This window comes from Streptomyces sp. NPDC045431 (assembly GCF_040646655.1).
In the GTDB taxonomy this organism is placed as follows: Bacteria; Actinomycetota; Actinomycetes; order Streptomycetales; family Streptomycetaceae; genus Streptomyces.
This window is the reverse complement of sequence record NZ_JBEZAQ010000001.1, coordinates 57,672-115,342: the sequence shown is the minus strand read 5'-3', so window position 1 is coordinate 115,342 and position 57,671 is coordinate 57,672. Positions and strand designations below refer to the sequence as shown.

General features: G+C 70.8%; 45 protein-coding genes, 2 tRNA genes and 1 pseudogene (2 of these 48 cut by a window edge). 11 read left to right on the top strand and 37 right to left on the bottom strand.

Annotated elements, in window-relative coordinates; all coding sequences use genetic code 11:
- The 8 genes and pseudogenes from AB0A69_RS00435 to AB0A69_RS00400 form a co-directional block, all read right to left on the bottom strand.
- On the bottom strand, positions 1-584 hold the start of the coding sequence (locus AB0A69_RS00435) for a bifunctional cytidylyltransferase/SDR family oxidoreductase (protein ID WP_361413556.1). Its footprint begins 916 nt before the window's first position; the window shows 584 of its 1,500 coding nt (coding positions 1-584); its start codon is at positions 582-584; its stop codon lies beyond the left edge, outside the window.
- A gap of 209 nt (positions 585-793) precedes the next feature.
- Positions 794-2,815 carry a glycosyltransferase family 4 protein gene (locus AB0A69_RS00430; RefSeq protein WP_361413553.1) on the bottom strand — a complete coding sequence of 674 codons (2,022 nt, stop codon included), beginning with the start codon at positions 2,813-2,815 and terminating at the stop codon, positions 794-796.
- A 380-nt stretch (positions 2,816-3,195) separates the two neighbouring features.
- Positions 3,196-4,632 carry a GTPase ObgE gene (gene obgE / locus AB0A69_RS00425; RefSeq protein ID WP_361413550.1) on the bottom strand — a complete coding sequence of 479 codons (1,437 nt, stop codon included), beginning with the start codon at positions 4,630-4,632 and terminating at the stop codon, positions 3,196-3,198.
- A 101-nt stretch (positions 4,633-4,733) separates the two neighbouring features.
- Positions 4,734-4,988: a 50S ribosomal protein L27 gene (rpmA, locus tag AB0A69_RS00420; RefSeq protein WP_093613107.1), complete on the bottom strand. Its 255-nt coding sequence runs from the start codon at positions 4,986-4,988 to the stop codon at positions 4,734-4,736.
- A gap of 14 nt (positions 4,989-5,002) precedes the next feature.
- Positions 5,003-5,323, bottom strand: coding sequence for a 50S ribosomal protein L21 (gene rplU, locus AB0A69_RS00415; RefSeq protein WP_361413548.1), 321 nt, complete (start codon positions 5,321-5,323; stop codon positions 5,003-5,005).
- A 797-nt stretch (positions 5,324-6,120) separates the two neighbouring features.
- Positions 6,121-6,885 carry a polymorphic toxin-type HINT domain-containing protein gene (locus AB0A69_RS00410; RefSeq protein WP_361415116.1) on the bottom strand — a complete coding sequence of 255 codons (765 nt, stop codon included), beginning with the start codon at positions 6,883-6,885 and terminating at the stop codon, positions 6,121-6,123.
- An 86-nt stretch (positions 6,886-6,971) separates the two neighbouring features.
- Positions 6,972-7,901, bottom strand: coding sequence for an RHS repeat-associated core domain-containing protein (locus AB0A69_RS00405; RefSeq protein WP_361413545.1), 930 nt, complete (start codon positions 7,899-7,901; stop codon positions 6,972-6,974).
- Between the two features lie 60 nt (positions 7,902-7,961).
- Positions 7,962-8,057, bottom strand: a pseudogene (locus AB0A69_RS00400) (hypothetical protein); the annotation flags it as partial.
- A 146-nt stretch (positions 8,058-8,203) separates the two neighbouring features.
- On the opposite strand from AB0A69_RS00400, the gene AB0A69_RS00395 reads away from it, so the two are divergent.
- From AB0A69_RS00395 to AB0A69_RS00380, 4 genes are all read left to right on the top strand, one after another.
- Positions 8,204-9,286, top strand: a complete 1,083-nt coding sequence (locus AB0A69_RS00395; RefSeq protein ID WP_361413542.1) for a glycosyltransferase family 39 protein — start codon at positions 8,204-8,206, stop codon at positions 9,284-9,286.
- A 49-nt stretch (positions 9,287-9,335) separates the two neighbouring features.
- Positions 9,336-9,947 (top strand): acyltransferase, encoded by a 612-nt coding sequence (locus AB0A69_RS00390; protein WP_361415114.1) that lies wholly within the window; start codon positions 9,336-9,338, stop codon positions 9,945-9,947.
- A 136-nt stretch (positions 9,948-10,083) separates the two neighbouring features.
- Entirely contained in the window at positions 10,084-11,418 is a 1,335-nt protein-coding gene (locus tag AB0A69_RS00385) for a glycosyltransferase (RefSeq protein WP_361413540.1), read from the top strand.
- A complete protein-coding gene (locus AB0A69_RS00380; RefSeq protein WP_361413537.1) occupies positions 11,415-13,673 on the top strand; it encodes a glycosyltransferase in 2,259 nt (752 codons plus the stop codon). Before AB0A69_RS00385 ends, AB0A69_RS00380 begins: the two co-directional genes overlap by 4 nt.
- 148 nt (positions 13,674-13,821) lie before the next feature.
- On the opposite strand, the gene AB0A69_RS00375 is transcribed toward AB0A69_RS00380, so the two are convergent.
- The 18 genes from AB0A69_RS00375 to AB0A69_RS00290 all read right to left on the bottom strand — a co-directional run bounded on the left by AB0A69_RS00375 (position 13,822) and on the right by AB0A69_RS00290 (position 40,695).
- Positions 13,822-15,105, bottom strand: coding sequence for a nucleotide sugar dehydrogenase (locus tag AB0A69_RS00375; RefSeq protein WP_361413535.1), 1,284 nt, complete (start codon positions 15,103-15,105; stop codon positions 13,822-13,824).
- Positions 15,102-16,733, bottom strand: coding sequence for a glycosyltransferase family 2 protein (locus AB0A69_RS00370; protein ID WP_361413533.1), 1,632 nt, complete (start codon positions 16,731-16,733; stop codon positions 15,102-15,104). Before AB0A69_RS00370 ends, AB0A69_RS00375 begins: the two co-directional genes overlap by 4 nt.
- Positions 16,730-17,743, bottom strand: a complete 1,014-nt coding sequence (locus AB0A69_RS00365; RefSeq protein ID WP_361413530.1) for a Gfo/Idh/MocA family oxidoreductase — start codon at positions 17,741-17,743, stop codon at positions 16,730-16,732. Before AB0A69_RS00365 ends, AB0A69_RS00370 begins: the two co-directional genes overlap by 4 nt.
- Positions 17,740-18,867, bottom strand: coding sequence for a DegT/DnrJ/EryC1/StrS family aminotransferase (locus tag AB0A69_RS00360; protein WP_361413527.1), 1,128 nt, complete (start codon positions 18,865-18,867; stop codon positions 17,740-17,742). The genes AB0A69_RS00365 and AB0A69_RS00360 overlap by 4 nt, the downstream gene beginning before the upstream one ends.
- Before the next feature lie 399 nt (positions 18,868-19,266).
- A complete protein-coding gene (locus AB0A69_RS00355) occupies positions 19,267-23,328 on the bottom strand; it encodes an Rne/Rng family ribonuclease (RefSeq protein ID WP_361413524.1) in 4,062 nt (1,353 codons plus the stop codon).
- A 187-nt stretch (positions 23,329-23,515) separates the two neighbouring features.
- Entirely contained in the window at positions 23,516-24,301 is a 786-nt protein-coding gene (locus AB0A69_RS00350) for a TIGR03936 family radical SAM-associated protein (protein WP_361413521.1), read from the bottom strand.
- A 124-nt stretch (positions 24,302-24,425) separates the two neighbouring features.
- Positions 24,426-25,481, bottom strand: coding sequence for a hypothetical protein (locus AB0A69_RS00345; protein ID WP_361413518.1), 1,056 nt, complete (start codon positions 25,479-25,481; stop codon positions 24,426-24,428).
- Positions 25,482-25,564: 83 nt separating this feature from the next.
- Positions 25,565-27,490, bottom strand: coding sequence for a TIGR03960 family B12-binding radical SAM protein (locus AB0A69_RS00340; RefSeq protein WP_361413516.1), 1,926 nt, complete (start codon positions 27,488-27,490; stop codon positions 25,565-25,567).
- A gap of 59 nt (positions 27,491-27,549) precedes the next feature.
- Positions 27,550-29,058, bottom strand: coding sequence for a CYTH and CHAD domain-containing protein (locus AB0A69_RS00335; protein ID WP_361413514.1), 1,509 nt, complete (start codon positions 29,056-29,058; stop codon positions 27,550-27,552).
- Positions 29,059-29,087: 29 nt separating this feature from the next.
- On the bottom strand, positions 29,088-30,290 hold the full coding sequence (gene rodA, locus AB0A69_RS00330; protein WP_361413512.1) for a rod shape-determining protein RodA: 1,203 nt from the start codon (positions 30,288-30,290) through the stop codon (positions 29,088-29,090).
- 10 nt (positions 30,291-30,300) lie between these two features.
- The gene (gene mrdA, locus AB0A69_RS00325; protein WP_361413509.1) at positions 30,301-32,493 is read right to left on the bottom strand and encodes a penicillin-binding protein 2; all 2,193 of its coding nucleotides are present in this window, start codon (positions 32,491-32,493) and stop codon (positions 30,301-30,303) included.
- 18 nt (positions 32,494-32,511) lie between these two features.
- Complete coding sequence (mreD, locus tag AB0A69_RS00320; RefSeq protein ID WP_361413506.1) at positions 32,512-33,177, bottom strand: rod shape-determining protein MreD; 666 nt, start codon at positions 33,175-33,177, stop codon at positions 32,512-32,514.
- 4 nt (positions 33,178-33,181) lie between these two features.
- Positions 33,182-34,162, bottom strand: coding sequence for a rod shape-determining protein MreC (gene mreC / locus AB0A69_RS00315; protein WP_361413503.1), 981 nt, complete (start codon positions 34,160-34,162; stop codon positions 33,182-33,184).
- Between the two features lie 154 nt (positions 34,163-34,316).
- Positions 34,317-35,336, bottom strand: a complete 1,020-nt coding sequence (locus AB0A69_RS00310; RefSeq protein ID WP_355360994.1) for a rod shape-determining protein — start codon at positions 35,334-35,336, stop codon at positions 34,317-34,319.
- A gap of 262 nt (positions 35,337-35,598) precedes the next feature.
- Entirely contained in the window at positions 35,599-36,012 is a 414-nt protein-coding gene (gene ndk, locus AB0A69_RS00305) for a nucleoside-diphosphate kinase (protein WP_361413500.1), read from the bottom strand.
- A gap of 96 nt (positions 36,013-36,108) precedes the next feature.
- Positions 36,109-36,477, bottom strand: a complete 369-nt coding sequence (locus tag AB0A69_RS00300) for a DUF4233 domain-containing protein (RefSeq protein ID WP_361413497.1) — start codon at positions 36,475-36,477, stop codon at positions 36,109-36,111.
- A 7-nt stretch (positions 36,478-36,484) separates the two neighbouring features.
- On the bottom strand, positions 36,485-38,002 hold the full coding sequence (locus tag AB0A69_RS00295) for a folylpolyglutamate synthase/dihydrofolate synthase family protein (RefSeq protein WP_361413495.1): 1,518 nt from the start codon (positions 38,000-38,002) through the stop codon (positions 36,485-36,487).
- 71 nt (positions 38,003-38,073) lie between these two features.
- Positions 38,074-40,695, bottom strand: coding sequence for a valine--tRNA ligase (locus tag AB0A69_RS00290; protein ID WP_361413492.1), 2,622 nt, complete (start codon positions 40,693-40,695; stop codon positions 38,074-38,076).
- 138 nt (positions 40,696-40,833) lie between these two features.
- Between AB0A69_RS00290 and AB0A69_RS00285 the strand changes: the two genes are divergently transcribed.
- Positions 40,834-41,784, top strand: a complete 951-nt coding sequence (locus AB0A69_RS00285; protein ID WP_361413489.1) for a hypothetical protein — start codon at positions 40,834-40,836, stop codon at positions 41,782-41,784.
- A 77-nt stretch (positions 41,785-41,861) separates the two neighbouring features.
- Here AB0A69_RS00285 and clpX read toward each other — a convergent pair whose 3' ends face one another.
- The 5 genes from clpX to AB0A69_RS00260 form a co-directional block, all read right to left on the bottom strand.
- Complete coding sequence (gene clpX, locus AB0A69_RS00280) at positions 41,862-43,145, bottom strand: ATP-dependent Clp protease ATP-binding subunit ClpX (protein ID WP_355360976.1); 1,284 nt, start codon at positions 43,143-43,145, stop codon at positions 41,862-41,864.
- Between the two features lie 136 nt (positions 43,146-43,281).
- Positions 43,282-43,956 carry an ATP-dependent Clp protease proteolytic subunit gene (locus AB0A69_RS00275; protein ID WP_361413486.1) on the bottom strand — a complete coding sequence of 225 codons (675 nt, stop codon included), beginning with the start codon at positions 43,954-43,956 and terminating at the stop codon, positions 43,282-43,284.
- A gap of 67 nt (positions 43,957-44,023) precedes the next feature.
- Positions 44,024-44,641, bottom strand: a complete 618-nt coding sequence (locus AB0A69_RS00270; protein WP_361413483.1) for an ATP-dependent Clp protease proteolytic subunit — start codon at positions 44,639-44,641, stop codon at positions 44,024-44,026.
- A gap of 289 nt (positions 44,642-44,930) precedes the next feature.
- Complete coding sequence (gene tig, locus AB0A69_RS00265) at positions 44,931-46,319, bottom strand: trigger factor (protein ID WP_361413480.1); 1,389 nt, start codon at positions 46,317-46,319, stop codon at positions 44,931-44,933.
- 185 nt (positions 46,320-46,504) lie between these two features.
- Positions 46,505-46,581, bottom strand: a tRNA-Pro gene (locus tag AB0A69_RS00260).
- A 128-nt stretch (positions 46,582-46,709) separates the two neighbouring features.
- Here AB0A69_RS00260 and AB0A69_RS00255 point away from each other — a divergent pair.
- Positions 46,710-46,780, top strand: a tRNA-Gly gene (locus AB0A69_RS00255).
- Positions 46,781-46,892: 112 nt separating this feature from the next.
- On the opposite strand, the gene AB0A69_RS00250 is transcribed toward AB0A69_RS00255, so the two are convergent.
- Positions 46,893-47,087, bottom strand: a complete 195-nt coding sequence (locus tag AB0A69_RS00250) for a hypothetical protein (RefSeq protein WP_361413477.1) — start codon at positions 47,085-47,087, stop codon at positions 46,893-46,895.
- A gap of 388 nt (positions 47,088-47,475) precedes the next feature.
- Between AB0A69_RS00250 and AB0A69_RS00245 the strand changes: the two genes are divergently transcribed.
- The gene (locus AB0A69_RS00245; RefSeq protein ID WP_361413474.1) at positions 47,476-48,645 is read left to right on the top strand and encodes an acyltransferase family protein; all 1,170 of its coding nucleotides are present in this window, start codon (positions 47,476-47,478) and stop codon (positions 48,643-48,645) included.
- Here AB0A69_RS00245 and AB0A69_RS00240 read toward each other — a convergent pair.
- Both AB0A69_RS00240 and AB0A69_RS00235 read right to left on the bottom strand, forming a co-directional pair.
- Positions 48,632-49,081, bottom strand: a complete 450-nt coding sequence (locus tag AB0A69_RS00240; protein ID WP_361413471.1) for an HD domain-containing protein — start codon at positions 49,079-49,081, stop codon at positions 48,632-48,634. The two genes, AB0A69_RS00245 and AB0A69_RS00240, sit on opposite strands and share 14 nt — an antisense overlap.
- Positions 49,082-49,087: 6 nt before the next feature.
- Entirely contained in the window at positions 49,088-50,233 is a 1,146-nt protein-coding gene (locus tag AB0A69_RS00235; protein ID WP_361413469.1) for a PP2C family protein-serine/threonine phosphatase, read from the bottom strand.
- A gap of 106 nt (positions 50,234-50,339) precedes the next feature.
- Here AB0A69_RS00235 and AB0A69_RS00230 point away from each other — a divergent pair, with 106 nt between their 5' ends.
- Positions 50,340-51,569 carry a GNAT family N-acetyltransferase gene (locus AB0A69_RS00230; RefSeq protein ID WP_361413467.1) on the top strand — a complete coding sequence of 410 codons (1,230 nt, stop codon included), beginning with the start codon at positions 50,340-50,342 and terminating at the stop codon, positions 51,567-51,569.
- On the opposite strand, the gene AB0A69_RS00225 is transcribed toward AB0A69_RS00230, so the two are convergent.
- Together AB0A69_RS00225 and AB0A69_RS00220 are read right to left on the bottom strand one after the other, a co-directional pair.
- A complete protein-coding gene (locus AB0A69_RS00225) occupies positions 51,557-52,372 on the bottom strand; it encodes a DNA-formamidopyrimidine glycosylase family protein (RefSeq protein ID WP_361413464.1) in 816 nt (271 codons plus the stop codon). The genes AB0A69_RS00230 and AB0A69_RS00225 overlap by 13 nt on opposite strands.
- A gap of 237 nt (positions 52,373-52,609) precedes the next feature.
- Positions 52,610-53,098: a ribose-5-phosphate isomerase gene (locus tag AB0A69_RS00220; protein ID WP_361413461.1), complete on the bottom strand. Its 489-nt coding sequence runs from the start codon at positions 53,096-53,098 to the stop codon at positions 52,610-52,612.
- 161 nt (positions 53,099-53,259) lie between these two features.
- Here AB0A69_RS00220 and AB0A69_RS00215 point away from each other — a divergent pair, with 161 nt between their 5' ends.
- Positions 53,260-54,693 carry an amino acid permease gene (locus tag AB0A69_RS00215; protein WP_361413459.1) on the top strand — a complete coding sequence of 478 codons (1,434 nt, stop codon included), beginning with the start codon at positions 53,260-53,262 and terminating at the stop codon, positions 54,691-54,693.
- Positions 54,694-54,792: 99 nt separating this feature from the next.
- Here the strand turns inward: AB0A69_RS00215 and AB0A69_RS00210 are convergent, their stop codons facing one another.
- Positions 54,793-55,380 (bottom strand): biotin transporter BioY, encoded by a 588-nt coding sequence (locus AB0A69_RS00210; protein ID WP_361413457.1) that lies wholly within the window; start codon positions 55,378-55,380, stop codon positions 54,793-54,795.
- Between the two features lie 259 nt (positions 55,381-55,639).
- On the opposite strand from AB0A69_RS00210, the gene AB0A69_RS00205 reads away from it, so the two are divergent.
- Both AB0A69_RS00205 and AB0A69_RS00200 read left to right on the top strand, forming a co-directional pair.
- Positions 55,640-57,040: an amino acid permease gene (locus tag AB0A69_RS00205; RefSeq protein WP_361413454.1), complete on the top strand. Its 1,401-nt coding sequence runs from the start codon at positions 55,640-55,642 to the stop codon at positions 57,038-57,040.
- A 259-nt stretch (positions 57,041-57,299) separates the two neighbouring features.
- A protein-coding gene (locus AB0A69_RS00200; protein WP_361415112.1) for an amino acid permease crosses the window boundary here: on the top strand, positions 57,300-57,671 show its beginning. Its footprint extends 969 nt past the window's final position; 372 of the gene's 1,341 nt are visible here — the first part of the coding sequence; its start codon is at positions 57,300-57,302; its stop codon lies off the right edge, out of view.

Genomic DNA, 57,671 nt, shown 5'->3' with positions numbered 1-57,671 from the left:
GCGACCTCGTACGCCCTGCGGATCGTGGAGAGCTTGAACGCCTGCGGGGTCTGGCCGCGGCGGAGCCGGGAGCGGTCCGGGACGTCGGTGATGAACTCGCCGTCCTCGCCGTGGGTGCGGGTCACGATGATCGTGTCCGCGGACGGGATGGCGACGTCGACGGCCTGGTAGCGGTCGAGGGCCTCGACGCAGTCCTTGATCACACGCTGTGACAGAAGCGGACGGACAGCGTCATGGAAGAGGACGTTGCGGTCCTCGCCCTCCGCGAGCCCCTCACCGAGGGCGCGGATGGCGCGCTCGGTCGTCTCGTTGCGGGTGGCGCCGCCCTCCAGGACGCGGGTGACCTTGGTCAGTCCGGCCTTGGCGATGATCTTCTCGACGTCGGGCACGAAACCGGGCGCCATCAGCACGATCACGTCGTCGACGGACTCGGCCTGCTCGAAGATCGTCAGCGTGTGCTCGATGACCGCCTTGCCCGCGATCTTCAGCAGCTGCTTGGGAATCGCGAGGCCCACCCGCTGGCCGGTACCACCGGCCAGGACGACTGCTGTGGTGCGGGTCTTGGCTTCATGCGGCGCTGACACAGAACGACCTACCTTGCGACGACGGGGGGACGGGCTGATGGTCGCACTCTCCGTGACCGTCCCGCAAGGCGGACAGCAGGCCCCCGGCACCGGGTGGACACCCCCTGTTCACCGCGTGGCCTGGGGAGTTGTTCCGGTATCCGGAAGGGCGTTCGGTGACCGACGCCACACGGGGGACGGCGGAGTGTGATGGCGGTGTGCGGAGCCGGTTACTTGACCGGCACATCGGCGACATTGACCAGCAGGTCGTTGGTGTCGGCGTACGCCGGGCGGACCCGCACGTACTGCTGCGGGAGGCCCCGCAGCCTGCGGGCCGCGATGCGCAGCAGGGCGTAGGGGCGCTTCTTGCGCAGCCGCGTGCCGGGGTAGCCGAAGACGGGGCCCTTGTCGACGATGTCGTCGAGGACGCGGGCGAGGCGGACGGGCTCGGCACCGGGCGCGTACCGCACGAGCAGGTCCCACCACTGGTTGGCCGCGGTCTGGTGGGCGGCGGGGCCGGCGGCCGGGAAGGTGAAGCGGAACCGTCCGTCGCCCTGCCAGGTGCCGGGGTACGTGAGGTCGACGGAGCCGCGGCCGCGGCGGCGCACGATCAGGGTGGGGGCGTCCGGTGCCGGCGCGGCGCCGATCAGTTCACCGGAAACGGTGATTTCCCCCCGCGAGACCTGGACATCGGCGGCCTCGGCGTGGACGGGGCGCACCCAGGAGCGGAGCAGGAGCTGCTTCTTGGGCTTGCTGGGGTACGGGACCAGGGTGCGTACGCCGTCGGTGACGCGGTCCCGGGCGCGCATCGCGCCGCGCTGGTCTATGGAGCGGGTGGTGATGCGGACGCGGCGCCCGGAGCCGGGCAGTTCCACCGACCCCTCCCAGATGCCCTCGTGGAACACGGCGTCCGCCGGGATGGTGGCGCGGCCCTCGGAGTCGAAGGGGAAGCGGTGGTCGTCGGTGCGGTCGTCGGTGCGTACGCAGGCGAGGTGGAGTCCGTCGCGGTGCGGGCCGGCGAGCGTGACGGTCACGGCGCCGTCGGGCTCGACCACGCAGTCGGCGACGGGGGCGTAGCCGCCGGCCTCGGCGCGCTGGGCGGCGGCGGTGCGCAGCTCGCCGAAGAGCTCCTCGTACTGCTCGGCGACCTGGGCGGGGTGGAAGCGGCGGGCGTTGCGCAGGGCGGCGGCGCCCATCTTCCGGCGCAGTTCCTCGTCGTCGATGAGGCTCAGCAGCGCGGTGGCGACCGCGTCGGCGTCGCCCACGGGTACGAGGATGCCGTCCTCGCCGTCCTTGAGGATCTCGCGCGGGCCGTAGTCGCAGTCGGTGGAGACTACCGGCAGGCCGCAGCGCATCGCCTCGACGAGCGTCATGCCGAACGACTCGTGGCGCGAGGTCGACGCGGCGATGGCGCCCTTCGCCCACTCCGGCTCGATGGGCGAGTGCGGGCCCATGAGGCGGACGCTGTTGTAGAGGCCGAGCTCCTCGATGCGGGCGAGGAGCTTGTCCCGCTCGGTGCCCCAGCCGTAGATGCGCAGGTCCCAGTCGGGACGGGCCTTGACGACCTTGGCGAAGGCGTCGATCAGGACGTGGTACTGCTTCTCCGGGGAGAGCCGCCCGGCGGCGACCACCGTCTTCCCTGAGACGTCCGACGGCGCGACGGGCGGCTCCGGCACGCTGTTGGGGATGGCCAGCACACGCGTGGCGGGCAGCGGCATCCGCTCGCGCCACACCCGGGCGTCGCCCTCGGAGACGGTGACGTACGCGTCGAGCGCGTCGAGGTGCGCGTACATCTCCTTGCGCAGGGCCGTCTTGTGGTGATGGTGCGTCATGTGCTCCTGGCCGATGAGCACGGCGCCGGAGGGCGCGAACTGCGCGACGTACGCGGAGAGTCCGGGGCGGGTGCCGATGACGACGTCCGCGTCGGAGCCCGCGGTGGCGTAGTGCGCCCGGACGCGCTCGTCGGTGAGCTTGCCGTACTCCTTGTAGCGCGCTTCGTTCCGGGGGAAGAACTCGGCGGGCTGGAGCAGGAGCGGGTGCTCCTTCTCGTTGGTGGGCGAGGAGGGGCGGGTGTCGACGAGCGGGACGACGGTGATGCGGGGGTCGATGTCGAAGAGCGGGATGTCGCGGTGCCGGAAGACCGACACGATCTCCACCTCGTGGCGGTCGGCGAGCTCTTCCGCGAGGTTGAGCGTGGTGCGGATGGTGCCGCCGATGCCGTAGATGGTGTGGATGAGGAAGGAGATCTTCATCAACGCTCCGTTCGATGTGCCGGGGGCGGTTCTGCTCGGCCCCTCGTAGCTAGACGGCTGTTCGACGGCTGAGGTTGTGCGCGAGCGGAGGCAATCCGTCCGAGCCGGCTGGTGGGGGGTGCCGGGCGCCGCGAGACGCGGTGCGCGAGGCGCCGGGCGCCGGAGGCCGCTGTGGCGCCGGGCACCGGTCCGGCCGCCGGCCCGGGCCGAGGACCGGGCCGAGGACCGGAGGCCGGTGTGGCGCTTGAGCCCCGGCCCGCGGGGTGCCGGCTCGCGGGGTGCCGGCTCGCGGGGTGCCGGGCACCGCGAAGCCCCGGCCCCCGGAGGCCGGTGCGGCGGGTTCCGGGGGCCGGGGCGCGGGTGGTTCCGATCTGGAAGGGCTAGAAGGGCTCGAAGCCCTCGAACTCGCGCTGTGCCTCGTCGCGCTCGGCGTCGCGGTCCTTGCGGCGCTGGGCCGCGGGGCGCGGGGCCTCGAAGCGGTGGTCCTCGCCGCGGCGACCGAGCATCTCGGCGCCCGCCATCATCGTGGGCTCCCAGTCGAAGACGACCGCGTCGTCCTCGGGGCCGATCGCCACGCCGTCGCCGGAGCGGGCGCCGGCCTTCATCAGCTCCTCCTCGACACCGAGGCGGTTGAGGCGGTCGGCCAGGTAGCCGACGGCCTCGTCGTTGTTGAAGTCGGTCTGGCGCACCCAGCGCTCCGGCTTCTCACCGCGGACGCGGAAGAGGCCGTCCTCCTCGCGCGTGACGGAGAAGCCCGCGTCGTCGACCGCCTTCGGGCGGATGACGATCCGGGTCGCCTCCTCCTTGGGCTTGGCCGCGCGCGCCTTCGAGACGATCTCGGCGAGCGCGAAGGAGAGCTCCTTCAGGCCCGTGCGGGCCACGGCGGAGACCTCGAAGACGCGGTAGCCGCGCTCTTCCAGCTCCGGGCGGATCATGTCGGCGAGGTCCTGGCCGTCCGGGATGTCGATCTTGTTGAGGACGACGATGCGCGGGCGGTCGTCGAGGCCGCCGTACTGCTTGAGCTCCTCCTCGATGACGTCGAGGTCGGAGACCGGGTCGCGGTCGGACTCCAGGGTCGCCGTGTCCAGGACGTGGACGAGGACGGAGCAGCGCTCGACGTGGCGCAGGAACTCGAGGCCGAGGCCCCGGCCCTGGCTGGCGCCCGGGATGAGGCCCGGCACGTCGGCGATCGTGTAGACGGTGGAGCCGGCGGTGACCACACCCAGGTTCGGGACGAGGGTGGTGAACGGGTAGTCCGCGATCTTGGGCTTCGCGGCGGAGAGCACCGAGATCAGCGAGGACTTGCCGGCGCTGGGGTAGCCCACCAGGGCCACGTCCGCGACGGTCTTGAGCTCCAGGACGATGTCGCCGGACCGGCCGGGCTCGCCGAGCAGCGCGAAGCCGGGCGCCTTGCGGCGCGCGGAGGCCAGCGCGGCGTTGCCGAGGCCGCCGCGGCCGCCCTCGGCGGCGACGTACGAGGTGCCGTGGCCGACGAGGTCGGCGAGGACCTCGCCGTTCTTGTCCAGCACGACGGTGCCGTCCGGCACGGGCAGGATCAGGTCCTGGCCGTCCTTGCCGGAGCGGTTGCCGCCCTCGCCGGGCTTGCCGTTGGTGGCCTTGCGGTGCGGGGAGTGGTGGTAGTCCAGCAGGGTGGTGATCGACTGGTCGACGACCAGGATCACATCGCCGCCACGGCCGCCGTTGCCCCCGTCGGGGCCGCCGAGCGGCTTGAACTTCTCCCGGTGAACGGAGGCACAGCCGTGGCCTCCGTTACCCGCGGCGACATGCAGCTCGACGCGGTCCACGAAGGTGGTCATGTCCTATGCCTCCAGTTACGTAGGAATTGTCTTCGGTGCAACAAGCGAAAGGCGGACCCGCTTCCCGATACGGGAAGTGAGGTCCGCCTCTCGTAAGTGGCTTAGGCAGCCGGAACGATGTTCACGACCTTGCGGCCGCGGTGCGTACCGAACTGAACCGCACCGGCCTGCAGCGCGAACAGCGTGTCGTCGCCACCACGGCCGACACCCGTGCCCGGGTGGAAGTGGGTGCCACGCTGGCGGACCAGGATCTCACCGGCGTTGACGACCTGACCGCCGAAGCGCTTCACGCCGAGCCGCTGAGCGTTGGAGTCGCGACCGTTCCGGGTGGACGATGCGCCCTTCTTGTGTGCCATGTCTCCTCAGTCCCTTACTTCGCGGCCGACGGGATCGTCGTGACCTTGATCGCCGTGTACTGCTGGCGGTGGCCCTGACGACGGCGGTAGCCGGTCTTGTTCTTGTAGCGCAGGATGTCGATCTTGGCGCCCTTGTGGTGGTCCACGACCTCGGCCTGGACCTTGATGCCGGCCAGCACCCACGGGTCGCTGGTCACGGAGTCGCCGTCGACAACGAGCAGGGTCGAGAGCTCGACCGTGTCGCCAACCTTGGCAGTGGAAATCTTGTCAACCTCAACGATGTCGCCGACAGCAACCTTGTGCTGGCGACCACCGCTGCGCACGATGGCGTACACGGTTCTCTCCTTGCTCGTGAACGGGAACTCCTGATGCCAGCCGCTCGCACGGACCGGCGAGGTCCGTGACTGTTCCGGGTGGATGAGCGGCCTCTCCGACCCGAGCCCGGGGGCCCGGCGGAGGAAGGTGCTCAGGAGCTGGCGCGCATGGAAACACGCCGACGGTCAAGGTTACGGGGCCCGGCTTGAGGGGTCAAACCGGGCTCCCTCGTCGACCGCATGAACCGCAGTCCGGCTGCACCTCGGTCTTCATCGCCGGAAGCAAGAGGCATAGCACTGCTCCGACACAGATGCCGACAGCACCCGCCCTGTCCGACAAAGCTTCCAGAGCATTTGCACCTGAAGCGAAGGGCACACACCAGGGCGGCGGACTCTAGTGAGGCTCAACGATCCCAGTGTAGCGAAGGACCATCGATCAGACGGGCGGGATTCCTACACGCCCTCGCGAGAAATCTGACGAGCGGCGTCATCAGTGACGTCGGCCCGGATCTCCAAGTTTCTCTCTTCGGCCGCCGCCATAAGAGCCGCCCGAACCTCAGCCACTGAGCACCCCATATGCGTCAGCCTGACACTCTCAAGCACCTGCTCATACATTTCTAGGTACTGCTGAATATACGACCTGGCCAACTCATACTCGCTACCCACTTCAGACTCCCCTTCTTCACTCCCCATAACAGCACCTCCTAACGCGGAACGGGGGTCCGTCCAGCCCACTTATCCGATTTGGCGCGGGCGGGTGGCCCTGGTAGCTCCACCAGGACCACCCCTGCCCACAGTCTAGTTACAACCGAGGCAGATCACAGATCCATGCGATGGATGAGGTTGAGATGCGGCATTGCGCCAGGCCCGAATATGTGCTCAACCCGGCCGGTAACATCATCCGTGACACGAGTCGTGATATGCCCTTCAGCTTTCAGTCGATTGTACGTGCACTTACACATCTGGAAGATCAGAACCGATGGCCTTGCACCAGGCGGACGCGGCCTATTTGCACCGAACGTAGCGGCGTCCGACAAGGTGTCCTTATCGGTGGGCGTCACTTGATACGTGAAGAGATTTCCTCGCTTGCCCACGCTGCCACCATGATAGGCGGCACTTGCACCTTCCTCGCTTAAACCGTTGGTAGCGATATTATCGGCATGCCCTGAATGAGTTCCATGCACGAAGTCCATTTTCTCGTCGCAGTTATGGACAAGAAGCGGATCCGTACCCGCCAGCACGTAGTATGAGTGAATTCCCGTGACCGTCAGGTCATGCGTCCGCTGGCGCTTCTCGAAGTAGCGGACGTCCGCCACCTCGACCGTTTCCCCGGCAGGGGTGCGCAGCGTCATGCCCGGATGCAGGTCACCCGCGTCGACCCACTCGCCCTCGGACTCCACCCAGAAGGGGTGGGTCGTCGTGGCGATCAGGGCCTCCGGCTTGCCGGATGTGCCTTCGATCGTGAGGTCGACGAAGCGCTTGTCGTCCTCGGTGACGATCGTGCCGGCCACCTCGCGGACCGTCGTCTCGCCCGTGTCCGGGTCCGTGACGGTGACCTTGTCGCCGAGCTCGACGTCCTCGATCGCCTTGGTGGTGCCGTTGGCGAGCAGAACCTTCGTGCCGGGCAGGAAGCTGTGGCACTGCTCTGGCTCTGGCTGCTTGCGCTTCTTCAGAGCAGCTGCCGCCTGCTTTCTAGCCTCCCCAAGTGCGTCCTTCGCCCGTGCGAGACCATCTCTGGCCTGATCGCCTTGTTCGCGTCGTCCCAGAGGTCCTTGATGCCCCCGACGAGGTCACCCAGCAGGCCGGTGACACGCTTGGCCAGCCTGTAGCCGTCGTCCCATTTCCAAGGCAGGCCGTACTTGGCGAGGAGCTTGCCGACGAGGCCGCCCGCGAAGCTGCCTGCGATGTTCAGCAGGGTTTCGCCGCATGAGCCCAGGTCTCCGGTCGAGACGCAGTCGAATGCAGCGTCCACACCGAGCTCGTCGCGGATGATCTTGACGAGCTTCTCGCCAGCCGATCTGATCTTCTTGTTGGCGGCGGAACGCTGGCCCTCCGCCTGCCCCAGGTTCCTCGAAGCCTGGTCCACCTTGGACTGCGCGTTACTGACCGGGTCGGACTTGCCGACAGGCACCCCGCCGTGGCACTTGAGTCCGTCCTCGTAGCACCCAGGGACGATCAAGCCGCTCGGATCAGCGTGGGTCACCGGGCTGTTGTTCGCGTAGGCGTAGCCGTTGATCTGCTGCGGCTGCAGGTAGTCGATCAGCGGGTCGACCGAGATGAACTTGCCGATGGTCGGGTCGTACTCGCGTGCGCCCAGGTGAGTGAGGCCCGTCGAGGCGTCGATCGTGCCGCCGACGTAGCCCTTCTCGCCGGGCCACGTACCGGTGGCCTTGCCCCGTTCGACGCCGTACGGGTCGAAGCGGCGCTGCGAGACCGCGCCGGTGGTGGCGTCGATGGCGAGTTCGCCGGTGCCGTGGTGGTCCGAGGCGACGAATGAGACCTTGCCGTCATCACTACGTACGGCGACCGTCTGGCCGGCGTGCGAGTAATACCGGGTGGCTTCCTTCTTCGTGCCGTCGACCGAGAGCTTCAGCTCCATGCCGGGCAGGTAGACGGTCGTACCGGTCGTGTCCTTGCGCTGGACGCGGTTGCCTCCCGCGTCGTAGAGGTACGTCGTCGCCGTGCCGTTGGCCTCCGTGGCCTTGGCGAGCTTGCCGGTGTCGGTCCACTCGAGCGTCTGGGCGTTGCCGCCGATGGTGCGCTTGGTGGTGTTTCAGCATTCCGGGATCGGCGATACGCCACCGACGACGCCCGAACGACAACCTCCTCGCCCGCCTGGGCCGCGCCGCGTCCCACGCATGGCCGGCGCTGGCGGCGTACGCCCTGGTCCGCATCCTCGGCGTGGCCGCCCTCGCCCTGCGGGCGGGCGACGACGGCCCCAGCCTCGGCACGCTCCTGGCGTCGCGGTTCGACACCGTCTACTACGTGCACATAGCCCAGTACGGTTACGCGGCTCCCCTGGCCGAGGGCTGCGTCGTCCAGGGCCCGATGTGCAAGTACGCGTTCTTCCCTCTGTACCCGGGCGTCGTGCGCGCCGTCTCCGAGGTGCTGCCACTCCCCGTCGCCACCGTCGCGTGGGGTGTCTCCCTCCTCGGCGCGCTGCTCGCCGCGTGGGGGATCTACGCGGTGGTCGAGCGCGTGGCCGGCCGTCGTGTCGCGATCGTGGCCGTCGTGCTCTGGGGTATCGCCCCGCACGCCGTGGTCGAGTCCATGGCGTACACCGAGCCGGTCTTCACCGCCCTGTGCGCCTGGGCGCTGTACGCGGCCGTCGGCCGCCGATGGGTGTACGCAGGAGTGCTCGCCTCCCTCGCCGGGCTGACGCGGCCCTCCGGGGCCGCCGTCGTGGCAGCGGTGGTGCTGACCGCCCTGTGGACGCTGATCGCCTCCCGCCGTGGCCGCGAGGACGGCGCCGAGCGGCCGGAACGCACCGGGTCCCTGCTCGCGGCCATCCTGATCGCGCCCCTCGGATGGTTCGCCTGGTTCGCCTGGGTCGGCTACCGGGCGGGCGACTGGCGTGGTTACTTCCAGGTGCAGGACAAGTGGGGCAGCACCTTCGACGGCGGCGTCTTCACCCTCCACCGGATCGCGGACGTCTTCCTGAAGGCGCCGCTCAGTCTGAACACCGTCGTGGGAGCGGCGACCGTCATCACGGCCGTGGTCCTGTTCATGATCTGCGTGCAGCAGCGGCTGCACCCCGCCCTGCTCGTCTACGCCGCTGTGCTCCTCCTCATAGCGGTGGGCGGCGCGGGCTACTTCCACTCGAAGGCGCGCTTCCTGCTGCCCGCGTTCCCGCTGCTCATCCCGGCGGCGCGAGCCCTCGCCGCCGCCCGACCTGCTGTCATGTACACCATTGTCGTGACGGGCACACTGGTCTCGAGCGCCTACGGCACGTACCTGATGATGGTGTGGCGGCGCTCTCCCTGACCCGGCACGTATGCTCACCTGGCGAAGAGCACCTGGGAAAGGCATGACAGTGAACTACAGGGTCCAGCCCACCGCGCAGGTCGACGAGACCGCTGAGATCGGGGCCGGCAGCAGCGTCTGGGAGCTCGCCCAGATCCGGGAGAACGCGCGGCTCGGCGAGGCCTGCGTGGTCGGGCGCGGCGCGTACATCGGCACCGGCGTCCGCATCGGCGACAACGTCAAGATCCAGAACTACGCCCTGGTGTACGAGCCCGCCGAGCTCGCCGACGGCGTCTTCGTCGGGCCGGCGGTCGTGCTCACCAACGACCACAACCCCCGGTCGGTGGACCCCGAGGGCCGGCAGAAGCGGGGCAGCGACTGGGAGGCCGTCGGTGTGAAGGTCGCCGAGGGCGCCTCGCTCGGCGCGCGGTCGGTGTGCGTCGCCCCGGTCCGCATCGGACGCTGGGCCATGGTCGCGGCAGGCGCCGTGGTCACCAAGGACGTGCCCGACTTCGCCCTGGTCGTCGGTGTCCCGGCCCGTCGGATCGGCTGGGTCGGCCGGGAGGGCGTCCGGCTGGTCGAGCGGGACGGGGAGCCCGGGGTCTGGGCCTGCCCGAAGACCGGCGCGCTGTACGAGGAGAAGGACGGGGTCCTGGCCGAGCGCGGGGACCTCTCCGCCTGAGGCTGAGCCGAGGGCCGGCCGCCCGGAGTGACCAGCCACACAGGCGACCGCAGCTCCGCCGCAGAACCGGACACGCACATCAAGCGTCCGATAGCATGGACGCATTTTGCCTTGAGGGAAGGGTTCCACCACTGTCATGCCGCTCGGATCAAGCGGACGCCGGCCACGCGTTCTGTATCTCGCGTATTTCTTTCCGCCCAGCCGTGCAAGTGGTGTCTTCAGAGGCCGCGCCACTGCGAACCACTTCGCCGAAGCCGGCTGGGACGTAACCGTCTGCACGGCCCCGCGCGAGTTCTTCGAGACGTACCTGCAGAACGCCTGCGACCCCTCCCTCGAGGACACCGTCGACCCGCGCGTCCGGGTGGTCCGGCCCCCCATGGCGTACTACGCGTGGGAGAAGGACGTCCGGCAGTTCGGCCGCCTGCGCCGCAACTTCCCGACCCTCGCCGCGAGCTTCTACAAGCTCTTCCAGACCAAGGTCCTTCCCGAGCACTACCTCTCCTGGATCCCGGGCGTCCTCACCCACGCCGTGAAGGCGCACTTCAAGGAGAAGTTCGACCTCATCATCGCCACCGGGAACCCCTTCGCCTCCTTCATCGCGGCGCACATGCTCAGCAAGCTGCTGAAGATCCCGTACGCGGTGGACTACCGCGACGCGTGGACCTTCAACCAGTTCACCGAGCAGCTGAAGTTCAAGGAGGACAGCAAGGCCTTCGAGTGGGAGGCGAAGGTCCTCCGGGACGCCTCCGAGGCCGTCTTCGTCAACGACGGCATGCGGCAGTGGCACATCGAGCGCTACCCGTACGCCGCCGAGCGCATGACCGTGGTGCCCAACGGCTGGGAGCCGGAGCTGCTCGGCGACTCCGAGTTCGTCCCGCCCGCCCCGGACCGCCCGCTGCGCTTCGGCTACCTGGGCACCGTCACCTCGTACCTTCCCCTCGACGAGCTCTTCGACGGCTGGCGCATCGCTCGCAGCCACCCGCTGCTCCGGGACGCCGAGCTGAACATCCACGGCCACCTGGGCTTCTTCCCCGCCGACGTGGCGACGCTGACGAAACGGCTGCCGCTGGAGGAGAACATCGGGGTGCGCTACCACGGCGCCTTCGGCAAGACCGAGGCCAAGGCCGTGTACGCGCAGACCGACGCGCTGGTCTTCTGCGTGCCGGGCGCGCGGTACGTCACCTCCGGCAAGGTCTTCGAGTACATGGCCTCCGGCAAGCCGATCGTCTCGGTGCACAAGCCCGACATCGCCGCCACCGAGGTCCTCGACGGCTACCCGCTCTGGTTCGCCGGCGGTGAGCTCACCGCGGAGCAGGTCGCGAAGTCGTTCATCGCCGCCGCCGAGGCCGCCCGCGCAGTCGACCGCACGCAGCACGAGCTCGCCGTCGAGCACGCCCACAAGTACACCCGTGCGGCGACGCTCGGCCCCTGGGAACAGCGGATGCGCAAGCTGGTGGAGGAGCACCGATGAGCACCCACGTCCTCTATCTCGCGCTCGGGGAGTCCCGGGTCCGCGGCACCCGCGTCCACGTCGAGAACCTGGCCGCCGCCGGACGCGAGGTCGTCCTGGTGGTCTCCGCTCACGCGGCGTGGGACGACCTGCCGGAGATCCCCGGCGTACGGGTCCTTCGGGCCGGGCTCAACAAGAAGGGCTCCGCCTGGCGGTCCGCCCGCAAGCTGGTCCTCGCCAAGGACGGGCCGCTGAAGGGCGCCGACCTCCTCGTCGCGGGCGACGCGCAGGCGCTCCCGGTCGCCTGGACGGCCCTGCGCCGCCGCCCGGACCTGGAGTTCCGGCTGGAGCCGTACGAGAGCACGGAGCGGGTCACCGAGCCGGCCGACCTCGCGGTGGTCACGCCCTGGTACCCCTCCCCCAACAACCCGTTCGCCGGGTCGTTCGTGCAGGCCGCCAACGAGGCCGTCGCGCACCACTACGACCGGATCTCGATCCTGCACACGGAGGACTGGCCCGGCAGCGCCGACCCGCTCCTCCAGGACGCGATCAAGGCCACCGCCGAGCGGTTCCTGGAGCGGCGCCGGCTCTCCCCGGTGCTGGACACCCCGGAGGGCGTCCTCACCCGCGTGCCGGTGCCGATCGGCGCCCGCCGCCGGTACGCCGACTGGGTCGCCTCCCAGGAGGAGGCGCTGCGCAAGGCCCTGCCCACCGGCCGGATCGAGGCGCCCGTGATCCACGCGCACACCGGCATCTACGGCGGTGTCCTGGCCATGCACCTGGCCCGGCCCGACGCGCGCATCGTGGTCACCGAGCACTCCTCCTTCCTGGAGAAGATCTTCCGGCAGCCGGCCGGGCGCAAGCTGTACGACGAGGTGCTGCACCGCGCCGACGAGTTCCTCTGCGTGAGCAAGCACCTGCGCGACCAGATCGTGAGCGAGTTCCCGCACCACGACGGCAAGATCCGCATCGTGCCGAACGTGATCGACTTCGAGCGGTTCACCGCGGAGGCCAAGCCCTCCGAGAAGCTGCTCAAGTGGCTCTACGTCGGCCGGCTGCTCCCCGCGAAGGGCGTCGTCCCGCTGCTGGAGGCCTTCGCGCTCGTCGCCGAGAAGGAGCCCGAAGCCACGCTGACCATGGTCGGCGCGGGCTCCCTGCGCGAGCAGCTGCTGGAGCGGGCGGAGGAGCTCGGCTTGGGCGACCGCTTCACGATCCTGCCGCCCGTGCAGCCCGAGGAGGTCAACGGCCTCATGCACCAGTACGACCTCCTGGTGCACGCCAGCCGCGCCGAGACCTTCGGCATGACCGTCGTCGAGGCCAACGCCGCGGGCCTGCCCGTGCTCGTCACCCGCAGCCGCGGCCCCGAGGAGACCCTCGCCGGCATAGAGGAACTGGCCGGCGGGCTCATGGACGTCAGCGACGACCCCCAGGTCATCGTCGACGCCTACTGGGAGCTGCGCGAACGCTTCGACCAGCTGGACCTGGACAAGGCCCGCGAGGTGCTGGTCTCCCGGTACAGCCGCGCGGTCGTCGGCCGCCGGCTCATCGAGGTGTACGAGGACCGGGCCCCGGCCATCGAGCCGGACCCGGAGCCCGAGGACGCGGTCGACGCCGAGGTCGCCGCGGCCGTAGCGGCGGTCGAGGCTCGGGCCGCGCAGGCGGAGGACGGCGCGGCCGGCCCCGCGGCGGCTCCCGGCCGGGCCCTCCTCCTCGCCTACACCCCCGCCCGGCCCCGCCGCGTCGCCGACTACGCGAACTACCTGGCCGCCCGGGGCGTCGAGGTGCACCTGGTCACGGCCAGGGAGGGCGCCTGGACGCGTACGCGGCTCGACGAGCGCGTGCAGGTCCACAACATCGAGAAGGCCGAGCAGCGGCTGCTCATCCCGCGCGGTGAGCGTTTCGTCGTCTACCGCGCCCCGCGCGCGGTGCTGCGGCGCGTGGACCGGCTGGCCGGCCGGCAGCGCGACAAGGTGGCGCCCGAGCTCGCCGTGAAGGCGACCTGGCGCGCCCACAGCAAGCTGGCGAGCAGCTTCCACAAGAAGGTGTTCCACCGCGGCTACCGGGTGGTGCGCCCGCGCATCTACGCGAAGATCGCCGAGCGGGAGATCCTGCCCCAGCTGCGGCTGGACCCGACGGACTTCGTGGTCGCCTGCGACACCAACGCGGCCCCGACGGCGTGGCGGATCGCGCAGGCCTATCCGGAGCTGCGCGTCACCAACGAGATGGACCGTGCCAGGTTCGAGCACCTGCCGGTGGTGGACACCACCGCGTCCTGATCCGCACCGCGTCACACGACGGCCGGTTCCCCCTGTGGGGAACCGGCCGTCATGCGTTCGCGCGCCTTCGGCGGTGGGCGCCGGAGACGCGGCGAGGCCCCGCCGCGGTACGCGACAGGGCCTCGCCGGTGGAGTACGTCGGAGAGCGTCAGCCGCCGATGACGACGCGGCGCACGCCCTTCCAGGCGGCCGGGTCGGTGGTGCGGCGGCCGTCGACCAGCACGGTGACGTCCGGCAGGTCCGCCGGGGTCAGGGTGCGGTACTCGGCGTGGTCCGCCTGGAGGATCGCGGCGGTGACCTTCTCGCCCCGGTGGGCGGTCAGGCCGTGCGCCTCGAGCTCCTCGGCGGTGTACATCGGGTCGGAGACGAACGGCACCGCGCCGCGCGCCTTGAGGGCCTCGACGGTCGGGAAGACGCCGGAGAAGGCGGTCTCCTTCACGCCACCGCGGTACGCGGCACCCAACACGAGCACGTTGACGCCGGTCAGGTCGCCGTACGCGGCGGCCAGCAGGTCGACGGCGTACTCGGGCATCGCGGCGTTGGCCTCGCGGGCCGAGCGCACGACGGTCGCCTCCGGGTCGTTCCACAGGTACATCCGCGGGTAGATCGGGATGCAGTGGCCGCCGACGGCGATGCCCGGCTGGTGGATGTGGCTGTACGGCTGCGAGTTGCAGGCCTCGATGACCTTCTTGACGTCGATGCCGTTCTGGTCGGCGAAGCGGGCGAACTGGTTCGCCAGGCCGATGTTGACGTCGCGGTACGTCGTCTCCGCCAGCTTGGCGAGCTCGGACGCCTCGGCGGTGCCCAGGTCCCACACGCCGTTGGCCTGCGGCAGGTCCGTGCGCTCGTCGAAGTCGAGGACCTGCTCGTAGAACTCCACGCCGCGCTTGGTGGAGGCCTCGTCGATGCCGCCGACGAGCTTGGGGTAGCGGCGCAGGTCGGCGAAGACGCGGCCGGTGAGGACGCGCTCCGGGGAGAAGACCAGGTGGAAGTCCTCGCCGGCCTTCAGGCCGGAGCCCTCCTCCAGCATCGGCGCCCAGCGGGTGCGGGTGGTGCCGACCGGCAGGGTGGTCTCGTACGAGACGAGGGTGCCGGGCTTGAGGCCCTTGGCGATCGCCTTCGTCGCGGAGTCCATCCAGCCGAAGTCCGGGGTGCCCTCGGCGTCCACGAACAGCGGGACGACGACCACGACGGCGTCGGACTGGGCGACGGCGGCGGTGGTGTCGGTGGTCGCGGACAGCAGCCCGGCGCCGACGGTCTCCTTGAGGAGGCGGTCCAGGTCGTGCTCGCCGGGGAAGGGCTCGGTGCCGGCGTTGACCAGCTCGACGACCTTCTCGTTGACGTCCGCGCCGATGACCTTGTGGCCCTTGGCGGCGAACTGCACGGCGAGCGGCAGGCCGATCTTGCCGAGCGCGACTACACAGATATTCATCGGGTCAGTTTCCTCTTCACACGGGACATCGTTTGGCGCAGTCGCTTGCCCACGCCGGGCGAGGGCTCCCAGAGCGGAGCCGTGGTGATCACCAGCCGCCCCTTGGGGTTGGCGTTGGCGGAGACACGGTACGGGACCCGCTCGCGCCAGCGCCGGGCCAGCGGCAGCGGCAGGCCGCGGACCGGTACCGGGATCTCGTACACGGAGCCCGCCACGTCCACGTAGACGCGGATGCCGAGCTTGGCCCGGTGGGCTTCCAGGGGGAGCCGGACGCGCAGCACCGTGCCGGTGCCGTCGGCCGTCTCCTCGCGGGTCTGCTCGCCGGGCGGGGCGGGCGGCAGGTCGGTGCCGGCGGGCAGCCGGCGGCCGCCGGGCTTGTCGGCGCTCTTGGGCATGGCCTTGGCGGCCGCCCGTACGGTGGCCGAGCCGGTCTCGCCGGTGACGGGGATCCGCACCGCGAGCCGGACGGCCATCTGCTCGGCGTCCTGCTCCCAGTCGGCGGCCAGCAGCGCCGTACCCTCCGCCAGCTGCCGGGGTACGGCTTCGGCGATGACCTCGAAGAGCCGGTCGGGCAGCCCGAGGCGGGCGTCCCGGAAGCCGGGGTAGCGGGCGAAGGCGCGCCCGTTCTCCAGTAGGAAGGGCGGGGCGCCGTGCTCGGTCTCGTCCGCGATGGCGCGCACCAGCTCGTCGACGGCGCCGCGCTGGGCGAGCCCGATGCGTACGCGCCGCTTCACGTCGAGCTTGTCGCGGATGGCGTCGGTGAAGTAGAGGTCCGCGAGCCGGGCGATGCCCGCGCACACCTGGGCTTGCGTCTCCCGGTCCAGGGTGGGGAAGTCCTCCTGGATGAGCTTGGCGAGCTCCCAGGTGAAGTGGCGCTGGAAGACGGCGTCCCGCTTCGGACCGGCCTCGATCAGCTCCGCCGCGCGCCGCATGATCTCGCTGACGCAGTGGAGCCGCGCGAGGTGGTTGGCGCGGTAGGTGATGTTGGAGGCGTCGCCGCGCTTGACCGCGTAGTAGCACGTGTAGTCGGCGACGACGGAGATCTTGGCGGCCCGGACGCACGCCTCGATGGTGAACGGCTGGTCGGAGCCGACCGGCATGTCCTCGGGGAAGCGCAGCTTGTACTTCTCCACCAGTTCGCGCCGGAACAGCTTGGTGTTGGCCAGCGTGAACGGCAGCGCCGAGTCGTACAGGCTCACGTCCGGGTCGCTCTGCTTGTAGAGCGCCTGGTGGACGTAGCGGCCGTTGGTGCCGACCATCTTGCCGACCACGATGTCCGAGCCGTGCTTGTCGGCGCAGGCGACCATCCGCTCCAGCGCTTCCTCGCCGAGGTAGTCGTCGGAGCCGATGAAGTACACGAACCGGCCGGTGGCCACCTCCAGCGCCCGGTTGCTGGGCGCGGCGGGGCCGCCGGAGTTCTCCTGATGGATCACCTTGACAGTGCCCGGGTACTTTTCCGCGAAGCGGTCCAGTTCCCGGCCGCTGTCGTCGGTCGAGCCGTCGTCGACGGCCACGACCTCGAGCCGGTCCAGGCCGATGCTCTGCCCGACGAGCGAGTTCAGACACTCGGTCAGGTACGGCATCGTGTTGTAGACGGCTACCACGACGGTGACATCGGGCGTGGTCAACTCGCTGAGTCCTCCGGGGAGAGCCGCACGGTGGCACCGCTGTTGGCGGACTCGAGGACCGCGGCGGCCACCTCCACCGTACGGAGTCCCTGGCGCAGCGTGCAGATGTCCTCCGACTCGCCGAGCACGGCGTCGCGGAAGAGCTCGTGCTCGACCAGGAGCGGCTCGCGCTTCGGGATGGCGTAGCGGATCATGTCGCCCTCGGCGACACCGCGGAACGCGCGCAGCGCCTCCCACTCGGTCGCCACGGCGGCGTTCGAGTAGAAGGTGAGGTCGGCGGTGAGGGTGTCGGCGATGAAGCAGCCGCGCTCACCGGTGACGGAGGTGAACCGCTCCTTGAGCGGGCTCAGCCAGTTCACCAGGTGGTTGACCATCGTGCCGTCGGACAGCTGGCCGACGGCGGAGACCATGTCCTCGTGCGGGCGGCCGGACTTGGACACCGTGTGGGCGGCGATGGAGGTGTACTCCTGGCCCGTCACCCAGCCGGTCAGGTCGATGTCGTGCGTCGCGAGGTCCTTGACCACGCCGACGTCCGCGATGCGGTGCGGGAAGGGGCCCTGGCGGCGGGTGACGACCTGGTAGACGTCGCCCAGCTCCCCGGCCTCCAGGCGGGTGCGCAGGGAGCGCAGCGCGGGGTTGCAGCGCTCGATGTGGCCGACGCCGGCCACCAGGCCGCGCGACTCGAACGCCTCGACGAGGCGGCGGGCGCCCTCGACGGTGTCCGCGACGGGCTTCTCGACCAGGGCGTGCACGCCGGCCTCGGCGAGCTTCAGGCCGACTTCCTCGTGCAGCGCGGTCGGGCAGGCGACGACGGCGTAGTCGATGCCCAGCGAGATCAGTTCCTCGACGGTGGACAGGACGGGCGCGCCCTGGGCCCAGCCGTTCTTGTCGCCCATCGGGTCGACGACTCCGACGAGAGTCACGCCGTCGAGCCCGGCCAGTACGCGGGCGTGGTGGCGTCCCATCGAGCCGAGGCCGATCAGGCCGGCCCGCAGTCCAGCAGCAGTCACAGGTTCTCTCCCAGCGCGTTCACGGCGGTGACGATGCGCTCCAGGTCGTTCTGGGTCAGCGAGGGGTGCACGGGCAGCGAGACGACCTCGGCCGCGGCCTTCTCCGTCTCGGGCAGGTCCCAGGTGCGGCCCGCCTTCTGGTCCGGCTCCCAGTACGGCTTCAGCCGGTGGATCGGGGTGGGGTAGTACACGGCGTTGCCGACGCCGGCCTCGGTGAGCTTCGCCATCGCGGCGTCGCGGGCGCCCTCACCGCCGGTCACGCGGATCGTGTACTGGTGGTAGATGTGGCGCGCGCCCTCGGCGACGACCGGCGTGACCACGTTCGCGGCGGTGATGTGCCCCGAGAGGTACGCGGCGTTGGCGATGCGCTGCTCGGTCCAGCCGTTGAGCTTGCCGAGCTGCACGCGGCCGATGGCGGCGTTCACGTCGGTCATGCGCATGTTGGCGCCGACGATCTCGTTCGCGTACCGCTGCTCCATGCCCTGGTTGCGCAGCAGGCGCAGGGTGCGGGCGATCTCGGCGTCCGCGGTGGAGACCATGCCGCCCTCGAGGGAGTGCATGTTCTTCGTCGGGTAGAAGCTGAAGGTGCCGCCGGTGCCGAAGGCGCCGACCGGGGTGCCGTTCAGGGCCGCGGCGTGCGCCTGGCAGGCGTCCTCGACGACCGCGAGCTTGTGCTTGTCGGCGATGGCCATGATCTTGTCCATGGCGGCCGGGTTGCCGTAGATGTGCACCGGCATGATCGCGGCGGTACGCGGGGTGATGGCGGCCTCGACGGCGGCGGGGTCCAGGTTGAAGCTGTCCCGCTCGATGTCCGCGAAGACGACGTCGGCGCCGACCAGGCGGACCGCGTTCGCCGAGGCGGCGAAGGAGAAGGACGGGACGATCACCTCGTCGCCCGGGCCGATGTTCATGGCCATCAGCAGAAGGTGCAGCGCCGAGGTGCCGGAGTTGACGGCGACGCAGTGCCGGCCCTCGACCAGCTCCGAGAACTCCTCCTCGAAGGCCGCGACCTCGGGGCCCTGCACGACGCGGCCGGTGCGCAGTACGCGTACGGCGGCTTCGATCTCTTCTTCACCGATGACCGGGCGGGCAGCGGGGATGGGCTGCTCGTTGATGCTCGGCATGGACGTCCTCCTATGAACACCGCAAGAGCTCTTTTGGCAGAGGTCTGGGGGTGAGCGGACGTCTCGCGAGGCCGCGCGTACCCCTCCGGCGCGATGCCGACGCCCTACCGAGGATTGCTGGGACCGGTCTGTCCCGGAACCGGGTCGGTCACCGCCGTAGTCTCCGGGCGGGGCCCGCCCACGGCAGCGACCGGCGTCACATTATCAGGAATTTCCTCGTCAATTTCGGGCCTGTTAACGCCTGAAGGCATCGATTGCGAAACGAAATCCGGGTCCCGCCCCGGGGAATCCGGGGCGGGACGCGGAACGTTCCGCTGGGCCTTGCGAAGTGTTCAACCGTCAGCCGGGGAGCGTTCCCCCGGCCGGCGGCCGAACAGCGGCCGGCCCGTCGGTCTGCCGTCAGTCCTCCGTGACAGCCGTCACGGAGGGGGCGGCGGCCTGCTCGGCGGCGGCCGTCTTCTTGGCCGTCGCCTTCTTGGCCGTGGTGCCCTTCGTGGCGGCCTTCTTGGCGGTCGTCTTCTTCGCCGCGGTCTTCTTGGCGGCCGCCGTCTTCTTGGTGGCCGCCTTCTTGGCCGTGGCCTTCTTGGCGGTCTTGCGCGCGGTCGCCTTCTCGGCCGGGGCCTCGGGCTCGGCCGCGGCTTCGGCTTCCGCCGTGTCCGGTGCCTGGGCCTCCGGCTCGGCCGGGGCGCTCTTCACCACGACGATCGCGGCCTCCGCCGCTCCCCCCGGGGAACCGGCGGGAGCGGTGACCTTGCGGACCACGCGGCGCCGGGCACGCGGCGCGGCAGGGGGCGCGGCGTCAGCCGCTCCAGTGGAGCCGGTGCTTGCACCGGGAGGGGCCTCCTCGGCGACCGGCTCCGGTGCGACCGGCTCAGCGACGGGCTCCGCCTGCTTCGGCAGCTCCGGCTCCGGCTCGGGCTCGGGCTGCCGCGGGGCCTCGGACTCGGCCGGGGCCGGGGCCTGGGCCTCGGCGGGCGCCGGCGCCGTCGCCTTACGCGTGGCACGGCGGCGCGTACGGCCCTTGGGCGCCGCTTCCGCCGCCTCCTGCACGGGAGCCTCCACCGGGGCGGCCGCGGCGGCGACGGCCGGAACCGCCTCCACCTCCACGGTCTCCGGAGCCACCTCGGCGAGCGCCGGCTGCGGCGCGGGCTCCTGGGCGGCGCGCGGGGCACCGGCCGGGGCCGTGGCCTTGCGCGTCACCCGGCGACGGCCACGCCCGCGGCCCGCGGCGGCCTCGGCCTCCGCGACGCTGGAGTACAGCTCCTCGTCGGGGCGGAAGGGCTCCTCGACGGCCACCGGGGCGGCGACCTCCGCGGCGAGCTCGGCCTCGGTCTCGAACTCCGGCTCGGCCTCGGCCGCCGGGGTCTCGACGGCCTCGGCGGTCTCGAGAGCTTCCGCCGCCTCGGCGGCCTCGGCCGCGCGGGCGCGCTTCTTGGCCCGCTTGCCGCCGTTGCCGCCGCCACCCACGGTGGTCGGCTGCTCCATGTGGACGATGACGCCACGGCCGTTGCAGTGGACGCAGGTCTCGGAGAAGGACTCCAGCAGGCCCTGGCCCACCCGCTTGCGGGTCATCTGGACCAGGCCCAGCGAGGTGACCTCGGCGACCTGGTGCTTCGTACGGTCCCGGCCCAGGCACTCCAGCAGGCGCCGCAGCACGAGGTCCCGGTTGGACTCCAGCACCATGTCGATGAAGTCGATGACGACGATGCCGCCCAGGTCGCGCAGGCGCAGCTGGCGCACGATCTCCTCGGCCGCCTCCAGGTTGTTCCTGGTGACGGTCTCCTCGAGGTTGCCGCCCTGACCGGTGAACTTGCCGGTGTTGACGTCGATCACGATCATGGCTTCGGTCTTGTCGATCACCAGCGAGCCGCCGGACGGCAGCCAGACCTTGCGGTCGAGCGCCTTCATCAGCTGCTCGTCGATCCGGTACGTCGCGAAGACGTCGACCTCCGACGTCCAGCGCTGCAGCCGGTCGGCGAGGTCGGGCGCCACGTGGGACACGTAGCCGTGGATGGTCTCCCAGGCCTCGTCACCGCTGATGATGACCTTGGAGAAGTCCTCGTTGAAGATGTCGCGGACGACCCGGACGGTCATGTCCGGCTCACCGTAGAGAAGGGTCGGGGCGTTGCCGCTCTTCGCCTTCTTCTGGATGTCCTCCCACTGCGCCTGGAGCCGCTCGACGTCACGGCGCAGCTCGTCCTCGCTCGCGCCCTCGGCGGCGGTGCGCACGATGACGCCCGCGTCCTCGGGGACGATCTTCTTGAGGATGGTCTTCAGCCGGGCGCGCTCGGTGTCGGGCAGCTTGCGGCTGATGCCGGTCATCGAGCCCTCGGGCACGTACACCAGGTAGCGGCCGGGCAGCGAGACCTGGCTGGTGAGGCGGGCGCCCTTGTGGCCGATCGGGTCCTTCGTCACCTGGACGAGGACGGACTGGCCGGACTTGAGCGCGGTCTCGATGCGGCGCGGCCCGTTGGCCATGCCGAGCGCCTCGAAGTTCACCTCACCGGCGTACAGGACGGCGTTGCGGCCCTTGCCGATGTCGACGAAGGCGGCCTCCATGGACGGCAGGACGTTCTGGACCTTGCCCAGGTAGACGTTGCCGACGTAGCTGGTGGCCTGCTCCTTGTTGACGTAGTGCTCGACGAGCACGTTGTCCTCGAGGACACCGATCTGGGTGCGCTCGCCGCTCTGGCGGACGACCATCACGCGCTCGACGGCCTCGCGGCGGGCGAGGAACTCGGCCTCGGTGATGATCGGCACGCGGCGGCGGCCCTGCTCGCGGCCCTCGCGGCGGCGCTGCTTCTTCGCCTCCAGGCGGGTCGAGCCCTTGATGGACTGCACCTCGTCGGACGGCTCGGCCTTCTCGCGGGCCGGGCGCGGCTCGCGGACCTTGACGACCGTACGGACGCCGTCCTCCTCGGCCACCTCGGCCTCGGCGGGCGCCTCACCGGTGCGGCGACGACGGCGACGGCGACGGCGGGAGCTGCTGGTCCCGGCGGCGGAGGGGGTGCCGCCCTCGTGCTCGTCACCCTCCTCGGCCTCGTGGTCCTCGTCCTCCGCCTCGCGCTCGGCGGCCTCGGCCTCGGTCTCCTCGCCGTCTTCGGCCTCTTCGGCCTCCTCGCGGGCCTCGTCCGCGTCGGCCATCTCGCCACGGCGGCGACGACGGCCACCACGGCGGCGGCGACGGGAGGGCCGGTCCTCGTACTCCTCGCCCTCCTCGGCGGCCGCGGCCTCCGTCTCGGGCTCCTCGGCCTCTTCGGCCTCCTCCGGCTCCGGGGCCTCGGCGACGGGCGCGACGGGCTCCGCGGGCTCACCCCGGCGGCGACGGCGACGGCGCCCACCGGTCTCCGCCGGCTCGGCGGCCTCGGCGACGGGGGCGGCCTGCGCGACCCGCGCGGCCTGCGTGGTCTCGGGGGTCTCGTCCTCGTCCTGCTCAGCGGCACGGGCGGCAGCGGCGGCGGCCGCGGTCTCCGGCGTCTGGAACATCGGCTCGGTGAAGACCGGGGCCTGGAAGACGGGCACGGCGGGCCGCGTGGCACGGCGGCGCTCCGTCTTGTGCGCCGGGTCGGTGGTGAACTGCGGCGCGGCGGCGCGGCGGCGGGTACGGCCACGGGAGGCGGCGCGCTCGGCGGCGGCGACCTCGTCCTCGTCGGCCGCGATCTGCGCGACGGTGCCGGCGGGCAGGGTCTCGCCCTCCTCGGCGGCGGCCTCCTCGGCCTCCGGCTTCGGCGGGCCGGCGGGCGCGGTGGCCTTACGGGTGGCACGACGGCGCGTACGAGCGGGCGCGGGCGCCTCAGCGGCAGCCGGGGCCTCGGCCTCGGCAGGCGTCTCGGCGACGGCCTCGACGGCCGGCTCCCCGGCGGCCTGCTCCACCTCGGCGGCCTTCGGCGGGCCGGCGGGCGCGGTGGCCTTGCGGGTGGCACGACGGCGCGTACGAGCGGGCGCGGGCGCCTCCTCGACGGCGGCCGGGGCCTCGACCTCGGGCGCACCAGCGGGCGCCGTGGCCTTACGGGTGGCACGACGGCGCGTGGGAGCGGGGGCCTCCTCAGCGGCGGCCGGGGCCTCGACCTCGGGCGCACCAGCGGGCGCCGTGGCCTTACGCGTGGCGCGACGACGGGTCGGAGCGGGGGCCTCCTCGGCGGCGGCCGGGGCTTCGACCGCAGGCGCACCGGCGGGCGCGGTCGCCTTGCGCGTGGCGCGACGACGCGCCGGAGCGGGCGCCTCGGCGGCGGCCGGGGTCTCGGCGGGCTCCTGGGGCTGCGGCGCGGCGGCGGGCGCGGCCGGCGTGTCCTGCACCACGACCTCGGCGGCCTCCGGCGCGCCGGTGGCGGCGCTCGGCGGGCCCGCCGGGCGCGACGCGGCGCGGCGCCGACGGCGCGGGGGCAGCGTGTCGCTCGGAGAGTTGTTCTCTTCGCTGTTGTGGTTACCGGCGGTCACGCCGGTGTCGTTCGGCTCGAGCATGCGGGCGGTTCTCCCGTCACGCTCCCGGGCGCCGCGTCAGGCGCGGGCGCCGCACGGGAGCTGTTATGTCTGGCTCGCCGGTTCCCTACGCGGTTTGCGCACGGCCTGGCGAAAAGTCTGTTGTGTGTCCACGCGGCCCGACCCAGGTGGCTCCCGAGTTACCAGGGCCGCGCTGCGACGACCGCTCCTACGCGGAACCTGGACCTTCGGGCGCCGCCGTCGCGGAAGCGAGTCCGGCGGCCTTGGGTGGGGCGGCCGTGACTGCCTCGCGGTCGGGCGCGAGCGGGTCGGTCACCGTGCCGGACTCCTCGTCGAAGAGCCCCTGCGCCAGCCTGGTCACCGCTGCGGGGACCGGCGGCGCCAGGTCGGCCACAGCTCGGAGACCGGACAGGACGTCGTCGGGTCGTACGGCAGGTGTCACGTGCCGAACAACCAGCCGCAGTATCGCACAGGGCCCCTCTCCGGGCCTATCGCCCGGCGCGGGAGCGGCCTGGAGGTCCGCCACGGCGCCCCGGGCGTCGAAGTCGCGCATGCCGTTCTTCGTCTTGCGCCGCACCTCGACGGTGTCGGCGGCGAGGAAGGCGGCGACGGCGCGCTCGGCGTCCTCGACCTCCACCCCGTCGAGCCGGAGCTCCCATACGGAGGCGGTCAGCCGGTCGGCGAGTCCGGACGTACGGGCCTCGACGGCGTCGATGATGTCGAGCCCGTCCGGCAGCGACTCGTCGAGCAGCTCCCGCAGCGTGTCCGGGTCGCGCGGCTCGGTGAGCGCGATCTCCAGGTACTCGGCCTCGGAGCCCGTACCCGTGGGGGCGGCGTTGGCGTACGACACCTTCGGGTGCGGGGTGAAGCCCGCCGAGTACGCCATGGGCACCTCGGCGCGGCGCAGCGCACGCTCGAACGCGCGCTGGAAGTCGCGGTGGCTGGTGAACCGGAGGCGGCCGCGCTTGGTGTAGCGCAGGCGAATGCGCTGCACTGCCGGTGCGGGCGGCGGGCCTTCGGGCTGTCGCTTGCCCAGTGGTTCTTCTCCTCGGTGCGGGGCGGGCGCGGGTGGCGCGCCGCCCACGAAATTCGGGCGGCTCCCGGGGGTCCCGCCCGGCTCACCCCCGCTTTCGCAGGGAGATCTCGGGTGCGGGCGCCGCGCCAGGAGCGGTCGTTGTACTACCCAGAGTACGCGCCGGGACGGGAGAAGGTTCCAGGGGCTGCCGCGCGGAAGCCCCGCCGACGAGCGCGCGCCACGCGTCACGACGGGCCCTGCGTACCACCTCACCTGCGGAGACGAGCGCGGCCTTCACGGCGCGCCCCGCCTCGGCGGCCGCCTTGCGGGCCGGACGCCAGACGTGGTCGCGGACCGCGTGCCCGACGGGCACGCACACGCCGCGGTAGAACCAGGCGGCCGGACGCCCCAGCAGGTTCCAGGCCAGCCACTTCAGCACGCGCCCGACCGCCCGCGACACGTACCCGGCGACGCGCCACGCGACCTCGGCCGCCGCGACGATCTCGCGGCCGACGGCGACGAGACCGCGCCCGACCGGGCGGAGCACCCAGCGGTACAGGAAGACGGCGGGCACCACGACCAGCGCCCTGACCACCGCCTTGGCGAGCCACAGCGCGCCGTGGCCCAGCGGCGTGAGGACATGGACGTACAGCGGCGTCAGCACCCACCGGTACAGCGCGGTCCACGGCCAGACGAACACGGCCCACAGGACCAGGCCCGCACCGCGCCCGAGCGGTCGCAGCACCGTGCGGAAGAGCCAGGCCAGCGGGGTGACGATCAAGGTGGTGACCGCCCACACCACCGCCCCGGCGAGGCCGCTGCCGAGCCACGCGACGCCCCGCGCCACCGGCGCGAGCACCCACCGGTACACGAAGACGGCGGGCACGACGAGGCCGTAGTGGACGAGCCCCCGCACGAGGCGGGCGACGGCCCGGCCGACGGGCGCGAGCAGGGTGTCCCACACCCAGCCCAGCGCCCTGTCGAGCGGGCGGAGCAGGACGCGTTCGAGGAGGCGGCCGCAGACGGCCAGGACGTCCCAGACCATCCGTACGGGTACGACGACGAGCAGCACCACGATCCGCACCGGGATCCTGATGACCGTCGTCAGGCAGCCCTCGCCGCCCTCGTACGCCTCGGGGCCGCGCTTCTCCATGTCCATGCCTGGGATGACGCAACGGCCCGGCCAGGGGTTTCCTCCCCCGGCCGGGCCGTTGCGCGGACGTTACGCGAGCGGTCCCGCGGCTACTTCACCACGGTGAGCGGCAGCAGCTTCTTGCCCGTCGGGCCGATCTGGATGTGGGTGTCCATCTGCGGGCAGACACCGCAGTCGAAGCACGGCGTCCAGCGGCAGTCCTCGACCTCGGTCTCGTCGAGCGAGTCCTGCCAGTCCTCCCAGAGCCAGTCCTTGTCGAGACCGGAGTCCAGGTGGTCCCAGGGCAGGACTTCCTCGTACGTGCGCTCGCGGGTGGTGTACCAGTCGACGTCGACGCCGTACTGCGGCAGCGTCTTCTCGGCGCACGCCATCCAGCGGTCGTAGCTGAAGTGCTCGCGCCAGCCGTCGAAGCGGCCGCCGTCCTCGTACACGGCGCGGATCACGGCGCCGACGCGGCGGTCGCCGCGCGAGAGCAGGCCCTCGACGATGCCCGGCTTGCCGTCGTGGTAGCGGAAGCCGATGGAGCGGCCGTACTTCTTGTCGCCGCGGATCTTGTCGCGGAGCTTCTCCAGGCGGGCGTCGGTCTCCTCGGCGCTCAGCTGCGGGGCCCACTGGAACGGCGTGTGCGGCTTGGGCACGAAGCCGCCGATGGAGACGGTGCAGCGGATGTCGTTCTGGCCGGACACCTTGCGGCCCTCGGCGATGACGTTGGCCGCCATGTCGGCGATCTGGAGCACGTCGTCGTCGGTCTCGGTGGGCAGGCCGCACATGAAGTACAGCTTCACCTGACGCCAGCCGTTGCCGTACGCGGTGGAGACCGTACGGATCAGGTCCTCCTCCGAGACCATCTTGTTGATGACCTTGCGCATGCGCTCGGAGCCGCCCTCGGGGGCGAAGGTGAGACCGGACCGACGGCCGTTCCTGGTCAGCTCGTTGGCGAGGTCGACGTTGAAGGCGTCCACGCGGGTCGAGGGCAGGGACAGGCCGATCTTGTCCTCTTCGTACCGGTCGGCGAGGCCCTTGGCGATGTCACCGATCTCGGAGTGGTCGGCGGAGGAGAGCGACAGCAGGCCGACCTCCTCGAAGCCCGTCGCCTTGAGACCCTTCTCGACCATCTCGCCGATGCCGGTGATGCTTCGCTCCCGCACGGGGCGCGTGATCATGCCGGCCTGGCAGAAGCGGCAGCCGCGGGTGCAGCCGCGGAAGATCTCGACGGACATGCGCTCGTGGACCGTCTCGGCGAGCGGAACGAGCGGCTGCTTCGGATACGGCCACTCGTCGAGGTCCATGACGGTGTGCTTGGACACGCGCCACGGCACGCCGGACTTGTTCGGTACGACGCGGCCGATGCGGCCGTCGGGGAGGTACTCGACGTCGTAGAACGCGGGGATGTAGACCGAGCCGGTCTTCGCGAGGCGGAAGAGGACCTCCTCGCGGCCGCCGGGGCGACCCTCCGCCTTCCAGGCGCGGATGATCTCGGTCATGTCGAGCACGGCCTGCTCGCCGTCACCGATGATCGCCGCGTCGATGAAGTCCGCGATCGGCTCGGGGTTGAAGGCGGCGTGGCCGCCGGCGAGCACGATCGGGTCGTCGATCGTCCGGTCCTTCGACTCCAGCGGGATGCCCGCGAGGTCGAGCGCCGTGAGCATGTTGGTGTAGCCGAGCTCGGTGGAGAAGCTGAGGCCGAAGACGTCGAACGCCTTGACCGGCCGGTGGCTGTCGACCGTGAACTGCGGCACGTTGTGCTCGCGCATCAGCGCCTCGAGGTCCGGCCACACGCTGTACGTGCGCTCGGCGAGGACGCCCTCGCGCTCGTTGAGTACCTCGTACAGGATCATGACGCCTTGGTTGGGCAGCCCGACCTCGTACGCGTCGGGGTACATGAGCGCCCAGCGGACGTCGCAGGAGTCCCATTCCTTGACGGTGGAGTTCAGCTCACCGCCGACGTACTGGATCGGCTTCTGCACATGCGGAAGCAGAGCTTCGAGCTGAGGGAAGACGGACTCGGCAGGCATCTCGCGAACCTTCGTGAGCTGGCAGGGCGACTCTCTAGCGTACCCCGGTGCCCAGACGGTCAGAGCCGCCGCAGTTTGCCCGCCGACGCCGCGGCCCACACCTCCCCCAGCTCCCGCTCCCGCTCGGCCGCGCTCGCCTGCTCCTGGCCGTACAGCAAGCCCCAGGTGAAGGCGGTCTCCCCCGCCGCGTACGCCTTGATCGCCAGGTCCCGCAGGGTGGCGCGGGCGACGACGCTGTCCTGGTGGTCGCCGAGGACCTTCTGAACGGACTTCACGCGCCGGGCGAGGCGTTTCGCCGGTTTGCCGAGGGCGGGGGCGGCGGCCTCGGCGGCGTACCGCGTGCGCTTGGCGGCCTTGCGGGCGGCGTGCAGGGCGAGGTCGCGTTCCTCGCCGGGCGGCAGCGCGAGCGCGCGGTCGACGCGGGCGGCGAGGCGCTCGTACTCCTTGAGGACCGCCCGGGGCAGCACCTTCGCCGCGGGCTTTCCGGCTGCCGGGCGCAGCGGTGGGTCGGTGAGGAGCGCGTCGAGGGCGTCGAGCAGGGCGAGGTAGCGGTCGGTGTCGAGGACGGCGAGGGTGCGGCCCCGCGCGCCGGCGCGGCCGGCGGTGGCCCAGACGCGGAGCCGGCCGCGTACCGGCCCGAGGACCAGCGTGCCGGGGAGGGCGTCGATGCGGGCGGTGAGCCGTTCGGTGAGCACCTCCTGGTCGCGGTCGACGCCGAGCTCGCCGCCGAGCCACTTGAGCTCCTCGGCGACCGGATCGGTGGCCGCCCGGTCGAGGACCTTGCGGTACGAGCGCAGCGCGCTGCGCAGGCGGCGGGTGGCGACGCGCATCTTGTGGACGGAGTCCGGCAGGTCGCGGCGTACGGCGGCGTCGGCGGCGAGCAGCGCGTCGACGTGGGCACGGAGGTAGGAGAGGACGTGGTCTCCGGCGGTGTCCCCGGTCTTCTTCCGCTTCGGCGGGGCCTGGCGGCCGGTGTCGGCGAGCGCCCGGGCGAGCTTGGAGGCGGAGGCGGCGGGCCGCAGTCCCGCCTTGCGGAGGCGTTTCTCCACGGCGTCCAGGACGGCGAGGTCGCCGCCGTCCGCGAGCTCCACCTCGACCTCGGTCCACTCGGCCCGCCCCGGGGTGCCGTCGAGCAGCTGTGCCCGGACCGTGTCCGTGGAGAGCTCCGCGAGGAGCGTGCCCTGCGCGTCCAGCAGGTGGCGTACGTCGCGGGCCGACAGCAGCCGTACGACGGGCGCGAGCTCCGCGCCCCGGGTCCGGGCGCGGACCAGCGCGGCGAGCGGCTCCGGCACTCCGTCGCCGAGCGGGGCGCGCACCTCGTCGCGCACATCCGGGGCGACGGGCAGTTTGAGGTGCCAGCCGGCGTCCTCGCCGCCGGTGCGGCGGCGCAGGGTGATCCCGGCGGCGGCGAGGCGGAGGTCGGCGGTGTCGTAGTAGACGGCGTCCAGCTCGGTGACGCCCCGGTCGGCCGTTTCCGCGATCCCGGCCGCGCCTTTCAGGCGGGGCAGCCGGATGTCGGGGCCCGTTTCGTACTTCCGCTCGATCTCACGCTTCGTATCCGCCGTCATTCGAATCGGCATACCCCGCAGAGGGCGTTCTACGCCGACATCGGCCGCTGCACCCTGATCGACTGGAGCAGTCCGATCGCCACCCACACCGCGAACATCGACGACCCTCCGTACGAGACGAACGGCAGCGGCAGTCCGGCGACGGGCATGATGCCGAGCGTCATGCCGATGTTCTCGAAGGACTGGAAGGCGAACCAGGCGATGATCCCGGCGGCGACGATCGTGCCGTACAGCTCGGTCGTCTCGCGGGCGATGCGGCAGGCGCGCCACAGGACCACGCCGAGCAGCGCGAGTATCGTGCCGGCGCCGATGAAGCCGAGTTCCTCGCCGGCGACGGTGAAGATGAAGTCGGTCTGCTGTTCGGGGACGAACTGGCCGGTGGTCTGGTGGCCGTTGAAGAGGCCCGCGCCGTACAGCCCGCCGGAGCCGATGGCGATGCGCGCCTGGTTGGTGTTGTAGCCGACGCCGGCGGGGTCGAGCTCGGGGTTGGCGAAGGCGGCGAAGCGGTTGATCTGGTACTCGTCGAGGACGCCGAGCGCGGCGACGAGGGCGGCGCCGATGGCGCCCGCGCCGATGAGGCCGAGGACCCAGCGGTTGGAGGCGCCGGAGGCGAGCAGCACGCCGAGCACGATGACGACCATGACCATCACCGAGCCGAGGTCCGGCATCAGCATGACGATGGCCATGGGCAGTACGGCGATGCCGAGGGACTTGGCGACCGTGCGGTGGTCGGGATAGAGCTGGTCGCCCGCGTCGACTTTCGCGGCGAGGAGCATCGCCATCCCGAGGATGATCGTGATCTTCACGAACTCGGAGGGCTGGAGCGAGAATCCGCCGCCGATCACGATCCACGCGTGCGCGCCGTTGATGGTGGCGCCGAGCGGGGTGAGGACGAGCAGCACCAGCACCACCGAGATGCCGTACAGCACGGGCACGGCGCCGCGCAGGGTGCGGTGGCCGAGCCAGAGGGTGCCGACCATCAGGGCGAAGCCGATGCCGGTGTTGAGGACGTGGCGCAGCAGGAAGTAGTACGGATCGCCGTGGTTGAGCTCGGTGCGGTTGCGGGTGGCGGACCACACCAGCAGCGAACCGACGAAGGAGAGCGCGAGCGCGGAGAAGAGCAGCGGCCAGTCGAGCCTGCGCACCCAGGAGTCGCGTGCGGTCAGCTTCGCCCAGGCGCCGCGCCGTTCGGGCGCGTACCGGGGGACGGAGAAGTTGTTGGTTCCGGCCATGGTGCTGGTGTCAGTCCCTCCACACGCCGGGCGGTCCGGCGAGTTGCTGCTCGTCGTCGCCGTCGCCCTGCTCGGCCGGGTCGACCTTCTGCTCCTCGGGATCGTACGGCTTGATCGGCGGCGCCTCGATCGTGCCGTCGGGCTGGATCTTCGGCAGCGTGGCCTGCGGCTTGGGCAGCAGGGCGCGCTTGAGGTCCTGGTTGCCCTCGTCGTCGAGGCCGTAGAGGGCGTCGTAGATGTTGCGCACGGCGGGGCCGGAGGCGCCGGAGCCCGTACCGCCCTGGGAGATCGTCATGACGATGGTGAACTCGTCGGTGTACGTGGCGAACCAGGACGTCGTCTGCTTGCCGTAGACCTGGGCGGTGCCGGTCTTGGCGCGCATCGGGATCTTGTCCTGGGGCCAGCCGCCGAACCGCCAGGCGGCGGTGCCGCCGGGCTCGACGACGGAGCGCAGGCCCTTGTCGAGGTCGCTGATGGTCTCGGCGTCGACGGGTAGCCGGCCGTGGGCCTTCGGCTTGATCTCCTCGATCCTCCGGCCGTCGGGGCTGATGACGGCCTTGCCGATGGTGGGGTCGTAGAGGGTGCCGCCGTTGCTGATGGCGGCGTAGGCGGTGGCCAGCTGGATGGGGGTGATGAGGACGTCGCCCTGGCCGATGGCGAAGTTGATGCTGTCGAAGGCCTTCAGCTGGTTGCCTTCGAGGCAGCTCTCGTAGGCGATCTGCTCGACGTAGCTGCCGCCCTTCTTGCCCTGCTTGCACCAGGAGTCCTTGTTGGCCGCCCAGAAGCTCTGCTTCCAGTGGCGGTCGGGGATGCGGCCCGTGACCTCGTTGGGCAGGTCGATGCCGGTCTCGGAACCGAATCCGAACTCGCGGGCGGTCCGGTAGAACCAGTCGCGGGGGTGCTTCGGCTTGAGGCCGCCGTCGCGCTGCCACTCCTTGTGGCCGAGTGCGTAGAAGACGGTGTTGCAGGAGAACTTGAGGGCGTCGCCGAGGGAGATGGGGCCGTGCCCCTTGGACTCGAAGTTGGCGAAGCTGCGGCCGCCGAGGCTGTAGGAGCTGGAGCAGTTGTAGCGGCTGTCGAAGGGGTAGCCGGCCCGGACGGCGGCGCTCGCCGACACCACCTTGAAAACGGAGCCGGCGGGGGCCTGGCCCTGGATGGCGCGGTTGAGGAGCGGATAGTTGGAGCCCTTGCCGGTGAGCTTGGCGTACTCCTTGGCGGAGATGCCGCCGACCCAGGCGTTGGGGTCGTAGTCGGGCTGGGAGGCCATCGCGATGACGCGGCCGGTCTTGGACTCCATGACGACGACGGCGCCCGCGTCGGCCGCGTACGGGCGGCCGGTGATCTTGTCGGTCTCCTTGCGGACGGTCTTCATCGCCTGCTGGAGCTCGTACTCGGCGACCGCCTGCACGCGCGCGTCGATGGAGGTGACGACGTTGGAGCCGGGGCGGCCGGGGTCGGACTCGGACTCGCCGAGGACGCGGCCGAGCTTGTCCACCTCGTAGCGGGTGACGCCGGCCTTGCCGCGCAGCGCCTTGTCGTACGTGCGTTCCAGGCCGGAGCGGCCGACCATGTCGGAGCGGAGGAACGGCGAGTCGGTGTCCTGGGCCTTCTCGATCTCCTGGTCGGTGACCGGCGACAGATAGCCGAGCACCTGCGCGGCACGGGCCCCGCCGGGCGCGGTGTAGCGGCGTACGGCGGCGGGTTCGGCGGTGATGCCGGGGAACTCCTCGGCGCGCTCGCGGATCTGGAGCGCCTGCTTGGGGGTGGCCTCGTCGGTGACGGGGATCGGCTGGTACGGGGAGCCGTTCCAGCACGGCTGCGGGGTGTCGGAGTCACAGAGGCGGACCTTGTCCATGACCTCCTTGGGCTCCATCCCCAGCACCCCCGCGAGCCGCGTGAGGACGCCCTTGCCGTCGTCCTTCATCTTCATCAGCTCGGTACGCGAGGCCGACACCACCAGCCGCGTCTCGTTGTCGGCGAGGGGGATGCCGCGGGCGTCGAGGATGGAGCCGCGGACCGCGGGCTCCACGACCTGCTGGACGTGGTTGCTGCGGGCCTCCTCGGTGTACTCGTCGCCGTTGCGGACCTGGAGGAACCAGAGGCGGCCGACGAGGGTGAGGAACATGGAGAAGACCAGGACCTGGATGGCGATGAGCCGGATCTGGACCCGGGGGGTCCGGCCCGTCTCGGGGATGTTGCCCATACGCGTGTACCCCCTTGGTCAGAGTCGTTTGACGCCCTTGATGCGCCCGGCCCGGGCCGCCCTGCTGCGGGCGGCCTTGATGCGCAGCCCGCTGCGCTGGCTGCCGATCCGCAGGCCGGTGCCGGAGGCCATCCAGCCGGTGGAGACGTCCGTGCCGGCGGTGGTGGTGTCGGCGAGCGGGTCGTTCTCGGCGCGTCGGGCGAGCGCCATGATCAGCGGCACGGTGAACGGCGCGAGCAGCAGGTCGTAGACGACGGCGCTGATCAGCAGCGGGACCAGGCCGACGTGGCGGGCGGCGGTGTCCCCGACGAGGGCGCCGACGCCCGCGTACAGCAGGGTGGAGACGGCGGCGGCGGCGACCACCATGGCCATGGGGCCGGTGGCGGAGCGCAGCTGCCCGTTCTCGGGCTTGGTGAGGCCCGCGAGGTAGCCGATGACGCACAGGACCAGTGCGTAGCGGCCGGCGGCATGGTCGGCGGGCGGGGCCAGGTCGGCGAGGAGGCCCGCGCCGAAGCCGATGAGGGCGCCGCTGACGTGCCCGTACACGAAGGCGAGGGCGAGGACGACGAGCAGCAGCAGGTCGGGGACGGCGCCGGGGAGCTGGAGGCGGGCGAGGATCGAGACCTGGAGGACGAGCGCGACGACGACCAGGGTGGTGGAGAGCAGGATCCGGTTGAAGCGCATGGTCTTACTCCTCCTCCGGCCGGCCGGTGGCGGCACCGCTGGGGGCGCCGCTCGGGGCGCCGCTCGGGGCGCCGGTGCCCGTGGGGCTCGGGGTGACCGTGACGGTCACGGTCGGCTCGGGCGTGGGCCTGGGCGGCAGGACCGTGTCGCGCGGGTCGGTGCGCGGCGACTGGACGACGACGCCGACGATGTCGAGCTTGCTGAAGACGGCGTACGGGCGGACGAACACGGTGCGGGTCAGGTCGCCGCCGGACGGGTCGACGCGGACGACCTCGCCGACCGGGACTCCGGGCACGAAGGGCTTGTTGGCCTGCGAGCCGAAGGTGACGAGCCGGTCGCCGGGCTTGACCTTGGCCTTGCCGTTGAGGAGCTGCACGGACAGCGGCCGGTCGCCCTGGCCGGTGGCGAAGCCGAGCTCGTCGGTCTTCTCCATGCGGGTGCCGACGGTGAAGTCGGGGTCGTTGGCGAGGAGGACGGTCGCGGTGCTCGGCCCGACGGTGGTGACGCGGCCGACGAGCCCGTCGCCGTTGATGACGGTCATGTCGCGCTGGATGCCGTCGGTCGAGCCGGCGTCGATGGTGACGGTCCACGAGAAGCCCTGGGCGGCTCCTATGGCGATGACCTCGGCCGCCTTGATGCCGTACTGGCCGGCGCCGGCCTTCTTCAGCAGCCCGTCGAGCTCGCGCACCCGGGCGCGGTTGCGGTCGTCGCTGCCGAGTCTCGCCTTCAGCGCGGCGTTCTCGCGCTCCAGCTGCGCGATGCGGCTGTGGCGCTCCCCGGAGTCCCGTACGGCCGCGATGGCGTTGCCGATCGGGTCGACCGCGGACGCGACGCTGTTCTCGACGGGGCCGAAGACCGTCGCGGCGGCCCGCCGGGCGCCGTCGACGGGTGACTCCTCGCCGCCGCGGATGTCCACCGTGATCAGCGCGAACGCGATGGCTACCAGCAGGACCAGGAGTAGCCGGCTTTCTCGTGTGTCCCTCACGTGGGGCGGCCGTGCCCTTCCTCGTAGGAATGTGTGTGCTGTGCCGTTGGTGCCGTTGTACTACGGGGTCGACCGGATCAACGAGGAGCCGTACGGGTACGACTGCACCCGTACGGCTGACCGTCGCTCACGCGCCGACGCGCCCACGCGCCGGCTAGCGGCGGGGCTGGGCGTCCAGGACCTGCTGGAGCGCCTCGAACTCCTCGACGCACTTGCCGGAGCCGAGCGCCACCGAGTCCAGCGGGTCCTCGGCGATGTGGATCGGCATGCCGGTCTCGCGGCGCAGCCGCTCGTCCAGGCCGCGCAGCAGGGCGCCGCCGCCGGTGAGGACGATGCCGCGGTCCATGACGTCGCCGGACAGCTCGGGCGGGCACTTGTCGAGCGTCGTCTTGACGGCGTCGACGATGGCGTTGACCGGCTCCTCGATGGCCTTGCGGACCTCGGCGGCCGAGATGACCACGGTCTTGGGCAGTCCGGAGACGAGATCCCGGCCGCGGATCTCGGTGTGCTCGTCGGTCTCCAGGTCGAACGCCGAACCGATGGTGATCTTGATCTGCTCGGCGGTCCGCTCGCCGAGGAGGAGGCTGTACTCCTTCTTGACGTGCTGGATGATCGCGTTGTCCAGCTCGTCGCCGGCCACCCGGATGGACTGTGCCGTGACGATTCCGCCGAGGGAGATGACGGCGACCTCGGTGGTGCCGCCGCCGATGTCGACGACCATGTTGCCGGTGGCCTCGTGGACCGGGAGGCCGGAGCCGATGGCCGCGGCCATGGGCTCCTCGATGATGTGCACCTGGCGCGCGCCGGCCTGCGTGGACGCCTCGATGACGGCGCGGCGCTCGACCCCGGTGATCCCCGACGGCACGCAGACCACGACCCGGGGGCGGGCGAGGTAACGGCGCTTGTGGATCTTCAGGATGAAGTACCTGAGCATCCGCTCGGTGATCTCGAAGTCGGCGATGACGCCGTCCTTCAGAGGGCGGACTGCGACGATGTTGCCGGGGGTCCGGCCGATCATCTTCTTCGCTTCGGCGCCGACCGCCAGGATGCCACCGGTGTTGGTGTTGATGGCGACGACGGACGGCTCGTTGAGGACGATACCGCGACCCCTGACGTACACCAGCGTGTTGGCGGTCCCGAGGTCGACAGCCATGTCACGGCCGATGAACGACATTGAGTTCCCCTTGTTTCCCATGAGGATGCGTCGGGCCTTCCCAATTAGAGCGTTGACGGCTTCTCAGGTCGGCGAGGTGGGTGGTGTGGCGCGGAGATTCACATCGTAGTGCCGCCTGCGCGGACACGGCGCGGTGGCCCGCCTCTGTATAGGTGACGACGTGTCGGAGCGATGCGTTCCCGGTTGTGGCGTTCATATGCCGAAGGGCGACCGAATTCCTTCGGTCGCCCCAGGTCGTGAGCGCTGTATGGCTGACAGCAGGTCAGGAAATACCGGGGAAGAAAATCTTCAGTTCCCGAATGGCGGACTCCTCCGAGTCCGAGGCGTGGATCAGGTTCTCCCGGACGATGGTGCCGAAATCGCCCCGAATGGAGCCGGGCGCCGCGGCGATCGGGTCGGTGGGCCCGGCCAGCTGCCGTACGCCCTCGATGACGCGCTCACCCTCGACGACGAGCGCGACGACGGGGCCGGAGGACATGAACTCGACGAGCGGCTCGTAGAACGGGCGGCCGACATGCTCGGCGTAGTGCTGCTCCAGGATGGCTCGGTCCAGCGTGCGCAGCTCCAGCGCGGTGATGGTCCAGCCGGCCTTGCGCTCGATACGGCCGATGATCTCGCCGACCAAGCCGCGGCGGACGGCGTCCGGCTTGAGAAGGACGAGGGTGCGCTGGGTCATGGGTAACGGCTCCTTGCAGGCATACGTGTGCGGTGAGGTGAGGCTACAGGGACCGGGGCGGGCGGCGGCACCCGGTCCCGGCCTGGATCCGGGGCGTCAGGCGGACGGGGTCCCGGTCGGCGGCGTGGCCGCCTCGCTCTGGGCCGCCCACCTCGCCTTGGCCTCGTCGATCTTGCGCCCGTAGTGGATCGAGGCCCACCACAGGCCCGCGAAGACCGCCCCCAGGAAGAACATGATCGGCACCACGAAGCCGCTCGTGATCAGCGCGATCTGGAGCGCCCAGCCGAGCTGGAGCCCGCCCGGGCGGGTGATCATGCCGCACAGCAGGACGGACAGCACCATCGCGACGCCGCACACCGTCCATACGGTGCCCATCGTCAGGCTGTCGTCCTTCATCGCCACCAGACCGGCGAAACCGATCACGAAGAACTCGCCGATCAGCGTGGACGCGCAGAGCGTACGCATGGAAACCTCAGCCCTTCCCCAGCAGCAGCCGGGCCTCGCCGACCGTGATCACCGAGCCGGTCACGAGCACGCCCGCGCCCGCGAACTCGCTCTCCTCCTCGGCGAGCGTGATCGCCGTCTCCAGCGCGTCGTCCAGCCGCGGCTCGACCACCACGCGGTCGTCGCCGAAGACCTCGACGGCGATGGCGGCCAGCTCGTCGGCGTCCATCGCGCGCGGGGTGGAGTTCTGGGTGACGACGACCTCGGTGAAGATCGGCTCGAACGCCTCCAGCAGACCGCGTACGTCCTTGTCGCCGCTCGTGCCGACGACGCCGATCAGCCGGGAGAAGTTGAACGACTCGGTGATGCCGTCGGCGGTCGCCAGCGCGCCGGCCGGGTTGTGCGCCGCATCCAGCACCACGGTGGGGCTGCGCCGTACGACCTCCAGGCGGCCCGGCGACGCGACCGAGGCGAAGGCCCGCCGGATGGTGTCGATGTCGAGCGTGCGCGCGGCCTGCGCGCCGACGCCGAAGAAGGCCTCGACCGCCGCGAGCGCCACCGCCGCGTTGTGCGCCTGGTGGGCGCCGTACAGCGGCAGGAAGATCTCGTCGTACTCGCCGCCGAGCCCGCGCAGCGTCAGCAGCTGCCCGCCGACCGCGACCTCGCGGGCGACGACGCCGAACTCCATGCCCTCGCGGGCGACCGTCGCGTCGACCTCGACGGCCTTCTTCAGCATCACCTGGGCGGCGTCCACCGGCTGCTGCGCCAGGATGACGGTCGCGCCCTCCTTGATGATCCCGGACTTCTCGCCGGCGATCTCGGCGGGCGTGGAGCCGAGGCGGTCGGTGTGGTCCAGGGAGATGGGGGTGACGACGGCGACGTCACCGTCGATGACGTTCGTCGCGTCCCAGCTGCCGCCCATGCCGACCTCGACGACCGCCACGTCGACCGGCGCGTCCGCGAAGGCCGCGTACGCCATTCCGGTGAGGACCTCGAAGAAGGAGAGCCGGTAGTCCTGCTGCGCGTCGACCATCTCGACGTACGGCTTGATGTCCTGGTACGTCTCGATGAAGCGCTCGGCGCCGATCGGCGCGCCGTCCAGGCTGATGCGCTCGGTGATCGACTGCACGTGCGGCGAGGTGTAGCGCCCGGTGCGCAGGTCGAAGGCGCCGAGCAGCGCCTCGATCATCCGCGCGGTGGACGTCTTGCCGTTGGTGCCGGTGATGTGGATCGACGGGTACGTGTGCTGCGGTTCGCCGAGGACGTCCATCAGCGCCGCGATACGGGTGACCGACGGCTCCAGCTTGGTCTCGCCCCAGCGGGTGGCGAGCTCCTGCTCCACCTCCCGCAGCGCCTTGTCGACCTCGGGGTCGGCGGGCCGTGCGGGCACGAGGTCGGCTGCCTGGGGCGGTCCGGCCTGGGCGCGCAGCGTACGGCTGCCGGCCTCGATCACCGCCAGGTCGGGGTCGCGCTCGGTCTCGGCCTCGACAATCTCGTCGAAGTCGTCGAAATCGTCGCTGGACTGGCTGGGGGGCTGCTCACTCACGCGGTCCAGTCTACGGAGCGGCCCCGGAACCGAGTGGTTCCGGGGCCGCTCCGGCGCTGTCATGCCGTGGCTTACGCCTTCGGCAGGTTCGCCAGCTGGCTCTCGATGCGGGTGATGTCCTCGTCCGCCTTGGCGAGCCGGGCGCGGATCTTGTCCACCACGTGGTCGGGAGCCTTGGCGAGGAACGCCTCGTTGCCGAGCTTGGCGTTCGCCTGCGCCTTCTCCTTCTCGGCGGCGGCCAGGTCCTTCGTCAGGCGCTTGCGCTCCGCCTCGACGTCGATCGTGCCGGAGAGGTCCAGCGCGACCGTGGCGCCGGCGACCGGGAGGGTCGCGGTGGCCTGGAAGGCGTCGCCCTCGGGCTGGAGGCGCAGGAGCTGGCGGATGGCCGGCTCGTGGGCGACGAGGACGGTGCCGTCGAGGGTGAGGCGGGCGGGGACCTTCTGGGCGTCCTGCAGGCCCTGCTCCTTGCGGAACCGGCGGACCTCGGTGACGACCCGCTGGACGAGCTCGATCTCCCGCTCGGCGGCCTCGTCGCGGAAGCCGCTGTCCTTCGGCCAGTCGGCGATGACGACGGACTCGCCGCCGGTGAGCGCCGTCCACAGCGTCTCGGTGACGAACGGGACCACCGGGTGCAGCAGGCGCAGCATGACGTCGAGGACCTCACCGAGCACCCGGCCGGAGACCCGGGCGCCCTCGCCGCCGGCGAAGAAGGCGGTCTTCGACAGCTCGACGTACCAGTCGAAGACCTCGTCCCACGCGAAGTGGTAGAGGGCGTCGGACAGCTTCGAGAACTGGTAGTCGTCGTAGTACGCGTCGACCTCGGCGACCGTCTTGTTGAGCCGCGACAGGATCCAGCGGTCCGTGGCGGACATCCGGGACGGGTCGGGCAGCTCGCCCTCGATCGTCGCGCCGTTCATCAGGGCGAAGCGGGTGGCGTTCCAGATCTTGTTGGCGAACTTGCTGGACGCCTGGACCCAGTCCTCGCCGATCGGGACGTCGATGCCGGGGTTGGCGCCGCGGGCGAGCGTGAAGCGCAGCGCGTCGGAGCCGTACTTGTCCATCCAGTCCAGCGGGTTGACCGCGTTGCCGAAGGACTTCGACATCTTCTTGCCGTTCTGGTCACGGACCATGCCGTGCAGGGCGATGGTGTGGAACGGCGGCGTGCCGTCCATCGCGTAGAGGCCGAACATCATCATCCGGGCGACCCAGAAGAAGAGGATGTCGTAGCCGGTGACGAGGACGGAGTTCGGGTAGAACTTCGCGAGGCTATCGGTCTGCTCGGGCCAGCCGAGCGTGGAGAACGGCCACAGGCCGGACGAGAACCAGGTGTCGAGGACGTCGGTGTCCTGGTGCCAGCCATCGCCGGCCGGGGGCTGCTCGTCGGGGCCGACGCAGACGACCTCGCCGTTGGGGCCGTACCAGACGGGGATGCGGTGGCCCCACCACAGCTGGCGGGAGATGCACCAGTCGTGGAGGTTGTCGACCCAGTCGAAGTACCGCTTCTCCATCTCCTGCGGGTGGATCTTGACCCGGCCGTCGCGGACCGCGTCGCCGGCGGCCTTGGCGAGCGGACCGACCTTGACCCACCACTGCATGGACAGGCGCGGCTCGATGGTGGTCTTGCAGCGCGAGCAGTGGCCGACGGAGTGGACGTACGGGCGCTTCTCGGCGACGATCCGGCCCTCGGCGCGCAGGGCGGCGACGATGGCGGAGCGGGCCTCCATGCGGTCCAGGCCCTGGAAGGGGCCGTGGGCGGTGATGACGGCGCGCTCGTCCATGACGGCGAGGTTCGGCAGGTGGTGGCGCTGGCCGATCTCGAAGTCGTTCGGGTCGTGCGCCGGGGTCACCTTGACGGCGCCGGTGCCGAACTCGGGGTCGACGTGCTCGTCGGCGACGACGGGGATGCGGCGGCCGGTCAGCGGCAGCTCGATCTCGCGGCCGACGAGGTGCTTGTAGCGCTCGTCGTCGGGGTGGACGGCGACGGCGGTGTCGCCGAGCATCGTCTCGGCGCGGGTGGTGGCGACGACGATGGCGTCCTCACCCTCGCCGTACCGGATGGAGACGAGCTCGCCGTCGTCGTCCTGGTACTCCACCTCGATGTCGGAGATGGCGGTGAGGCAGCGCGGGCACCAGTTGATGATGCGCTCGGCGCGGTAGATGAGCTCGTCGTCGTAGAGCTTCTTGAAGATGGTCTGGACGGCCTGGGAGAGGCCCTCGTCCATGGTGAAGCGCTCGCGGGACCAGGCGACGCCGTCGCCGAGGCGGCGCATCTGGCCGGAGATCTGGCCGCCGGACTCGGCCTTCCACTGCCAGACGCGCTCGACGAAGGCCTCGCGGCCCAGGTCGTGGCGGGACTTGCCCTCCTTGGCGAGCTCGCGCTCGACGACGTTCTGCGTGGCGATGCCGGCGTGGTCCATGCCGGGCTGCCACAGCGTCTCGTAGCCCTGCATCCGCTTGCGGCGGGTGAGGGCGTCGATCAGCGTGTGCTCGAAGGCGTGGCCCAGGTGGAGGCTGCCGGTGACGTTCGGCGGGGGGATGACGATGGTGTACGGCGGCTTGTCGCTGTGCTCGTCGGCCTCGAAGTAACCGCGCTCCACCCAGCGCTCGTACAGCGGCCCCTCTACCTCGGCCGGCGCGTAGGTGGTCGGCAGTTCGGGGACGGATGCTGGCTGCTGCTGAGTGTTCTCGGTCACGGGCCACAGTTTAGAGGTGTCACAGGCCCGTACTGAAACGGGAATCTTCCGTAACGGTGTGGGCCCCCGCCGTGCCACGGGGAACCCCTTTCGGCCAGGATGTGAGGAACGCATAAGCATTCGGAGGGGAACCCTTTAATGAGTTACAACCAGCCGGGCCCGTACGGCGGACAGCCCCAGCAGCCGGGACCGTACGGTCAGCCGGGCCCTTACGGCCAGCCCCCGCAGCAGCCGCAGGCGCCCCAGCCCGGCTACGGCTACCCCCAGCAGGCCCCGCCGCCGCAGCCTCAGGGCTACGGCTACCCGCAGCAGCCGCCGGCCCCGTACGGCCAGCCCCCGCAGCAGCCCTACGGCGCGGGCCCGGGTGCCTACCCGCCGCCCCCGCCGCCGGTTTCGGGCGGCGGCGGCAAGAAGACGGGCATCATCCTCGGCTCGGTCGCCGTGGTCGTGGCGCTGGGTGTGGGCGCGTACTTCGTGTTCGGCGCGGGTGGTGGCAGTGGCGCGGTCGGGGACGACACCAAGGGGTACAAGCTGACCCCGCCGGCCTCCATCGGCGAGTACCAGAAGAAGAAGGACAACCCGGAGTCCATGAACGCCAAGGAGCAGAAGGAGGCCGAGACGCTCCTCGGCATCAAGAACTCCCAGCAGGCGGGCGCCGAGTACAAGTCGGGTTCGGACGAACCGCTCAAGGGCAAGTCCATGAGCCTGACCGGCCTGTGGGGCGAGGTCGCCGACCCGGAGAAGGCGGTCGACGGCTACTTCCAGATGATCCAGAAGAAGTCGAAGGAGGAGCCGGACGCGGACATCACCCTCGAAGTGGTCGGCAGCCCCACCGCCGTGGAGCCGGCCGGTTTCGAGGGCGCGCTGATGAAGTGCCAGCTGCTCAAGTCCGTCCCGAAGGGGGACGCGAGCGGCATGGGCCCGAAGAGCTTCGAGGTGCCGCTCTGCGTCTGGGCCGACTACAGCACCCTCGGTGCCGTGAACGTCGTGGACCTGGCCCAGATGGTCGCCACCGGCAAGGGTCTGCCGCAGGAGCAGGTCGCGGAGATGGCCGCGAAGGCGTACAACGCTTCGCGCACCAAGGTCTGACGCAAGCGGAAGGGGCCCGCACGGTTCGGTGAACCGTGCGGGCCCCTTCGCTGTGCCGCTGCGTTACGCCTTACGCCTTACGCCGACTTCTCGTGGCGCCCCTGGTCCTTGACGACCCGCGGGACCAGCGTCGGGTTGACGTTGTTGTGGACGACGTCCGCCGTGATGACGACACGGGCCACGTCCTTGCGGGACGGGACCTCGTACATCACGGACATCAGGACCTCTTCCATGATGGCGCGCAGACCGCGGGCGCCCGTGCCGCGGAGGATCGCCTGGTCGGCGATGGCCTCCAGGGCGGGGCGGTCGAAGTCCAGCTCCACGCCGTCGAGTTCGAAGAGGCGCTGGTACTGCTTGACCAGCGCGTTGCGCGGCTCGACGAGGATCTTCAGCAGGGCCTCGCGGTCGAGGTTGTGGACCGAGGTGATGACGGGGAGGCGGCCGATGAACTCGGGGATCATGCCGAACTTGACCAGATCCTCCGGCATGACCTCCTGGAACTGGTCGCTGGCCTCGATCTCGCGCTTGGAGCGGATCGTCGCGCCGAAGCCGATGCCCTTGGCGCCCGCCCGCGACTCGATGATCTTCTCCAGACCGGCGAAGGCACCGCCCACGATGAACAGGACGTTCGTCGTGTCGATCTGGATGAACTCCTGGTGCGGGTGCTTGCGGCCGCCCTGCGGCGGCACGGAGGCCGTGGTGCCTTCCAGGATCTTGAGGAGGGCCTGCTGCACGCCCTCGCCGGAGACATCGCGCGTGATGGACGGGTTTTCGCTCTTACGGGCGACCTTGTCGATCTCGTCGATGTAGATGATGCCCGTCTCGGCCTTCTTGACGTCGTAGTCGGCGGCCTGGATGAGCTTCAGCAGGATGTTCTCGACGTCCTCGCCCACGTACCCGGCCTCCGTGAGCGCCGTCGCGTCGGCGATGGCGAACGGGACGTTGAGCATCCGGGCGAGCGTCTGGGCCAGGAGGGTCTTGCCGGAGCCCGTGGGGCCCAGCAACAGGATGTTGGACTTGGCGAGTTCGATCGCGTCGTCCCGGCCCTGCGCGCCGCCGTTCTCGCCGGCCTGGACGCGCTTGTAGTGGTTGTACACCGCGACGGAGAGGGCCTTCTTCGCGGGCTCCTGCCCGACGACGTACCCCTCCAGGAACTCGTAGATCTCGCGCGGCTTGGGGAGTTCCTCCCACCGCACCTCGGAGGTCTCTGCGAGCTCCTCCTCGATGATCTCGTTGCAGAGGTCGATGCACTCGTCGCAGATGTACACACCGGGGCCTGCGATGAGCTTCTTCACCTGCTTCTGGCTCTTTCCGCAGAACGAGCACTTGAGCAGGTCGCCGCCATCACCGATGCGTGCCACGAGGTGCTTCCCCTTCGCCTGGGAGCGGCTTGGTTCAGCCTGCTCCTGGTGCCTCATATCCGACGGTACCTTGCCGGGCCCCCCGTACGGGCCCCCCTTGGCACGGTTCACACCGCGCCAAGGGGAGGTTGGTCCGTCAGGCAGCCGCCGCGGCGGTGCTCTTACGGGTCGAGACGATCTGGTCGACGAGGCCGTACGCGAGGGCGTCCTCGGCGGTGAGGATCTTGTCGCGCTCGATGTCGTCGCGGATCTTCTCGATCGGCTGGGTGGAGTGCTTCGCCAGCATCTCCTCCAGCTGCGTACGCATGCGCAGGATCTCGTTGGCCGCGATCTCCAGGTCGGAGAGCTGCTCACGGCCGGTGCCGCCGGACGGCTGGTGGATCAGCACGCGGGCGTTCGGCAGGGCCATCCGCTTACCGGGCGTACCGGCGGCGAGGAGCACGGCCGCGGCGGAGGCCGCCTGGCCCATGCACACCGTCTGGATGTCCGGCTTCACGAACTGCATCGTGTCGTAGATCGCCGTCAGCGCGGTGAAGGAGCCACCGGGGCTGTTGATGTAGATGGAGATGTCGCGGTCCGGGTCCATCGACTCCAGGCACAGCAGCTGCGCCATGACGTCGTTGGCGGAGGCGTCGTCGATCTGCACGCCGAGGAAGATCACGCGCTCCTCGAAGAGCTTCGCGTACGGGTCGTACTCGCGCACGCCCTGGGACGTGCGCTCGACGAAGCGGGGGACGACGTACCGGCTGTCCACCTGGGGGCCGGTGTAGAGGCCGCTCGCTGAGAAGTTGCTCATGTGGGTGTTCACCATCCTGGTGGCGTTCGGCGGGCTGTGAGGCGGGAGGCTTGGGGCGGTACGGCGCGGCTGCTGGGGCAGCTCAGGCGCCGGTGCCGCCACCACCCGGAACGCCCGCGGCGGCGGACATGATGTCGTCGATCAGGCCGTACTCCTTGGCCTCCGTCGCGGTGAACCAGCGGTCGCGGTCGCCGTCGCGGATGATCGTCTCCACGGTCTGGCCGGAGTGGTGCGCGGTGATCTCGGCCATGCGCCTCTTCGTACGGAGGAGGTACTCGGCCTGGATCTTGATGTCCGAGGCGGTGCCACCGATGCCGGCGGAACCCTGGTGCATCAGGATGTCGGTGTTGGGCAGCGCGAAGCGCTTGCCGGCGGTGCCGCCGGTGAGGAGGAACTGGCCCATGGAGGCCGCCATGCCCATACCGATGGTGACGACGTCGTTCGGGATGTACTGCATGGTGTCGTAGATCGCCATGCCGGCCGTCACCGAGCCACCCGGGCTGTTGATGTACAGGTAGATGTCCTTGTCCGGGTCGGCGGCAAGGAGCAGCATCTGCGAGGTGATCTTGTTGGCGATGTCGTCGTCCACCGCCTGACCGAGGAAGATGATCCGCTCACCGAGCAGCCGGTTGTAGACATGGTCGCCGAGGCCGCCACCGATGGACGGCTCACCCGCGGCGTGAGGCTTCAGATTCGTCACGTATCCACCTGCTCGTCTCTGACGGCTCCGGCGGCCGTCTCAGCGTCTTCGTACTTTGGCGGGTATCCCCCTGCCCTCGTACTCATGGACCCTAACGCGCAGGTGGGACAACACCATCCCGCTTCCCGGACTGTTCGCTGGGAGCGCAAGGTCCGGGGGCTGCCCGGGGGTCCATAGTGCGTACGTCCGTACGCCTGTACGTCCGTACGGCGACGGGCCCGGCCGCACGCGGGGTGCGGGCCGGGCCCGTCGGACGTTCCACCGGACCGGAGAGCGGTCAGGGTGAGGCTCAGGCCTCGGACTTGCCCTCGGCCTCGTCCTCGGACGCCTCGGCGGCGGCCTCGGTGCCCTCCTCGGCCTCGTCCTCGTCGTCCCCGAGGTCGACCGACTCACCGTTGGTGTCGACGACCTTGGCGGCCTCGACGACGGCCGCGAGGGCCTTGCCGCGGGCGACCTCACCGACCAGCATCGGGACCTGGCCGCCCTCGACGACGGCCTTGGCGAACTGGTCGGGGCTCATGCCGGAGGAGGCGGCACGGCGCATCAGGTGCTCGGTCAGCTCGTCCTGGTTGACGTTGAGCTTCTCGCGGGAGACCAGCTCGTCGAGGATGAACTGGGTCTTGATGCCCTTGATCGCCTGCTCGCGCGTCTCCGCGTCGAACTCCTCGGCGGTCTTGCCCTGGAGCTCCAGGTACTTGTCGAGGGTCAGGCCCATCTGGCCGAGCTGGTGGTGCTCGAGGTTGTGCTTGCGGGTGTTGACCTCGTCCTCGAGGAGCTTCTCGGGGAGCGGGACCTCGACCAGCTTCAGCAGCTCGTCGAGGACGCGCTCCTGGGCCTGGGTGGCCTGGTCGTACTGCTTCATGTTCTCGAGGCGCTTGCGGCTGTCGGCCTTCAGCTCCTCGAGGGTGTCGAACTCGGACGCCATCTGGGCGAAGTCGTCGTCGAGCTCGGGGAGCTCACGGGCGGCGACCTGGGTGACCTTGACGGTGACCTCGGCCTCCTTGCCCTCGGCGGAGCCGCCCTTCAGCGTGGAGGTGAAGGTGGCCTCGCCGCCGGCCTCCAGGCCGGTGACGGCCTCGTCGATGCCCTCGAGGAGCTCGCCGGAGCCGATGGTGTACTGCACGCCGCTCGCGACGCCGTCCGGGAGGACCTCGCCGTCGACCTTGGCCTCGAGGTCGATCGTCACGACGTCGCCCTCGGCGGCGGCGCGCTCGACCGGGGAGGTGGAGGCGAAGCGCTCGCGCAGCTGCTCCACGGACTTCTCGACGTCCTCGTCGCTGACCTCGACGGCGTCGACGGTGACCTCGATGCCGGAGTAGTCCGGGATCTCGATCGCCGGACGGATGTCGACCTCGGCGGTGAAGGCCAGCAGCTCGCCGTCCTTCAGCTCGGTGATGTCCACGTCGGGCTGGCCCAGCGGGTTGACGTCGGCCTCGTTGATGGCCTCCGTGTAGAACTTCGGGAGGGCGTCGTTGACGGCCTCCTCCAGCACCGCACCGCGGCCGAACCGCTGGTCGATCACCCGGGCAGGGATCTTGCCCTTGCGGAAGCCCTTGACCGTGACCTGCTGGTTGATCTTCTTGTACGCCGCGTCGAGGCTGGCCTTGAGCTCCTCGAAGGGCACCTCGACAGTGAGCCGAACCCGAGTCGGGTTCAGGGTCTCCACGGCGCTCTTCACGGTTCGGTCTCCTTGGTGACTGATTCTTGGTTTCTGCCGGGGCGCTTGGTCGGGCGGCCCGGCTGATCGGCCCGGTCACAGAGACACACGGGCACGCAGCTTGCATAGTAACCGCAAGCGGGATGGGGCCCACAATGTGATCTTGGTTGCGCGGCACGCCCGGCGGCGGGAGCGCGGAAGGGGAATGGTCGGGGTGGCGGGATTTGAACCCACGGCCTTCCGCTCCCAAAGCGGACGCGCTACCAAGCTGCGCCACACCCCGTCGGTGCGACACGTAGGGTACATGGCCGCGGGCGGTGCGTCGGCATGTTTGGGGGCGTGCGGCGACGGGCCCGGACCCGCTACGATGCTCTTCGTGCCGCGGCCCACGTGACCTGCGGTGCGCCGCTTGCGGGCGTAGCTCAATGGTAGAGCCCTAGTCTTCCAAACTAGCTACGCGGGTTCGATTCCCGTCGCCCGCTCTCACCGGCTCAGGGCCAGGTCGGAGGTTCATCCTCCGGCCTGGCCCTGACGCGTTTCACCGCACCTCGCTTCCGCGTCCGGCGCGCGCACCCTCGGCGCACGGCCGAGCCGTCAGAAGCGGATCTGGTTGATGGAGGACGCTATCGAGTCCAGGAACCTCTGGATCGACGGCGCCATCCCGGTGGAGGCGAGGAAGAAGCCGAAGAGCGCGGCGACGATCGCGGGCCCGGCTTTGATCGAGCCGCTGCGGATCATCACCACGAGGATGATCGCCAACAGCAGTACCACGGACAGTGAGATGGCCACACTGATCACACCCTCGGTCGGTCGGTCTCCGCTTGCCGGCCGGGGGCGGGCAGCCCGGCGCACCCCCGTTCGGCTCATCGTGCACCAACCTTGCCCGGATCCCGCCCCCCTGACGCATCGTCGACGGACCGAACCACCCGGCCACCGCGCGTTCCGAAAAAATTACTGCTCATTCGAGGTGATGGTTCCGCCCCGCACACAGGGTGGTCACAAGAAATTCGCAGCGTGTCCGAGTGGTAATTCTTCGTCGAAAATCACGTAACGATATGCCCCATTTAAGAGGGATTACTTGGGGCATATCGCACGGTTGGCGGTCGTGTCAGCCGCGAATAGGCGCGCCTTCCCAAGCGTTTTACGAATACGCCGGAGCGCTACTAAGGTGCCTGGGATGTTCCACGCTCCGCAGGGAAATCAAAGGGCCCCGCTCCCGCCGGCCCGAGAGGCACCGCAAGCACGGGAGGAACCGGAGGCACCGGAGGCACGCACCGTCGACAGACCCGTGAGGACGGGTGAGACGGGTGCCGGGACGGGTGCGCAGAGCGCCGGGCGCGACCCCTGGTTCGACAACGCCAAGTACCTGGCGATCGTGCTCGTGGCCGTGGCGCACGCGTGGGAGCCCGTCATGGAGGGCAGCCGGGCGACCCGGGCCCTCTACATGCTCGTGTACACCTTCCACATGCCGGCCTTCATCCTCATCTCCGGCTACTTCTCCCGCACCTTCACCGCCAAGCCGCACCAGATGCGGCGGCTGGTCACCGGCATCGCCGTGCCGTACCTCGTGTTCGAGACGGCGTACACGCTCTTCAGGCGCTGGGCCGGCGACCCCGCGCAGGTCTTCAGCCTGACCGACCCCTTCTACCTGACCTGGTTCCTGATCGCGCTGTTCGTGTGGCGGCTGACCGCGCCCCTGTGGCGCACCCTGCGCCATCCGCTGACGGTCGCGCTGGTGATCGCCTGCCTCGCCTCGCTCACGCCGGACATCAGCGACGACCTGGACCTCCAGCGGATCCTGCAGTTCCTGCCGTTCTTCGTCCTGGGCGTGACCCTGAAGCCCGAGCACTTCGCGCTGGTACGGAGCCGGCCGGTGCGGCTGGCGGCGCTCCCGCTGGCCGCGGGGGCGCTGGTGTTCGCGTACTGGGTGGCACCGCGGGTGCGGATGGGCTGGTTCTACCGCTCCACCAGCGCCCCGGAGCTGGGGTACGCCTGGTGGACGGGGCCCCTGATGACGCTGGGCCTGTTCGCCTGTGCGCTGCTGCTGACGGTGGCGTTCCTGGCGTGGGTGCCGGGCCGGCGGACCTGGTTCACCGTGCTGGGCGCGGGCACCATCTGCGGCTACCTGCTGCACGGCTTCCTGACGAAGTCCCTCGACTACTTCGCGGTCGTCCCCGCGCACCCCTGGCTCACCGAGCCGGCCGGCCTGGTCGCCACGACCCTGGCCGCCGCGGCGGCCGTGACGCTGCTGTGTACGCCGCCGGTGCGGCGCGTCCTGCGGTGCGTGACGGAGCCGGAGATGCAGTGGGCCTTCCGCAAGGAGCCCGACAGGCTCAGGAAGGGCTGAGCCCCAGCAGCGCGCGCATCGTCGCGTACTTCGCGGTCAACCGGGCCCGGGTCGCCTCGTCCAGTACGGCGAGGCGGTCCGGGTCCGCGTTGTGTGCGAGGTCGGCCTCCTTGACGAGGCGGGCGCCCGGCACGGCGAGGACGCGGGCGGCGTACGCGGCGGGGTCCTCGCCGGGCCGCTTGGTGAGGGCCAGGACGATGTCCTTGACCTCCTGCGGCAGCGCGGCGGCCGCGAGCCACTCCTCGGACAGCCGGTCGTCCTCCACCACGTCGTGCAGCCACGCGGCCGCCGTCTGGGCGTCGCCGCCGCCTCGCGCGCGTACCCCTTCGGCCACCGCCCGGAGGTGCTCGGCGTAGGGGCGGCCCGCCTTGTCGGTCTGGCCGGCGTGGGCCTCGCGGGCGAGCGCCTCGACCTCTTCCAACGTCAGGTACGTCATCGCCGCCTACGCCTCCCGGGTGATCAGCAGCAGCGCCCGGTCGTCGTTGACGTCCTTCGCGCACGCCTCGATGAGGTGCCAGGCCGCGCCCTCGAAGCCCGAGGAGACGTAGCGGTCCGCCTCGCCCGTCAGGCGGTCGATGCCCTCGGCGATGTCCCGGTCCGCCGCCTCGACCAGGCCGTCGGTGAAGAGCATGAGCACGTCGCCGGGGCGCAGGGAGCCCTTGACCGGGTGGAACTCGGCACCGTCGTACACGCCCAGCAGCGGGCCCTCGCCGGTCTTCTCCTCCCAGCGGCCGCTGCCCGCGTGCAGCTGGAGCGCCGGCAGGTGCCCCGCCGACAGCAGTTCGTAGTCGCCGGAGTCCAGGTCCAGTACGAGGTGGATGGAGGTGGCGAAGCCCTCCTGCCAGTCCTGGCGCAGCAGGTAGCCGTTGGCGGCCGGGAGGAAGCCGTGCGGCGGCAGCGAGCCGAGCAGGCCGCCGAAGGCGCCCGACAGCAGCAGGGCGCGCGACCCCGCGTCCATGCCCTTGCCGGACACGTCGGTGAGGACGACCTCCAGGGTGCGGCCGCCGTGGGTGCGGGCCGCGACGACGAAGTCTCCGGAGAAGGACTGGCCGCCGGCCGGGCGCAGCGCCATCTCGTGGTGCCAGCCCTTGGGCAGCTCCGGCAGGGCGCTCTGGACCCGGATGCGTTCGCGCAGGTCGAACAGCATGGTGCCGCCGCGCCGCCAGGGCACGCCGACGCGGGCGCGGAACTGCGCCAGCAGCAGCCCGAACAGGCCGCACGCGGCCACCACGAGCACCGTGCCGGGGGTGACGCGCGCCGCGCCCTCCGTGTACGGGCCGAGGGCCAGTGACTCGACGATCAGCGCCGCGGCGGCCGCCGCGTACAGGCCCAGCAGGCTCGCGGGGCGCAGCAGCAGGCCGCCGGCGACGATCGGCAGGACGAGCGCCGCCGGTGCGGCCCACACGGGGTTGGCGATGGTGAAGAGCGTGATGGCCGGGACGGTGAGCAGCAGGCCCGCGAAGGCGATCCAGTCGGAGCCGTCGCCGCGGAAGTAGTCCACGGCGGATTTGCGCAGGGCGATGCGGGCCCGGCGCGTCGACTTCCGCATCCGGGCCAGGTACGCGTCCACTCGTGCGCTACGGGCCATTGGCCTGGACCCTATCCATCCGGTCGGCCCGCGTGCAGGGGGACCCCTATGACAATGCGTTCGAAATTGGGTCGCCCCGGGCGCTCCCCCCTGCTACGCATGGCATATGACGAAGGAATTACGGGTGCTTCACCCGGAGGAATGGGACCGCTGGTACGGGCAGCTGGAGCTGGCGTTCGGGGGCGTGCCGGAGGCGCCGGAGGCGCGTGAGCTGTGGCGTGAGCTGACCGAGTGCGAGCGCTCGCTGGGCGTCTGGGACGGGGGGACCTGCGTCGGTACGGCCGGGTCGTTCTCCTTCCGGCTCTCCGTGCCGGGCGGGGCGCTGGTGCCGGCGGCCGGCGTGTCGATGGTGAGCGTCGCGCCGACGCACCGCAGGCGGGGCGTGCTGACGTCGATGATGCGGCGCCAGCTCGACGACGTACGGGAGTGGGGGGAGCCGCTGGCGGTGCTGACGGCGTCCGAGCAACCCATCTACGGGCGCTTCGGATACGGCGTCGCGACCCAGCAGTTGCGCGCGGAGATCGACACGACTCGGGTCCGGCTGTCCGTGCCGGACGGGACGGATGACGTAGGGCTACGGCTCGTGGCGCCCGTGGAGGCGAGCGCGGCGTGCGAGGCGGTGTACGCGCGCATGGTGACGGAGCGGCCGGGGATGATCGCCCGCAAGCCCGGCTGGGAGCGGCTGCCGCTGCTGGACCCGCCGGGTGAGCGCGGGGGCGCCTCGCCGCTCCAGTGCGTGCTGGCCGAACGGGCCGGTGAGGTGGTGGGGTACGCGCTGCACACCAACACGCCGGGGTTCGAGCCGGCCGGCGCCAAGGGGCGGATCACCGTGCGGTATCTGGGGGCGCTGGACCCGGCGGCGTACGCGGCGCTGTGGCGGTACCTCTTCGGGATCGACCTGACGACGACGGTCCAGTTCTGGAACCGTCCGGTGGACGACGCCTGGCAGTTGCTCGTCTCGGACATCCGCCGCTGCGGGGTGAGCCCCCGCGACGGGCTCTACGTGCGGCTGGTGGAGGCGGGCGCGGCGCTGGAGGCACGGGCCTACCAGACGCCGGTGGACGTGGTCCTGGAGGTGGAGGACCCCTTCTGCCCCTGGAACGCCGGCCGCTGGCGGCTGTCCGGCGACGCCAAGGGCGCCGTCTGCTCCCGTACGCGCGACACGCCGGACCTGGCCCTGTCGGTACGGGACCTGGGCGCGGCGTACCTGGGCGGGTTCACGCTGGCGTCGCTCGCGGCCGCGGGCCGGGTGCGGGAGCTGCGGCGGGGCGCGCTGGCCGAGGCGTCCCTGGCCTTCGGCTCATCCGTCGCGCCCTGGCTGCCTCACAGCTTCTGACAGCCGGGGCACCAGAAGAGGTTGCGGGCGGCGAGGCCGGCGGTGCGGATCTCGCCGCCGCAGACGTGGCAGGGGAGGTTGGCCCGGCGGTAGACGTACACCTCGCCGCCGTGGTCGTCGACGCGGGGCGGGCGGCCCATCGCCTCGGGCGTGTGCTCGGGCCGTACGGTGTCGATGCGGTTGTTCCGCACGCCCTCGTGCATCAGCGCCACGAGGTCGTCCCAGATGGCGTGCCACTCGCCCTCGGTGAGATCCTTGCCGGGGCGGTACGGGTCGATGCCGTGCCGGAAGAGCACCTCGGCGCGGTAGACGTTGCCGACGCCGGCGATGACCTTCTGGTCCATGAGCAGCGCGGCGATGGTGGTACGGCTCCGGGAGATCCGGCGCCACGCCTTGCCGGGGTCGTCGCCGCCCCGGAGCGGGTCGGGGCCGAGCCGCTCGTGTATCGCCCGCTTCTCGGGCTCCGTGATCAGGGCGCAGGCGGTGGGGCCGCGGAGGTCGGCGTAGTGCTCGCCGTTGACCAGGCGCAGGCGGACGGTGTCGGTGGGCGGGGGCGCGGGGGTGGGGCCGAAGCCGAGCTTGCCGAAGAGGCCGAGGTGGATGTGGACCCAGTCGGTCCCGTCTTCGTCGAAGCCGAGGAAGAGGTGCTTGCCGTGGGCGTCGGCGGTGGTGAGGACCCGGCCGTCGAGGAGGGCGGCGCTGTCGGAGAACTTGCCCTGGGGGCTGGAGACGCGGACCGCGCGGCCGCCGAAGCGGGCGAGGTGGTCCTGCGCGAGGCGGTGGATGGTGTGCCCTTCGGGCATGCCGTTCTCCTCTCGGGGGGCGGGGGCCTCTCCGGGGCGCGGCCTCTCGCGGGCGGAGGCCTCTCGGGGGCGGAGGCCTCTCGGGGGCGGGGGGCGTGCCCCGTCCGGCCCTTCCCGGGACCGGGGGCTCACCGGGCCCCGACGCGGCGGCTGCTTCACGGCGCGGCGCTCCAGCCGCCCGGGTGGCCGCAGGGGAAGAGGCCCCACCCGTCGGGAGGGGCCTCTCGTCCGCCGGGGTCAGTCCTGCTGGGGGTGGTGCGCCGGGATCGGGGGGAGCTCGCCGGTGGTCTCGTAGGCCGAGAGCATCTCGATGCGGCGCGTGTGGCGCTCCTCGCCCGAGTACGGGGTGTTCAGGAAGGTCTCCACGAACTTCGTGGACTCCTCCAGGGAGTGCATGCGGCCGCCGATCGCGACGACGTTGGCGTTGTTGTGCTCGCGCCCCAGCGCGGCCGTCTGCTCGCTCCAGGCGAGGGCCGCCCGGACGCCCTTCACCTTGTTCGCGGCGATCTGCTCGCCGTTGCCGGAGCCGCCGATCACGATGCCGAGGCTCTCCGGGTCCGCAGCGGTCTTCTCCGCGGCGCGGAGGCAGAACGGCGGGTAGTCGTCCTGGGCGTCGTAGATGTGGGGGCCGCAGTCGACGGGCTCGTGGCCGTGGGTCTTGAGCCACTCGACGAGGTGGTTCTTGAGTTCGTAGCCGGCATGGTCGGAACCGAGGTACACGCGCATGCGGACGAGTGTGGCACGCGCCCGGGCCGGGGCCGGTCAGCGGGGCCCCTCGGGGTGCCGGAGGGTCACGATCCGGAATCGGGACTTTCGGCCCTCACGGGTCCCGTGTTTGCATGCACGGGCTCGTAACCCGAGTACCGCACAGACGTAAGGATTCGTCCATGACGACGCAGCCGACCCTGCCGAAGGAAGGCGAAACGACCGGAGACCCCGGTATTTCGCAGCCCTCCGACGGTCTCAAGGCCGGACTCAAGAACCGCCACCTGTCCATGATCGCCATCGGTGGAGTGATCGGCGCCGGCCTCTTCGTGGGGTCCGGTGCCGGTATCGCCGCCGCCGGCCCGGCCATCCTGCTGTCGTACGCCCTCGTGGGCGCGATGGTCGTGTTCGTGATGCGCATGCTGGGCGAGATGGCCGCCGCGCGCCCGACCTCCGGCTCCTTCTCCGCCTACGCGGAGCAGGCCCTCGGCCGCTGGGCCGGCTTCTCGATCGGCTGGCTGTACTGGTTCTTCTGGGTGGTGGTGCTGGCCGTGGAGGCCACCGCCGGCGCCCAGATCCTGGAGCACTGGATACCGGCCGTCCCGCAGTGGGGCTGGGCCCTGATCGTGATGGTGGTGCTGACCGCGACGAACCTCGCCTCGGTCTCCTCGTACGGAGAGTTCGAGTTCTGGTTCGCCGGGATCAAGGTCGTGGCGATCGCCGCGTTCGTGGCGGTCGGCCTGCTCGCCGTGTTCGGCCTGCTGCCGGGCTCGGACAACCCGGGCGCGGGCTTCGCGCACCTGACGGACACCGGGGGCTTCTTCCCGATGGGCGCCGGAGCGGTGCTCACGGGTGTGCTGATGGTGGTCTTCTCGTTCATGGGCAGCGAGATCGTGACCCTCGCCGCCGGCGAGTCGGAGGACCCGCAGCGGGCCGTCACCAAGGCGACGAACAGCGTGATCTGGCGGATCGCGGTCTTCTACCTGGGCTCGATCTTCGTCGTCCTGACGCTGCTGCCGTGGAACGACAAGTCCATCGTGGACAAGGGCTCCTACGTGGCCGCGCTGAACTCGATCGGCATCCCCAACGCCGGCACGGTCATGGAGGTCATCGTCCTCACCGCCGTACTGTCGTGCCTCAACTCGGGTCTGTACACGGCTTCCCGGATGGCGTTCTCGCTGGGGCAGCGCGGTGAGGCGCCCCGGGCGTTCGCGCGGACCAACGAGCGGGGCGTGCCGCGGGCCGCGATCCTGTCGTCGGTGCTGTTCGGCTTCGTGGCCGTCTTCTTCAACTACAAGTGGCCGGACACCGTCTTCGCGTTCCTGCTGAACTCCTCCGGCGCGGTGGCCCTCTTCGTGTGGCTGGTCATCTGCGTCACGCAGCTGCGGATGCGCGGGATCATCCTGCGCGAGTCGCCCGAGAAGCTCGTCGTGCGGATGTGGCTGTTCCCGTACCTGACGTGGGCGACGATCGCGATGATCACGTTCGTGCTGGGCTACATGCTCTACAAGGGCGGGGACGCGCGTGAGCAGGTCGTCCTGTCGCTGGCCGTGGCCGCGGTCGTCCTGGTGATCGCGCTGGTGCGCGACGCGATGCGGCGCCAGAGCCGCGCGTAGGGACAAGGGACACCAGAGGGACATGAGAAGGCTCTCCGTACCCCATCGGGTGCGGAGAGCCTTTTCGTACGTCCGGTTCGTACGTCCGGAGGCGCCGCCTCAGCCCTTGCGGCCGACCAGCTTCCACGCGGCCGGCAGCGCGCCCATCGCCAGCGCCGCCTTCAGGGCGTCGCCGATGAGGAACGGCACCATGCCCTTCGCCACGGCCTCGGTCAGCGTCATGCCGGTGGCGAGCGCCAGGTACGGCACGCCGACGGCGTAGATGATCAGGGAGCCGAGCGCCATCGTGCCCGCCATGCGCGCCACGGAGCGGTCGGCCCCGCGCCGGGCCAGGGCGCCGACGACGGTCGAGGCGAGCAGCATGCCGAGGATGTAGCCGAAGGACGGCATGGCGTACCCGGAGCTCGACTGCGCGAACCACGGCACGCCCGCCACGCCGGCGATCACGTACAGCGCGAGGGAGAGGAAGCCGCGGCGGGCGCCGAGCGCGGTGCCGACGAGGAGCGCGGCGAAGGTCTGGCCGGAGACGGGGACCGCGAAGCCGGGCGGCTGGACGGCTATCTGGGCGGCGATACCGGTGAGCGCGGCGCCGCCGACGACGAGCGCGATGTCGCGGGTGCGGCTGGCGGGCAGGAGGTCGGCCAGGACCGTACCGGTACGGACGGTGGGGGCGGCGGCAGTGCTCATCGGGGGCTCCGCGGGGTGAGGGCAGGTGAGGACAGGCTGACGCTAGCCCAGGAGTGAACGGGCGATCACCGTCAGCCGATGACAAAGCGCCGGCCGAGCACTTGGTGGAGTTCACACAAAGGCGGCCGCCCACACCCCGCCCGGCGTGACCCTTGTCACTAGGACGTCCTGACGGACCGTCCTTTTTGCGCCAGGTGCGCTCCAGCGGGAAGACTGTGGGCTCCCACCAAACAGCACCCTTTGCGAGAGTACGAGCGCCATGCACGACGCCCCTCCGGCCGCCCCCTCGGCCCCGCTTGCCCCGGAGCCCGAGCCCCTCGCGCATGGCTTGAAGCAGCGTCATCTGACGATGCTGGGCCTGGGCGGGGTGATCGGCGCCGGACTGTTCGTCGGCTCGGGCGCCGGGATCGCGGTCGCCGGGCCCGGCATCGTGCTGTCGTACCTGATCGCGGGCGCGCTGGCGATGCTGATCATGCGGATGCTCGGCGAGATGTCGGCGGCGATGCCCGCCTCGGGTGCCTTCTCGGTGCACGCGGAGCGGGCGCTGGGCCGCTGGGCGGGGTTCAGCGTCGGGTGGCTGTACTGGTTCCTGCTGGTGGTGGTGCTGGCGGTGGAGGCGTCGGGCGCGGCACGGATCGCGCACGGCTGGGTGCCGGGCGTGCCGCAGTGGGCCTGGGTGCTGGTGTTCATGGTGGTGTTCACGGCCACGAACCTGACGGCGGTGAAGAACTTCGGCGAGTTCGAGTTCTGGTTCGCGGCGCTGAAGGTCGGCGCCATCGTGCTGTTCCTGGCGCTGGGGGTGGCGGCGATCGTCGGGTGGCTGCCGGATACGGATCCGGTGGGGATGGCGAACCTGACCGGGCAGGGCGGGTTCCTGCCGGCCGGCTGGGACGGCGTGGTCTCCGGGGTGCTGGTGGTGGTCTTCGCCTTCGGCGGCCTGGAGGTCGTGACGATCGCCGCCGCCGAGTCCGAGGACCCGGCGCGCAACGTGGCGCGCGCGGTGCGCAGCGCCGTGTGGCGGATCCTCTTCTTCTACGTCGGCTCGATGCTGGTCGTGGTGACGCTGCTGCCGTGGACGTCGATGGAGCCCGGGAAGAGCCCGTACGTCGCGGTGCTGGACGCGGTCGGGGTGCCGTCGGCCGGACAGATCATGAACATCGTGGTCTTCGTGGCCCTGCTGTCGGCGCTCAACGCCAATCTGTACGGGTCCTCACGGATGGTGTTCTCGCTGGCGGAGCGCGGTGAGGCACCGAAGGGTCTGCTGGCGGTGTCAAGGGGAGGCGTGCCGCGGCGGGCGGTGCTGGCGTCGGTGGCGTTCGGCTTCGTCTCCGTACTGCTCAATCTCAAGTGGCCGGAATCCGTGTTCCTCTACATGCTCAACGCGGTCGGCGCGGTGCTGCTGTTCGTGTGGAGCCTGATCGCCGTGTCGCAGCTGCGGCTGCGGCGGCGCATCGAGCGGGAGGCGCCGGAGAGGCTGTCCCTCCGCATGTGGGGGTTCCCGTGGCTGACGTACGCGGCGCTGGCCGCGATGGCGGCGGTGGTGGCGCTGATGCTGGCCGACGACGGGACGCGCCCCCAGGTGCTGTGGTCAGGCGGGGCGACGGCGGTTGTCCTGATCGTTGCGGGGGCCCGGGAGTGGCGGACGCGCCGCCATTTGTGAAGAATTCGTGTTCATTCCTTCACAATGTGTGAGCACGGTGTCCGTATAGCGGTCCGCTGTTCCCTGTGAGCGGTGCGCCCCCACAGACTGTGGGCCACACGCAGCCCCCCGTCTCAGCTACGAACAGGGCACACCCATGTCTCGGACCCCCGCGCCCGCATCCGCCGACTCGGCCCCCGCCGGGTCGACGCCTGCCGGCACCTCGTCGCCGGTCGTCGACGTACCGCTCGCCAGCGGACTGAAGCAGCGGCATCTGTCGATGATCGCCCTCGGCGGCGTCATCGGCGCCGGCCTCTTCGTCGGCTCCGGCACCGCCATCGCCGCCGCCGGCCCGTCGATCATTCTCGCGTACGCGATATCCGGCGCGCTCGTCATGCTCGTGATGCGCATGCTGGGCGAGATGGCGGCGGCCAATCCGGCGTCCGGCTCCTTCTCCGTACACGCCGAGCGTGCCATCGGACCGTGGGCGGGCTTCACCGCGGGCTGGTCCTTCTGGTTCCTGCTCTGCGTGGCCGTCGGCCTGGAGGCCATGGGCGCCTCCCAGATCATGGTCGGCTGGTTCCCGGACAGCCCGCCGTGGATGTGGGTCGCCCTCTTCATGGTGGTGTTCTGCGGGACGAACCTCGCGGCC

What these genes read in the sequence shown, in the direction of transcription:
- AB0A69_RS00430 (WP_361413553.1), bottom strand. Translation starts at nt 2,815, where the DNA reads ATGAAGATCTCCTTCCTCATCCACACCATCTACGGCATCGGCGGCACC.
- obgE (WP_361413550.1), bottom strand. Translation starts at nt 4,632, where the DNA reads ATGACCACCTTCGTGGACCGCGTCGAGCTGCATGTCGCCGCGGGTAAC.
- rpmA (WP_093613107.1), bottom strand. Translation starts at nt 4,988, where the DNA reads ATGGCACACAAGAAGGGCGCATCGTCCACCCGGAACGGTCGCGACTCC.
- AB0A69_RS00405 (WP_361413545.1), bottom strand. Translation starts at nt 7,901, where the DNA reads ATGGAGCTGAAGCTCTCGGTCGACGGCACGAAGAAGGAAGCCACCCGG.
- AB0A69_RS00385 (WP_361413540.1), top strand. Translation starts at nt 10,084, where the DNA reads ATGCCGCTCGGATCAAGCGGACGCCGGCCACGCGTTCTGTATCTCGCG.
- AB0A69_RS00380 (WP_361413537.1), top strand. Translation starts at nt 11,415, where the DNA reads ATGAGCACCCACGTCCTCTATCTCGCGCTCGGGGAGTCCCGGGTCCGC.
- AB0A69_RS00375 (WP_361413535.1), bottom strand. Translation starts at nt 15,105, where the DNA reads ATGAATATCTGTGTAGTCGCGCTCGGCAAGATCGGCCTGCCGCTCGCC.
- AB0A69_RS00360 (WP_361413527.1), bottom strand. Translation starts at nt 18,867, where the DNA reads ATGCCGAGCATCAACGAGCAGCCCATCCCCGCTGCCCGCCCGGTCATC.
- AB0A69_RS00355 (WP_361413524.1), bottom strand. Translation starts at nt 23,328, where the DNA reads ATGCTCGAGCCGAACGACACCGGCGTGACCGCCGGTAACCACAACAGC.
- AB0A69_RS00345 (WP_361413518.1), bottom strand. Translation starts at nt 25,481, where the DNA reads ATGGACATGGAGAAGCGCGGCCCCGAGGCGTACGAGGGCGGCGAGGGC.
- AB0A69_RS00340 (WP_361413516.1), bottom strand. Translation starts at nt 27,490, where the DNA reads ATGCCTGCCGAGTCCGTCTTCCCTCAGCTCGAAGCTCTGCTTCCGCAT.
- AB0A69_RS00335 (WP_361413514.1), bottom strand. Translation starts at nt 29,058, where the DNA reads ATGACGGCGGATACGAAGCGTGAGATCGAGCGGAAGTACGAAACGGGC.
- rodA (WP_361413512.1), bottom strand. Translation starts at nt 30,290, where the DNA reads ATGGCCGGAACCAACAACTTCTCCGTCCCCCGGTACGCGCCCGAACGG.
- mrdA (WP_361413509.1), bottom strand. Translation starts at nt 32,493, where the DNA reads ATGGGCAACATCCCCGAGACGGGCCGGACCCCCCGGGTCCAGATCCGG.
- mreD (WP_361413506.1), bottom strand. Translation starts at nt 33,177, where the DNA reads ATGCGCTTCAACCGGATCCTGCTCTCCACCACCCTGGTCGTCGTCGCG.
- AB0A69_RS00310 (WP_355360994.1), bottom strand. Translation starts at nt 35,336, where the DNA reads ATGTCGTTCATCGGCCGTGACATGGCTGTCGACCTCGGGACCGCCAAC.
- ndk (WP_361413500.1), bottom strand. Translation starts at nt 36,012, where the DNA reads ATGACCCAGCGCACCCTCGTCCTTCTCAAGCCGGACGCCGTCCGCCGC.
- AB0A69_RS00300 (WP_361413497.1), bottom strand. Translation starts at nt 36,477, where the DNA reads ATGCGTACGCTCTGCGCGTCCACGCTGATCGGCGAGTTCTTCGTGATC.
- AB0A69_RS00285 (WP_361413489.1), top strand. Translation starts at nt 40,834, where the DNA reads ATGAGTTACAACCAGCCGGGCCCGTACGGCGGACAGCCCCAGCAGCCG.
- AB0A69_RS00275 (WP_361413486.1), bottom strand. Translation starts at nt 43,956, where the DNA reads ATGGTGAACACCCACATGAGCAACTTCTCAGCGAGCGGCCTCTACACC.
- AB0A69_RS00245 (WP_361413474.1), top strand. Translation starts at nt 47,476, where the DNA reads ATGTTCCACGCTCCGCAGGGAAATCAAAGGGCCCCGCTCCCGCCGGCC.
- AB0A69_RS00240 (WP_361413471.1), bottom strand. Translation starts at nt 49,081, where the DNA reads ATGACGTACCTGACGTTGGAAGAGGTCGAGGCGCTCGCCCGCGAGGCC.
- AB0A69_RS00235 (WP_361413469.1), bottom strand. Translation starts at nt 50,233, where the DNA reads ATGGCCCGTAGCGCACGAGTGGACGCGTACCTGGCCCGGATGCGGAAG.
- AB0A69_RS00230 (WP_361413467.1), top strand. Translation starts at nt 50,340, where the DNA reads ATGACGAAGGAATTACGGGTGCTTCACCCGGAGGAATGGGACCGCTGG.
- AB0A69_RS00225 (WP_361413464.1), bottom strand. Translation starts at nt 52,372, where the DNA reads ATGCCCGAAGGGCACACCATCCACCGCCTCGCGCAGGACCACCTCGCC.
- AB0A69_RS00220 (WP_361413461.1), bottom strand. Translation starts at nt 53,098, where the DNA reads ATGCGCGTGTACCTCGGTTCCGACCATGCCGGCTACGAACTCAAGAAC.
- AB0A69_RS00215 (WP_361413459.1), top strand. Translation starts at nt 53,260, where the DNA reads ATGACGACGCAGCCGACCCTGCCGAAGGAAGGCGAAACGACCGGAGAC.
- AB0A69_RS00210 (WP_361413457.1), bottom strand. Translation starts at nt 55,380, where the DNA reads ATGAGCACTGCCGCCGCCCCCACCGTCCGTACCGGTACGGTCCTGGCC.
- AB0A69_RS00205 (WP_361413454.1), top strand. Translation starts at nt 55,640, where the DNA reads ATGCACGACGCCCCTCCGGCCGCCCCCTCGGCCCCGCTTGCCCCGGAG.